The following is a 57,364-nucleotide window of genomic DNA, read 5'->3' as shown; positions in this document are numbered from 1 at the left end:
CCGCCGCGCACGTGGCGATCAGCCCGGTGAGCGAGGAATCGGCGGTCACCGACGTGCTGGCGAAGGTGACCTCCGGCGAGGCCGACGCCGGACTGGTGTACGTCACCGACGCCGCCGGAGCCGGTACCAAGGTCACCACCGTCGCCTTCCCGGAGTCGTCGGGCGCGGTGAACACCTATCCGATCGCCCCCGTGGCCGATTCCGAGCACGCCGATCTGGCGCAGCAGTTCGACGCGCTGATCACCGGTCCCGAGGGCCGGGCCGCGCTGGCGAAGGCCGGATTCGTCACGCCGTGACCGTCGCCGAATGCGTCACGCCGTGACGGCGCGTACCGACTCCGCCGGGACCACCGGCGGACCGGCCGCCGTCCCGGGGCGTCGGACCCGGCTTCCGCTGGTACAGCGCGGCATTCACGCGGTACTGCGCTCCCCCGGCCCGTCGGTGCCGCGCTGGCTGCTGTTACCGGCGCTGCTGGGCTTCGCCTTCGTGGTGGGGCCGCTGGTCGCGCTGACGCAGGCGGTGCACTGGTCGAGTTTCACGGCGCTGATCACGACCCCGGCCTCCCGCGCGGCGCTCGCGCTGAGCCTGCGCACCTCGCTGGCCAGTACGGCGCTGTGTGTGCTGCTCGGCGTGCCGATGGCGATGGTGCTGGCCCGGGTGCGCTGGCGGGTGCTGCCGGTACTGCGCGCGATGGTGTTGCTGCCCTTGGTGTTACCACCGGTGGTCGGCGGTATGGCGCTGCTGTACCTGTTCGGCCGCTACGGCCTGCTGGGCCGGCATCTGGAGGCGATGGGCATCCGGATCGCGTTCAGCACCACCGCCGTGGTGCTGGCCGAGGCGTTCGTGGCGCTGCCGTTCCTGGTGATCACGCTGGAGGGCGCGATGCGCACCACCGGCGAACGGTACGAACGGATCGCGGCCACGCTCGGCGCGGCCCCCACCACGGTGTGGTGGCGGATCACGGTGCCGCTGTTGCGGCCCGCACTGATCTCCGGCACGGTGCTGTCGTTCGCGCGGTCGCTCGGGGAGTTCGGGGCGACGCTCACCTTCGCGGGCAGTTTGCAGGGCCGCACCCGCACCCTCCCCCTGGAGATCTACCTGCAACGCGAGACGGATCCCGATGCCGCCGTGGCGCTCTCGCTGCTGCTGGTGGTCGTGGCCGTGGTGATCGTGCTGGTCGCCTATCGCGGCGCCCGGTCGAACGCGGCGCAGCGGCGAGAGTGGGCGGGGCTGTGAGTGATTCGGCCGCCGACCGGAATTCGACCGGCGGACTGGAGGTTTCGGCCGAGGTGGCCGGCCGGGGTCTGTCGATCGACCTGACGGTGAACCCCGGCGAGGTGCTGGCCGTGCTGGGCCCCAACGGCGCCGGGAAGTCGACGCTGCTCGACGTCGTGGCGGGCCTGTTGCCACCCGACGCGGGCCGGGTGCGGCTGCACGGCCGGGACCTGACCGATGTCGCGAAAGGTGTTGCGGTGCCGCCACATCGGCGCCGGATCTCACTGCTGGCGCAGGACCCGCTGCTGTTCCCGCACCTGTCGGTGGCGGCCAACGTGGCCTTCGGGCCGCGCAGCCGCGGGGTCTCGCGCCGCGTCGCCGCGGCCGTCGCCCGGCAGTGGCTGCGCGCGGTCGACGCGAGCGACCTGGCCGGTCGCCGCCCGGCCCAGCTGTCCGGCGGCCAGGCCCAGCGGGTCGCGCTGGCCCGCGCGCTGGCGGTCGGCCCGGAGCTGATCCTGCTGGACGAGCCGATGGCCGCGCTGGACGTCACTGTCGCGGTCGCCATGCGGGCCCTGCTGCGCCGGGTGCTGCGCCCGGCCGACGGCGACCATGCGATCGAGGGTGACACTCCGGTCCGGGAGAGCAACGCTGCCTTCCGGGGCGGTGACATGGCGAATCCGCCCTACGGCGACGGTCGGACCCGGCGGGCACCCACCGCGATCCTCGTCACCCACGACATCGTCGACGCGCTGACACTGGCCGATCGAGTTGTGGTCCTCGACGCCGGCCGCCTGGTGGAACACGGACCGGTCGGTACCGTATTGGCCAGGCCACGAAGCGAATTCGCGGCCCGCATCGCCGGAGTCAACCTGCTGATCGGCACCGCGCTCCCCGTCCCCGGAGCACCCCGTTCGGTGACATCCGCCGGGCCCACGGTCGTTACCGGGCCGGAGAGGGTCGAACCGGCTGTTCCCTTCACCCTGGACAGGGCTGCCCTGGACGGGGCTGCCGCAGATCGGGCCGCCTCGGCGCCGGTGCCGGGCGTGGCCGGGATCGGAGCGGTGCGGTGTGGCGACGACGTGGTGTCGGGCCGGTGCGAGGGTGTGTGGGTGGCCGGCGCCAGGGCGGCGGCCGTGTTCTCCCCGGCGGCCGTCGCGGTCTATCGGGAGGTGCCGGGCGGGAGTCCGCGCAATGCCTTCCGGGTGCGGATCGCGGAGTTGAGCGATCGGGGCGGGACGGTCCGGGTGCACACCGCGGATCGGGCCGACGGGAGTGCGGGGCTGGTCGCCGACCTCACTCCCGGTGCGGTGGCCGAACTGGGGCTCGCACCCGGGGCGACGGTGTACTTCGTGGTGAAGGCCACCGAGGTGCGGGTCTATCCCTGCTGATCGTCCAGCGTGGCGTGCATCAGGTAGACGTTGTAGCTGTTCCAGGCCGACACGGTGAAGTACAGGTCCCGGCCGCTCGACCACGGATGGATGAAGCCGCCGTAGGCGGTGGGGTAGTCGTCGGTGTCGACCAGCGCCGCGCCGTCGGTCCAACTGCCCTGCGGCTGGGCGGCGGTGCGCAGCACGATGGCGTGCCGCACCGGATCCAGATAGGCCAGTTGCCACTGTCCGGTGGATTCGTCGAAGCGGGCGGAGAGCTCACCGGCCAGCCCGGCGAACAGCGGCGTCGCCGAATTCTCGGCGGCCGGGGCCCAGGTGCCGTCGACCCAGTACTGGTAGGCGGACTTGTTCAGCAGTTCGGTCTTCAGGACCCGGGCCAGCCCCACCACGCCGATGCGGCCGTTGGGGGTGCCGAACAGGTACACGTAGTCGCCCTGCGGCGCCATCGCCGCGACCTGGAACCGGTCGGTGCCGAAGACGTTGTCCCATTCGGCGTTCCGATCCTTGACCCAGGTGCGCCCGTCGTCGTCGGAGTAGGCCAGGCCGCCGCGGTTGGTGATCCACATGCCCGGAATCCGGCTCCAGTGGTTGATCGACATGTAGGTCAGGAACTGCCGCTGCCCGAGGGCGAAGCCGGAGGTCGGGATGGTGGTGGTCTCGAAGTTCTTGATCTTGCGGCTGTCCAGCAGTTCGGCCGCGTGGCAGCGCCGGTCCTGCACCATCGAGTCGATGACCAGGCCCTTGGACAGGTCGCGCCCGGTGCTGTAGCCGAGCACGTTGCTGCGCCAGTCCGCATCCTCGGCCCCGGCGCCGCCGGGCTGCCAGCCCTTGCCGAAGGTGTCGCCGAACACGACGGCCACCTCACCGGGTTTGGTCTCCCACATCAGCCCGAGGTCGGTGCCGTCCACCTGATAGCGCAGATCGGTGCGGTTGACCGAGCCGTGCCCGGTCACCTGGTTGACCAGGTCCACGGACCGCACCTGCCGGGCCGCGGGCGCCGGGGCGACCGGACCGGGTTCGGCGGGGTGTACCACCGGCGCCGGCGGTGGTTCGGGCGGCAGCGGGTCGCCACCGGGTACCGGAATCGGAATGGGTTCGATCTCCGGCTTGATCCGCACCTGCGGCAGCGCGAACGGCGCCGCCCCCCGCGCGTCGGCCGGATCCGGCCCGAGACTGTCGCGGATATCGGGACACGGTGCGCCACAGGGATTCTGGGGTGCCGGATCGGCGGCCACCCGGGTGTTGTCGGGCGGCGGTCCGGGTACCGGGACCATGGTGACCTTCGGCACCGGTACGGGGATGTCGATGCTCGGCGGCAGCAGCGGCGCGGGCGCGGCCTGCGGATCGGGCTTGCGGCTCAGCGGATCGAAACCGACCTCGCCGCAGGCGTTCACCGGGCGCGGCGCCCAGGCGGCGGGTTCGGCCACGGCGGGCAGCGTCAGAACTCCGGACGCCAGCACCCCGAACAGGGCGGGCACGGCCGTTCGACGGGGGGACAGCCCCATGTGTCTCGGTCCTCCTCGGATGCCGGTCGCACAGCGACGAGAGTGCACTGTGACTCGGACATCCGGCTGGGACCGGACACAGCGGCCCCTCAATCTAATCGACCGGTCCGCCGGATCGCAGCGCGACGCGGGGAGCGAATCGCGCTGCGGCGGCTGTTGAGTGCCACCGCGACCACCCCCAGCGCGTAGATCGCGGCGCCGCCCAGCGCCACCGGCACCGACCGCCCGTCCGGCGGGATGACCAGCGCCGCCACCGCCACCGCCAGCACGAACGAGATGTTGAAGACCGTGTCCTGCAAGGCGAACACCTGCCCGCGGCGGGAATCGTCGATGTCGATCTGCAGGGTGGCGTCCCCGGTCAGCTTGATCGTCTGCCCGGCCAGCCCCAGCAGGAACGCCCCGGCCAGCAGCAGTTGATAGGCGTGCCGTTCGGCCGGACCGCTGGTCAGCGTGACGGGTGTGACCAGCAGCGCCTGCACCAGCACGGCCGCCGACAGTCCGGCGGCGACCGTGCGCGGGCGGCCCAGGCGCGGGATCAGCAGCGGCGCCGCCACCGCGGCGACCAGCATGCCGGAGGCGGCCGCGCCGATCGCCACGCCGAACCCGCCCAGGCCGCTGTGCAGCGACAGTCCGGCGCTGCGGTCGCGCCGCAGCACCAGCACCATGAGCAGGGTGTCGGCGCCGAAGACGATCCGATGGGTGGCGACGCCGATCATCGCCGTGGTGCATTCGGCCGACTCCCACACCGCCCGGGCCCCGGTGCGCAGCCCGGTGAGCACCGCCCGCACCGAACTCTGCTGCGCCGATCGATCCGGCGGCCGCTCGGACTCGTCCACGGACCGGGCCGGCGGCGCGGGTGGCCCGGCTGCACCGGGACCGGGGGCGGCCCCGTCCGGCTGCGGGCCGCCGGATCGATCGGCCCGCGCGGCGGCATCCGGTGAGCTCCGGTCGCCGGATCGTCGCGGATGCCCGGTGAAATTCGGTGTGCTCCGGTCGCCGGGCGGCCGGGCGTTCGCGCCGAGCGGTCCGATGAATTCGCCGGGATCGGCCGTGTCTCGATCACCGGGCTCCGCGGAAGCGAGTGCGGTGCGATCGCGCGGTGCGGCGGCCCCGGGACGATCCGGGCCCAGGGTGTGCGGCCCGAAACTCGCCGCGGCCAGGGCGCCGAGCACCGAGCCGGCGGCGCTGCCCGCGGTGGCCAGCGCGGTCGCGGTGTTACCGCTGCCCAGAGCGCCGATCAGGGCGACCGCCAGGGCCGCGCCGGCCGCGGCGCAGCCGGAGGCCACCGTCGCGAGCACCGAGTTCATCGGGACCAGCACGTGCGGGGCCAGCAGGCGCGGCAGCGCCGCCGACACCCCGGCCAGCACGAAGCGGCTGATGCCGATCACCGCCAGCGCCAGCAGTTCCAGCGGCGCGTTGCGGATGCCGCCGAGCAGGCCCGCCGCGGTGACGGCGATCAGGACGGCCCGCAGCAGATTGGCGACCAGCAGCACCGTCCGGCGGTCCCAGCGGTCCAGCAGGGCGCCCGCGTACGGGCCGATGATCGAGTACGGCAGCAGCAGCACCGTGAATCCCCCGGCGATGGCCAGCGGGTCGGTCTCGCGCTCGGGGTTGAACAGGATGGCCCCGCCCAGCGCGGCCTGGAACATGCCGTCGCCGAACTGCCCGGCGAAACGCACCAGCGCCAGCCGCAGCACGCCGGGCCGGCGTGCCCCCGCGAGCCAGGCCGCGCGGCGCTGTCGGGAATCGGTCATGGCGCCCCGGCGTCCCACACGATTCCGCCCGCCACCGTGACACGCCGTACGACCGGGGGCTCTCGCCTGCGGAGCGAGTGCGCGCCGGCCGCCGGAGCCCGGCCGCCCGGGTGCGGGTCCCGCCGCCGGTGGACACCTCGGGCCCCCGCGAGCGCCTCGGGTCGCATCAGCGGTTCACCTCCGGTTTGTGTTGCGCCGCTTCATGATACGGTCTCATCCGTCCGTACGGCATGCCGGGGCGGACGAACGGAGACAACCCTAGCGGGCGCCGATCGTTTGCCGGGGAGCGCACAGCGGGTCCGGAACCGGCCGTGGTCGCCGCGGCTGTCACGGGGTCCGGGGCCGGTGTGCCACCAGGCTAGAATTTACTGGTAATTCTTCGGTGAGGTGCGGGAGGCGCACCTACGCTGGAGGGTGATCGGTGCTCGGCCCGAGAGGAGGACCACGGTGTCCACACTCACGACACCACACATCGACGTGCATCGCGGCGGCGACCGCATGAAAACCCGTGTGGCGTGGTTGGATTCGAAGCATTCGTTCTCGTTCGGGGAGCACTACGACCCGGAAAACACCCATCACGGGCTGTTGCTGGTGAATAACGAGGATATCGTGATGCCGGGGCAGGGCTTCGACACCCACCCGCATCGTGACATGGAGATCGTCACCTGGGTGCTGGAAGGCTCCCTGGTACACCAGGACTCGCTCGGGCACGCGGGCATCGTCTATCCGGGCCTGGCGCAGCGGATGAGCGCCGGCACCGGCATCCTGCACTCGGAGAAGAACGACTCCTGGCGGCTGCCGCCCGCCGAGGGCGGTACCGCCGAGCACGCCGAATCGGTGCATTTCGTGCAGATGTGGGTGGTGCCGGACGATTCCGGTCTCACGCCCGGCTACCAGCAACTGGAGATCGACACCGAGCTGGCCGGCGGCGGGCTGGTGACGGTGGCCTCGGGCCTGCCGCGCTACCGCGATCGCACCGCCATCGCGATCAATTCCAGCCATTCGGCGCTGCACGTGGCCCGGATGGCGGCGGAGGGTGCGGCCGTGGCCCTGCCCGAGGCGCCCTACCTGCATCTGTTCGTCGCGCGCGGCCAGGTCCGGATGGAGGGGGTCGGCACGCTGTACGCCGGGGACGCGGTCCGGCTGACCCGCACCGGCGGCCAGCGGATCGTGGCCGAACTGCCATCGGAAATCCTGGTGTGGGAGATGCACGCGCGCCTGGGTGGTCGCTAACCTTCGGGGGTCGATACCAGTCGATGTCATCGGGGCGTTCCCGGTGGCCGACCGGAGAACGAGAGGACAGCGGTGACGGAGTACCCGCCCCCCGGCAACTATCCCCCGCCCGGCCAGTATCCGCCTCCCGGCCAGTACCCACCGCCGTCCGGGCAGTATCCCGGCGGTTATCCGCCGCCGCCGGGGCAGTATCCGCCACCGGGACAACAGTATTGGCAGGAGTCGCGCAGCCGCGGGCTGGCGATCACGGCGCTGGTGCTGGGCATCCTGGCGCTGCTGAGCTTCCTGACCGTCATCGGCGGCGTGCTGCTCGGCATCCTCGCGGTGATCTTCGGTGTCATCGCAACGATCAAGGCGCGCAAGGGAACCGCGGCCGGCGGCGGGATGGCGATCACCGGGTTGATTCTCGGCCTGCTGGGTCTGATCGGTGGCATCGTGATCGGGATCATCTACGGCAACATCTTCGTCCAGAGCGGCGGCAAGGACTACTACGACTGCGTGAAGAACGCCAACGGCGATCAGGTCAAGGTGGACAAGTGCTCCGAGGACTTCCAGCACACCCTGGAGAACCGGTACAGCATCACGCTGACCCCGGCGCCGACCCGCTGAGTCCGCGCGCGGCCCGATACCGCCGCATGGCCGCCAGGACGGCGAGCACATCGGGCCGGAAGGTGCCTTCGGGCGGATCGATCCAGAGCCGGTAGCCGGTGCGCTCGTCGGCGGGCGAGGGCAGCACCACGCGCGCGCCGGGGACGGCGAGATTCGCACCGAGATGGAACATTTCGGCGAGCAGCGCCGGATCCTGGGTGGACCCGCCCGCCGGGCCGGTCAGGAAGGTCCAGCGGGCCGAGCGCGGATGCCCGATGACGGGACCGCAGCGGCTCCCGTCCCGGAGCAGTTCCCGCACCCCGCAGCCGAGCGTGGCGGGCATGCTGATCGCGCCGACCACGCCGACGTCGAGCATGATGCGGCCCAGCGCCGGCTCGACCACGCCGTACAGGCCGTTCTCGAGGCGGTAGCCGCGGCAGCGGATCAGCGCCTCCTGCGTGGCGGCGTAGGCGGCCGGTGGGTCGAGCGTGCTCATGTGGCGAACCTCATCTCTGCCTCGACGCGATTTCGATATCACCGTGAACTGTGAACCGTGCATCGTGAGATCACCGTGAACGGCGTGGCCACCCGATGCACAGACCGTATCGCCGACTCGGAGAATTGACAATAGTCACACGCCAGATAACCCTGGGCGTACCATGAGGTTTCATGGCACCGCTGTCCCCCACGGTCGCTCGGTGGGAATTGGTTCTGCGCCTGCGTGAGCTTCGAGAACAACGCGGCTTCGATTCGGCGACATTCGCCCGTCAGGTCGGTTTCACCCCGGCCAACTGGTCCCACGTCGAGAAGGGCCGGCGAGTGCTGACGGCCAACTCGATCGGGCCCGTGCTGGAGGTCCTGGACGTCCCCGACGAGGAGCGCGACGAACTGCTCGCCCTGCTGGCGACCAGCAAGGAACGCGGCTGGTGGGCCAAGTCCTCGGCGCTCATCGGCCCGGAACTCCAGCGCTATTACGGCATGGAATACGGCGCGGAGAGCATCCGCAGCTACGACAGTCTGGTGATCCCGGGCCTGTTGCAGACCGAGGACTACGCGCGGGCGCTGATCCGGGCCGATGTGATGATCCGCCCGGTCCAGGTGGAGCAGCTGGTGGAGGTGCGGATGCGAAGACAGCGGCGACTACGCGGCGCCGACCGGGTCGACATGACCGTCGTGGTCGGCGAGGCGACGCTGCTGCAACAGATCGGCGGCCCGAAAGTGCTACGCGGACAGCTGGAATACCTCGCGCGGGTGATCGACGAACTCGACACCGTCGAGGTGCGGGTGATCCCGTTCCAGGCCGCCACCGGTGCGATCCTGGGCGGCTCCAGCTTTCATCTCCTGGACTTCAGTTCTGTGAGTCTGCCCACCTTCGGCTGGGTGGAGAGCGCCGTTTTCGGCGGCGCGGTCGAGAACTCGGATCACATACGCGATCTGAGCTTTGCGTATGTGCGAGCCCTGGAACGATCCCTCAGTCGGATCGATTCGCTGGCGCTGATTCGGCGATATGCCCGCGTGTAGAATCCTGCGCCATGCTCACCATCGTCAGGTACCGGCCGGAAATCACCGGTTGGTTCACGTCGACTCGCACCAACAACGGAAACCAATGTGTAGAAGTCAGATTCGACGGTGACGTGGTGCACGTCCGAGACAGCAAGTTCCGCCGCGACCCGGCCAACCGCGACGCCGCGGAGCCCGTGGTCACCGTCTCGGCCCGCGAGTGGACGGCCTTCCTGGACACCGTGATCAGCGGTGTCGCAACGAATTCGGAGCTACACGTGGTGACGGCCGCGGACGGCGGCGCCACCCTCGTGCACGGCGAGATGCGACTGACCTACACCCCCGGCGAATGGTCGGCCTTCGTGGCCGGCGCCCGCGACGGCGAATTCGATCGAATTCCCCTCACCGCCTGAGGATTTGCCCTCCGGATGCGGGCGGTGCACCCAGGTGTCGCCCGCGCCGGCCGCCACCGTGGCGACCGGCACGAACGCCGCCGGTTCTACCAGATCCGCACGCGCTCAGCAGGATCCAGGTACAGCGCATCGCCGGGTTGCACCGCGAATGCCTCGTGGAAGCCGTCCAGGTTGCGCACCACGCCGTTGCAGCGGAACTCCGGCGGCGAGTGCGGGTCGACGGCGAGGCGCCGGATCGCCTCCTCGTTGCGGGATTTGGTGCGCCACACCTGGGCCCAGCCGAAGAAGACCCGTTGCAGGCCCGTGAGGCCGTCCAGGACCGGCGGGCGCTCGTCACCCAGTGCGATCCGATAGGCCGCCAGCGCGATCGACAGCCCGCCCAGATCCCCGATGTTCTCGCCGATGGTGAATTCGCCGTTGACCGTGTAGGTGTCGGGCAGTTCCTTGGGTGAGAACGCGCTGTACTGGTCGATCAGCGCCTTGGTGCGCAGGCCGAACTCGGCGCGATCGGCGTCGGTCCACCAGTCGATCATGTTGCCGTCGCCGTCGTATTTGCTGCCCTGGTCGTCGAATCCGTGGCCGATCTCGTGGCCGATCACCGCGCCGATGCCACCGTAGTTGGCCGCGTCGTCGGCGTTCAGGTCGAAGAACGGCGGTTGCAGGATCGCGGCCGGGAAGACGATCTCGTTCATGCCCGGGTTGTAGTAGGCGTTGACCGTCTGCGGGGTCATGAACCACTCGTCGCGGTCGACCGGGCCGCCCAGCTTGTTCAGGTCCCGATCGTGTTCGGCGGCATAGCCGTTGCGGTAGTTGCCCACCGGATCGGCCGGATCGATCCGGACGGCGGCGTAGTCGCGCCAGCGGTCCGGGTAGCCGATCTTGGGGGTGAACTTCTCCAGCTTGGCCAGCGCGGCCTCGCGGGTGTCCGGGCCCATCCAGTCCAGATCGGTGATGTTGCGGCGGTAGGCCTCGATCAGGTTGGCCACCAGCTGCTGCATCCGCGCCTTGGCCTCCGGCGGGAAGTGGCGGGCCACGTACAGCTTGCCGACCGCCTCGCCGAGCAGATCCTGCACCAGCGAGACGCCACGCTTCCAGCGCTCCCGGTTCTCCGGGGCGCCGGTGAGGGTGCGGCCGTAGAAGTCGAAGTTCTCCGCCACCAGCGCGGCCGTCAGATACGGTGCGCGCGAGCGCAGCACCCGCCACAGCGCCCACGCCCGCCAGTCGTCGAGCTCCTCGGAACTCCACAACCCGGCGAAGGTACGGAGGTAATCCGGTTGCCGCACCACCAGTTCGGCGAACAGCTCCGGACCCGGCCGATCGACCCCACCGGCCAGCTCGGAAGTCCAGGCATTCCAGTCGAATTCGGGATTCTCGGCGGCGAGTTCGGCGAAAGTGGTGAGGTTGTAGCTCAATTCGGCGTCGCGGCGGCGCACCACGTCCCAGTGCCCCGCGGCCAGCTTGCGTTCCAGCTCGAAGACCCGCTGCGGATCGGCGTCGATCCCGGCCAGCGCGAACATCCGGCCGATGTGCGCGATGTACCCGGTGCGGATCTGCGCGAAATCCTCGCCGCGGTAGTAGGACTCGTCCGGCAGCCCGAGCCCGGACTGGGTGGCGTGCAGCAGGTAGCGCTGCGAGTTCTTGTCGTCGGTGTCGACGTAGACCGCCACCGCGCCGCCGACGCCGGTGCGTTGCAGCCGGCCCAGCAGCGCCGCGAACGCGCGCCGATCGGCCACCGCGCGGATCGCGTCCAGCTCCTCGGCGATCGGCAGCAACCCGGCCGCCTCCACCGCGGCCTCGTCCATGAAGCTGGTGTAGAGGTCGCCGATCTTGCGTTCCTCGCTGCCGGCCGGCGCCGCGGCGGCCGCGGCCTCCTGGATGATCGCCTGGACGTCCAACTCGGCCTGGTCGTGCAGGGTCCGGAAGGCGCCGTCCACGGCTCGATCCGCCGGTATCTCGTACGTCTCCAGCCACTTGCCGTTGACGTGCGCGAACAGGTCGTCCTGTACCCGCACGGCGCCGTCGCGGTAGTCCAGATCGATGCCGGAGAGAATGCTCGCGTCTGAAGTCACGCCGTCCAGTATGCCGATCTCGTCCCGGCCGCGCCGGGACGGCGGACCGTCACACCCGTCTCGGCACAGCCGCACCCGTCTCGGCACAGCCGCACAGCTTTCAGCGCAGTCGCGTATCGCTGTCCGGATCGAAGAAGAAGATCTCGTCCGGCTTCGGGCTCAGCAGCAGTTTCTCGCCGAGGGCGATCCGGAAGCGCCGGTCGACCCGGGCGACCACCCGTCCCGAGCGGCTGGACCAGTGCTCGTGTACGCCGTGCGCGTACACGAAGGATTCGGCGCCGAGCTCCTCCAGCAGCTCCGCCGCCACCGCCAGCGCGTGGGTGGGATCGGTGGCGATCTCCCATGCCTCGGGGCGGATGCCGACCAGTACCCGGTCCCGGCCCGCGGCCGAGCGCGGCACCGGCAGCCGCAGCTCGCCGATCACCGCGACGCCCTCGGTGACCGGCGCCGTCAGCAGGTTCATCGCGGGTGAGCCGATGAATCCGGCGACGAAGGCGTTCACCGGATCGTCGTACAGCATCCGCGGCGCGGCGATCTGCTGCAACCGGCCGTCGCGCAGCACCGCGACCCGATCCCCCATCGTCATGGCCTCGACCTGGTCGTGGGTGACGTAGACGGTGGTGGTGCCCAGCCGCTGTTGCAGCGCCGCGATCTGGGCCCGGGTGCTCACCCGCAGCTTGGCGTCCAGATTGGACAGCGGTTCGTCCATGCAGAACACCTGCGGCCGGCGGACGATGGCCCGGCCCATCGCCACCCGCTGCCGCTGGCCACCGGACAGTTTCGCGGGTTTGCGGTCGAGCAGGTCCTCGAGTTCCAGCATCCGGGCGGCGGTGAGCACCCGTTCCCGGGTCTGCGCCCGGCTCACCCCGGCGTTGCGCAGCGCGAAGCCCATGTTCTCGGCGACGGTCATGTTCGGGTACAGCGCGTAGCTCTGGAACACCATGGCCACGTCCCGGGCCCGCGGCGGCAGGCCCGTGACGTCGCGGCCGCCGATCAGGATCCGCCCCCGTTCCACCGACTCCAGACCGGCCAGCATGCGCAGGCTGGTCGATTTGCCACAGCCGGACGGGCCGACGAGGACCAGGAACTCCCCGTCGGCGATCTCGATGTCCAGGCCGTCGACCGCGGGCGTGTCCGCACCGGGATACAGGTGCGTGGCGCTGTCGAATTGCACCGTGGCCATGCGGATTCGGTCTCCTCGCGATCGGGTGGAAGGTGGGCGCGCCGGACTACTTCGGCAGCTTCGGGCCGATCTGGCGGTCGTAGATGGCCTGCAACTGACTGGAGACGTCGGCGAACACCGAGGTCACATCCTTGTTTTGCAGGCCGATCTGCTCCAGGCCGGTGCCGATGATCTGGTCGCCGCCGGGCAGGAACACCCGGGCGTAGTCCTGCGACTTGGTCAGCGCCAGTTGGTCGAAGGCGGTCTTGGCGTTCGGGTCCTTGGCCAGGAAGTCCTGCTCGCCGGCATCCTGCATCGCCGACTTGCGGACCGGGATGTAGCCGGTGCCCTGGGTGAAGTACGAGGTGTTGGCGGCGTTGGTGAGGAAGTCGATGAACTTCAGCGCGTTGGCCTTCCGATCGTCGGAGATCCGCGCCGGGATCGCCAGCCCCGCGCCGCCGGTGGTGCAGCCGGGCCCTGCCGGATGCGGCAGGAACGCGGTGCCGAATTGCAGCTTGCCCGCGGCGTTCTTGGCGATACCGCGCAGGTCGCCGGTGGAGGCGATGGTGGAGGCGATGACGCCGGTGCCGAAGTCGACGGCGATCTGCGGCCGGATGCTGGCGTACTTCTTGCCGTTGATCGAGTCGCGCAGATAGTTGCCCGCCGCGATGGTGTGCGGATCGTTGAACTTCAGCGTCCACTGATCGGAGTAGGAGCCGCCGAAGGTCCAGTTCGGGCCCTGGAAGGTCCAGGCCAGGTAGTTCTTCGCGTCACCCCAGCCGTGCGCCCACTTGCCGTCGCCGACGAGGCTCTGCAACTTCGGGCCCCACTCGTCGAATTCGGTCCAGCTGGCCGGTCCGCGGTCGGGCAGCCCGGCCTTGGCCCACAGATCCTTGTTGTAGTAGAACAGCGGCGTCGACCGGGAGTACGGCAGCGCCCAGGTCTTGCCGTCGAACGTGTAGTCGTTGACGAAGGTGTCCACGAAGTCGGCGACGTTCACCCCGGCCGAGGAGAAGTGCGAGTCCAGCGGCTCGATGGCCTTGGTCAGCGCGTAGTTGAACCACCACACGTCCGACAGCACCACCACATCGGGCAGTTCACCACCGGAGAGCGCCGCGTTGAATTTCTGCGCCACCTCCTCGTAGTTCTTGCCCGCGTCGACCAGGTTCACCTTCAGGTCCGGATACTCGGCCTGGAACCGGTTGATGATCTCGGTCTCCAGATCCTTGGAGGTGCCCGGGTGGTTGGACCAGAAGGTGATGGTGTTCGAACTACCCGACTGCTTGCCGCCGCCACCACTGCCCGCGCAGGCGGTCAGCGCCAGCCCGGCCGCGGCGGTGCCGGCCAGGCCGAGGAAGCCGCGCCGCGACACGGCGGCACGGCGGACGGGCCCGAAAGACGAGGGGGACACGGGAATCTCCTTGGGGGGACTAACCTTTGACCGCACCGGAGGTGAGGCCCTTGATCATCTGGCGTTGCAGGATCAGGAACACCACGAGGATCGGCGCCATGGTGAGCAGGGTGCCCGCCATCACCGGCCCCCAGTTGGTGACACTCGGATTCTCGGTGTTCTGCAGCAGGGTCAGCCCGACCGGCAGCGGGGCCACCCGGGCGTCGTCGGACATCAGGAACGGCCACAGGTATTCGTTCCACTCGTTGACCAGCGTGACCACCGCGAACGCGACCATGGTCGGCCCGGACATGGGCAGCACCACCCGGGTCAGCAGCCGCCACCAGTTGGCGCTGTCCATCCGCGCCGCCTCGATCACCTCGGCGGGCAGCGACAGGAAGTGGTTGCGCATCAGGAAGGTGCCGAAGGCCACCCCGCACAGCGGCACGATGATGCCCTGATAGCTGTTGCGCCAGCCCCATTGGGCGACCAGCGCGTAGTTGGAGATCACGGTGATCTGGTTGGGCACCATCAGCGCCGCGATGATCACCAGGAACACCGCGGTCTTGCCCGGGAAGCGCAGGAACACCAGGCCGTAGGCGCTGAGGATGCCGAGCACGAACTTCACCGCCGCGATGATCGCGGTGATGATCAGCGAGTTGCGCAGGAACTGCCAGAACGGCAGCGTGGTCGTCGCCTCGTGGTAGTTGCCCGGATGCCAGCTGTGCGGCCACCAGACCGCCGGCTGGGTGTAGATGTCGGGCCGGCCCTTGAACGAGGTGATCAGCACCCAGAACAGCGGCACTCCCACGATGATCAGCACGCAGACCATGGCGGCGTAACCGAAGACGGTGGCCGCGCGCTGCCGCCGCCGATACGCGGCGCCCGCCCCGACATCCGCTGCCTCGCTCACCGCTCACCCCGATCCATGACCCGGACCTGCAACAGGGTGACGATCAGCAGCACCACGAACATGATGGTGGCCACCGTCGCGCCGTAACCGGCCCGGAAGTTGACGAAGGATTCCCGATAGACCTGGTAGATCATCGTGGTGGTGCCGGTGCCCAGCGGCCCGCCGCGGGTCATCACGTTCACGATGTCGAAGACCTGCAACGAGTTCAGCAGCACGGTGATCGACAGGAAGAAGGTCGTCGGCCGCAGCTGCGGCAGCAGCACCCGGGAGAAGGTGGTCCAGCGGCTCGCGCCGTCGATCTCGGCGGCCTCCATCAGTTCGCGCCGGACCCCTTGCAGCGCGGCCAGATAGATCACGAAGCTGTAGCCGAGGTTCTTCCAGATGTAGGTCACCGTGATCATCACCATCGCCCAGTGCGGATCCTGATAGAAGTCCGGCACGTGGTGAACGCCGATGCGGTGCAACAGATCCTGCACCAGGCCGAAGCTGGGATCGAAGATGAACTGGAAGATGATGCCGATGGCGGCGCCGGAGATCACGAACGGCGCGAAGACGATCGAGCGGACCACGTTGCGGCCGAACAGTTTCCGATCCAGCAGCAGCGCCAGCGCCAGGCCGAGCAGCATACTGCCGGCCACGGCGGCGACGGTGAACACCACCGTGTTGGTGACGATCTGCCAGGAGTCGTTGCGTCCCCACCACTCCCGGTAGTTGGCGAATCCGATGTAGTGCGCCAGCGGATCGGAGATGTTCCAGTCGGTGAACGACAGCCGGATGTCGTCCACCAGTGGGCGATAGACGAATATCCCCAGCAACGCCAGATTCGGCAGCACCAGCACGAGGAACAGCCCGTAGTCGGTCCACGGGCGCCCGCGTAGTCCCCGAACGCGATGCTGGGGTAGAACTCGTTCGGGACGGGTGCGCACTGCGGCAGCCTGCCCGGTTCCGGCAAATGACCGGGAAATCCGAGATGCCGATCCTGTGAACGGTCCGTGTGCTCCAGGATCGGTCCCGCGGGGCGCGCTATCGGGCGTACCGGACATGGGCGAATCCTAGGGCCGGCCCGGGCATCCGGCGCGCTTTCGGTGCGGCCGTGCCCGGTTACGCCAGGTTCAGTTCCAGTCGCTCATACCGTCGCCGGTGAAGGTGCCGGTGGAGTTCTGCACCACGACCGGATCGCCCTTCTGCGAATTCTCGAAGAACCACTGGGCGTCGGCGGTGCTCACGTTCAGGCAGCCGTGGCTGGCGTCGGACACGCCCTGCTGGGCCACCGACCACGGGGCGGCGTGCACGAAGATGCCGTTGCTGGACAGCCGGGTCGCCCATTCGACCTCGACCTTGTAGCCCTCCGGCGAATCGACCGGGACCCCGTAGGTGGAGGAGTCCATGATCATCTTCCGGTTCTTCTCACCGACGTAGTAGATGCCGTTCGGCGTCTCGTGCTTGACCTTGCCCATCGAGGTGGGCATGGTCTTGATCACCTCGCCGTTGCGGGTGATCGTGATGGTGTGGGTGGCGTCGTCGGCGGTGGTGATCACCTCGTCGCCGATCCGGTACGCGACCTTGGTGCCGCCGGCCTCCACGGTGACGTCGGAGTTGGCCGGCCAGAAGTCCTCCGGCCGCCAGCGCACCTGCTTGTCGCCCTCCCAGTAGAAATGCCCGTGGGTGGCGTTGCTGGAGGTGATCCGGATGGCCTTCTCGGCCGCGTCGTGGTCGGCGACCGGATCCTTGAAGTTGATGATGATCGGCTGTGCCACGCCGACGACGTCACCGTCGCCGGGGCTGACTCCGGGTGCCGCGAAGTTGGCCTGCGGCAGCGCCGGCGGATTCTTCAGCGGCGCGGCGCCGTTCTCCGGCGGCGGGGCCTGCACCGCGGCGGGGGCGCCCGGAATGTCGGGACCGCCGGGCCACAGCGGGGCGGCGACGCCCGGTCCGGCGAACACGGCGCCGGCGGCCGTCACGGTCAGCGCCAGCACCCCGATCCTGGTCGTCGTGCTCGTCGCCTTGTTCCGCGCGGATTGCCGACCGGTGTTGATGCGCACAGCCCTAACAGTCCTCTCGTACTTCCGCCCCGTTCGATTCCGATATTCAGAACGGCGCGTATTCGTTTGCGGCAAGTCCCCGACGCCGGGTCCATTAGTACATCGCCGGTCGGCCTGCGCCAATCGCGTTCTCGCGGTGATGAAAACAGTCTTCGTGGTACGCGGCGAGTCACAAGGACGCCAGCGGTCCATCGGGGAACGGTGAATGCGGTGTTCGCATCGGCGAGTCGGGATGCGCCGCGACTTGGCCGTTTGCCGCGAGGCCGCCGGAACCAATGCCAGCAATCGTGATGCAAATCACTAGTTTCGAACATTTGCTATGACGTCGAAGGTCATTCCGCGCTGCGGGCCGGTGGCGATGTTGTGTGGCACCGCGCGCGGGATCCGGCTGCGACGGTAGCGCGCGGTCGGCGCCAGCTCCACCCGATCCAGCACGGTCGCCAGCACGATTCGCAACTCGTACTCGGCCAGCGAGGCGCCCAGGCAGCGCCGGTGCCCGCCGCCGTAGGGAGCGTATTCGAACGGCGTGTAGCGGCGGTTCAGGAACCGTTCCGGCCGGAACTCGGCGGCATCCGGGAAGGTGCCGGGATCGGAGTGCAGCAGCGACACCACGATGCCCATGGTGTCCCCCGGGACCAGGCCCACCCCGCACAGCGTGAACGGCCCGACCAAACGCCGCAGCACGATCGGCACCGGCGGATGCATCCGCAGCGTCTCCTTGCACACCGCGTCCAGATACGGCAGCCGGGACAGGTCGTCGGGTTCGGCCCCGGCGGCCGCGGCCAGTTCGGAGCGCAGCCGGCGCAGCGTCTCCGGTTGCCGATACAACCAGTACAGCGCCCAGACCAGACTGGTGGCGGTCGTCTCGTGCCCGGCGACCAGGAAGGTGCGCAACTGCTCGCGCAACTCGTCGACGGACATCTCGCCGCCGTCGGCGTAGCGGGCGCGCAGCAGCACGCCCAGGATGTCGGTGGTGTCGGCGGTCTCGCCGCGCCGGCGCTCGATATCGGCGGTGATGAGCGCGTCCAGCCGGGACCGCGCCGCGACGAAGCGATCCCAGGGGGCCCGCCCGAACGCGCCGTGCCGCAACGCCGGCACCAGCAGCAGCGGCCCGCTGAAGGCGGTCAGGTAGGCGACCACCTCCTTGGTGTACTCCGCGCGCCGCCGCGGATCCGACAGTCCGAACACCGCCTGCAGGATCACCCGCAGCGTGATGGCCCGCGCCGCCGACCGCAGATCGACCCGGACCCCGGGCCGCCACGGCACCCCGGTGCGCACGCCGTCCATCTCGGCGCGGGCGGCATCGCGAATCGCGTTGGCGTAGGCCGCGATCGCGCTGCCGTGGAAGGCGGGGGCGAGGATCTCGCGGGTGCGGCGGTGGTGTTCGTCCCGGGCCAGGATCACCGAGGCGCCGCCGACCAGCGGTTCGATCGGATTGGGCCGCGGCGGGACCAGCAGCGAGACCGGCGCGCGCAGCAATTCCTTTGCGCCGTCCGGAGTTCCGGTGAACAGCACCCGGCCGAAACCGGGGAAGCGGACGGCGAACGGATCACCGTCGTGGGCCCGCCGCCAGCGGAAGTAGCGGTCGAAATCGGCCCCGGCCACCACCGAGTGCAGGGCCATTCCCCGCGGTATCCGGAGCTGTCGCAGCTGCTGCGGTCGCGGGCCGTCCGGGTGTGGGGCCACGGCCGGGGCGCCGGGGTCACGCCGGCCCGTTGTCTGCGGACCGGCGCCGGGTTTCGTCGCGGCGTCGCCGTGATCGGACGGCGCAGCCGGGTCCGGTGTCCGGGGCAGGGCAGGGGAACCCCCGGACTTGCGTTCCGTTGCCGTCGCCGGCCTCTGATCACGCATGGTGTGGACACGAAGCGGCGGGGGTGCCGGGTTCGATTCCGGGGGCGATATCGGACCACTTGTCATGAAAACGAGACCTCCCCACCGCAACGGGGCGGCGGGGAGGTCTCGTGGTGCGGTGCGGCGGTGCCGCGGCTGGATCAGATCGGGGAGTACCCGGCCCCGATGCCGCCGCGCGCGTTGAGATCGTTGAAGATCGCGGTGGTGTTGGTGCCCACCTCGGGGCCGAAGCAGGCCATCGCGAGATAGGCGTTCACCATGCCCACCAGGGTGGTGCCGACCACCACGGGTGCGCCGGAATCGCCTTCCACGACGCACATCTGGGTCCAGGTCTCGTCGGTCTGGAAGATGTCGCCCCAGGCGATGCCGCAGGTGTTGCCGGTGGTGCGGCCCTCCTTGCAGACGACCGCCGGGAACTGCGCGGGCGCGCCCAGACCGGTGATGGTCACGTTGCCGACCCGGTTGACCGGCGTGATGCGGTCCGGATCGAACTGGATGACCGCATAGTCGAGATCGTGGTTGGAGTAGACGAACTTGCCGATCACTCCGGCGCCGCGGGCCTGCTCGGCCCAGACCTGCGCACCGGCGTCGCCGCAGTGCCCGGCGGTCAGTCCGACCAGCCGGCCGGTGTGGTCGTGGCCGATGGTGGTGACCGTGCACTCGAACTGGTTGTCGATGATGATCCCGGAACCTCCGCCGATCACCGGCCCGCCCGGATCAGCGTGCGCCACACCGGGTCCCGTCCCGAGCAGCGCCGCACCCAGAGCGGCGGCGCAGGCGGTTCGCACCACCCTGGCGAGTTTTGTCAACATGTCCCTCCAGCTGTCGGAAGCCGCACGATACCAACCATGTACTACTACATCCTGTCAGCATTCGCGCCCGGACACGGCGCGCCCGGCCGTGCGGTTCGCAGGTTCGATGCGGACAATCGGGATGTCACGCCGCCCCCGAATGCTGTCCGTTTTTTCCGGTTGTCACGGCGCGTCGCACAGACGCCGTAAAGCGGCCGGGGGATGTCACCCGGATAGTGTCGGTCACGGCGGACGGCGCCGGTGGATTTTCGATGAATTTATTCCTCGAAATTGAGTGCCGGGGTCGGATTCATTACTTCCGGACGTTCCGAATAATCCCCATTGCGAAGCCGTTCCATTGTGAACATCGACAGCCCGATGTCACCTATCACAGCGGGTCAAATGGGGTGATCCGGATCTATGTCGGGAGACACACTTTTCGGTGTGTTTCTCCTAACTCCGTAGTAAGGTGCCGTGAGCAACAAGTCGTCGGGGCAGGCAACCGACGTCGAGAGGGGTAGCCGGTGCAGTTCGCCAACAGTCCGGGTGGGACGAGCAGTCCCGCGACGACCAGAATGAGTGGAGCCGTCGACTGGACGCGGGCCTACTGGCAGGACCACCCGAAACGGTCGTTCGAAACCTTCGGCCGCCAGATCACCATGGGCATGCAGGCCGTCGCCGAGTTGTTCGTCTCGATCGTGCGGGGCCGCTTCCCCTTCGCCGAGTTCGTCCGCCAGTGCGCGTTCATGGCCAGCGTCGCCGCCGCGCCGACACTGCTGGTGGCCATCCCGATCGGTGTCATCGTGTCCATCCAGGTCGGATCGGTGGCCGGGCAGGTGGGTGCGACGTCGTTCATCGGTGCGGCCAACGGGCTGGGCATCATTCAGCAGGGCGCGCCGCTGGTCACCTCGCTGATGATCGCGGGCGCGGTCGGTTCGGCCATCACCGCCGACCTCGGCAGCCGCACCATCCGCGAGGAGATCGACGCGATGAAGGTGATGGGCGTCGACCCGCTGCGGCGGCTGGTCGCCCCGCGGCTGGGCGCGGCCATGCTGGTGTCGGTGTTGCTCTGCGGCTTCGTGGTTTTCGTCGGCTTCCTCACCGGCTACGTGTTCAACATCTTCGCCCAGAACGGCACCCCCGGTTCCTACGTGGGCACCTTCTCCTCCTTCGCGGTCACCGCGGATCTGCTTGTCGCGCTGGCCAAATCGCTGATCTTCGGCCTGCTCGCGGCGATCATCGCCTGTGACTCGGGGCTGAACACCCGCGGCGGTCCCGGCGGCGTGGCCAACTCGGTCAACACCGCGGTGGTGCTGTCGGCGGTGATGCTGTTCGGCGTCAATCTCATTGCCACACAGATCTACAACAGCTTGTTCCCCCCACAGATGGTGTGATCCGGTGTCGTCGACCTATGTGCCGCCTCTGCTGCGGCCCCTCGAGCGGTTCCGGGCGACCGCCACGGCGCCCCGGGACTGGCTGGCCCGCATCGGCCACCAGGTGTACTTCTTCCTGCGTTCGATCGGCTCGATGCCGATGGCGTTCAAGCAGTATCCGAAGGAGATCTGGCGGCTGCTGTCCGATGTCACCTGGGGCAACGGCAATCTCATCGTCGGCGGCGGCACCATCGGCATCGTGCTGATCCTGTCCGCGTTCGGTGGGATGACCGTCGGCATCCAGGGCTACAACTCGCTGAACCTGCTGGGGCTCAGCCCGATCACCGGTGCCATCTCCGCCTTCGCCACCACCCGCGAGCTGGGTCCGATGCTCGCCACGCTGGCCTTCGCGGCGCAGGCGGGCTGCCGGTTCACCGCGCAGCTGGGCGCCATGCGCATCTCCGAGGAGATCGACGCGCTGGAGTCGGTGGCCATCCGGCCGCTGCCGTATCTGGTGAGCACCCGGATGATCGCCGCGATGATCGCGATCATCCCGCTGTACTGCCTGGCGCTGCCGTTCGCCTACCTGTCCTGTGCGGCCACGGTCTCGCTGATCGGCGGCACCGCCACCGGCACCTTCCAGCACTACTTCTACCAGTTCCTGATTCCGCAGGACGTGCTCTGGTCGCTGCTGAAAGCCCTGGTGTTCGTGGCGATCACGACGTTCATCCAGTGCTACTACGGCTTCTTCGCCTCCGGCGGCCCGGAGGGCGTGGGCGTCGCGGCCGGCCGGGCGATCAAGTTCTGCATCATCGCGGTGGTCTTCGCCGATCTGTTCATCACGCTGGCGGTCTGGGGCGTCAACCCCGGGATCAGGATCTCGGGATAGGCGGCGGGCATGATCATCGATCCGAGCGGCCGCGGCCCGACCATTCGCCAGTTGCTCCTCGCCGGGGTGGCCGGCCTGGCGGTGTTCGCGGTGATCCTGGGTTTCCTGCTGGCCCGCTACAAGGGCTGGGTGATGCATCCCGCGGTGGACGTCACCGCCGAACTCACCACCACCGGTGACGGCCTGCCCGAGAACGCCGACGTGAAGTTCCGCGGCGTGCTGGTGGGCGCGGTGAAGGACGTCTCGGTCGCCGCGAAAGGCGAACTGCAACAGGTGCACATCGAGATGCGCCCGGAATATGTCGACGGCGTGCCCGCCAACGTGACCGCCCGGGTGGTGCCGAGCAACCTGTTCGCCGTCACCTCGGTCGAACTGGTCTACAACGGCCCCGACGGCGAGCACCTGCGCGCGGGGTCGCAGATCGGCGAGGACCACAGCGAGGGCACGATCGCGTTGCAGGACACCCTGACCACGGTCCGCAACATCCTCGACAAGATCGACCCGATCAAATTCGGCCGCTCGCTGACCACCCTGACCTACGCCCTGGACGGCAACGGCCGCCCGCCCGGTTCCACCGTGCAGCGCCTGGACGACTGGCTGGTGCAGGCCCGCGCCGCGGTGCCCGACGAGGCCGCGCTGTTCGACGATCTCTCCGGATCGCTGCGCGCGCTGAACACCTCGGCCCCGGACCTGATGGACGTGCTGGCCGGTTCGGTGCGGACGGCGCAGACCATCGCCGACAAGCGCGGCCAGCTGGTCGCGCTGATCACCGGCGCGAGCGGCACCGCCGACTCGGTGAACGCGCTGTTCGCCGCGAATCCCGATGTGGGCAAGCAGATCACGGCCGGTATCGGCGACATGTTCGGCGCGCTGGCCGCGGATCCGAGCGCGATCACCGGCACCATCGTCAACCTGAACCGGTCCACCCGGCAGTTGCAGACGGTCTTCAGCTGGGGACCGCAGCATCAGATGGTGTGGAACGCCGGGGTGACCTTCACACCCTGGGATCCGTACACGGTGGCCGACTGCCCCCACTACGGCGACCTCGCCGGACCGAGCTGCGCCACCGCCCCGGCGGTCGCCGATCCCGGCTACCTGCCCGACGCGCTGAAGCCGCGGGCGCTGGACGCGGCCAAGGGCCTGCCGCCGGTGGTGCCGATTCCGGGGCTGCCCGACATCCTGACCGCCGGACCCCGGCCCGCCGCCCCGGCCGCCGGTGCGGTGGCGCCGAATCCGCTCGCGGGCACCCCGCTGGCGGGCCTGCTCGCCGGGCTGCCCGGCATGGCGCCCGTCCCGGCGCCCGCGCCGCAGCCGCCGGCCGCCGCACCCGACCCGGATCCGGCCGGGCCGCCACCGGCGGCGCACGCCGGAGCGATCTCCTACACCGGCGACGCGGCCCTGGAACGCCTGCTCGGCCGCCGCCCGACCGCGGTCGAATATCTGCTGCTGCGGTCGAGCCTGGAGGGCGGGCAGTTGCGAGTCACCGAGGGCGGTACCGATCGATGAGTATTCGCAAACCGCTGATCGGGTTCGGCCTGTTCGCGATCGTCTCGGTCCTGGTCATCGCCGTGGTGTGGAACACCTTGGCGCGCAGCGTCTCCGGGGCCACCAGCAGCTACAGCGCCACCTTCACCGACGTGCTCGGGTTGCGGGTGAACGACGACGTGCGGATGGCCGGGGTGCGGGTCGGCAAGGTCGAGAAGATCGAGCTCGGCCACGACGCGAAGGCCGGGCGCACCGTCGCCAAGGTCACCTTCGTGGTGCAGCGCGACCAGACGCTGTACGGCACGACGAAAGCCCTGGTGCGGTACCAGAATCTGATCGGTCAGCGGTATCTGGCGCTGGATCCGGGCGACAAGGGCCCGGCCACGCCGCTGCACGACAAGGGCAGCATCCCGATCGACCACACCGAGCCGTCGTTCGACATCTCCGGTCTGCTCAACGGATTCCAGCCGCTGTTCCAGGTGCTGAATCCACAGCAGGTCAACGACCTGTCCACCACGCTGATCCAGGCGTTGCAGGGCGACGGGGTCTCGTTGAGCGCCTTCATCACCCAGGCGGCCGCGCTGGCGACCGACTTCCAGCGCCGCGACGCCATCCTGACCGATGTGATCACCAACCTCTCCGGCGTGATGGCGGGCCTGGCCAAGCGGGGTGACGAACTGGAGACCCTGGTGACCCAGACCCGGGCGCTGATCGGCGGGCTGTACGAACAGGGTCAGTCGTTGCAGCAGTCGACCGTGCAGATCGCCGACGCCACCGGCGCGCTGGTGACGATGGTGGGCGGCATCCGGTCCAAGCTGGCCGACACCCAGAACGCCACCACCGACGCGCTGACCCTGTTGCTGGCCAACGGCGCCAAACTCGATCAGGCCGCGATCGACCTGCCGTCGATCCTGTCGGACGCCGGGCGCTTCACCTCCGAGGGCGCCTACGCCAACGCCTACATCTGCCGCCTGGACGTCTCGCTCTACGGGGTGTTGTTCCCGCGCGGGCTGTTCTCGCAGATCGGCGGCACCTCCCAGTCGGCGGTGTGCCGGCCATGACCACGAGCTTCGGGACACGGATGCGCAGGCGTTTCGACAACAACCGGTTCTTCTGGCTGGGCATGGGCGGTGCGCTGCTGATCGTCGTCCTGCTGATCGTCTCGACCTCCTGGAGTCGGCTCGGCATCGGAAACCAGCAGGTGTACGCCGAATTCGCGCAGACCGCGGGCGTGCGCACCGGCGACAAGGTGAACGTCGCGGGCGTGCCGGTGGGCAGTGTGAGCGCCGCGCAACTGGAGGGCGACCACGTGCTGCTCACCCTCCGGGTGAACGACGACGTGAAGCTCGGCGACGACGCGCACGCCACCATCAAGCTGGCCACGCTGCTCGGCGCCCACTACATCGATCTCGATCCCGGCGACGGCAAAGGTCTGAAGGGACATCGGATCCCGAAGAACAACACCTCCGTGCCGTACAACCTGGCCGATGTCATCCAGGAGGGCACCCCGCGCTTCGAGGCGCTGGACACCGCCAAACTGGCCGAATCGTTGAACGTGATCAACCAGCAGCTCGGCGGCAACGCGCAGCTGACCGCCCAGTCGCTGGACAGCATCGGCGCGCTGGCCAAGACCATCGACACCCGCAAGGAGCAGGTGGACGGCCTGCTGAAGGATCTGGACACGGTCACCAAGATCCTCGGCGACAACCGCAACAGCGTGCTGCTGGTGATCACCCAGGGCGAGGCCATCGCGAACCGGGTGATGCAGCGGCAGGGCCTGCTGCGGCAGCTGCTGGACAACATCGCCGCGCTGACCAAGCAGTTGCAGGCGATCGGCGCCGAGAACGACAACCAGCTCGGCAGCACCCTGGACCAGCTGAACACGATGGCCACCGGCCTGCAGAAGAACAAGGACAACCTGGACCGGCTGCTGTCGACCATGCCGCCGACGGTCCGGTATCTGGACAACGCCTTCGGCAACGGCAATTACGGCGAGGTCGGCCTGCCGTGGTTGTTCCCGGACAACTGGTTGTGTTTCGCGCGGGTAGCGGAGGGGTGTCAGGGATGACGGTGCGGAGACTGTTCGCGATCCGGTCGCTACGCGTGGCGCTGCTCGCGCTGACCGCGGTGCTGGCCGGAAGTTGTTCGCTGCTACCGGGTTCGGTGCGCGACGCGGTGGGCGGGACCACCCACCTGACCGCCGATTTCCGCAACATCGCGGGCATGTTCGAGGGCAATCCGGTGACGGTGCTGGGCCTCGAGGTCGGCAAGGTGGACAAGATCATCCCGCAGGGTGAATACGTCGAGGTGCACCTCAGCGTGAACTCGGACGTGAAGCTGCCGAAGAATGTGACGGCGGCGCTCATCTCGCCCTCGATCGTCACCGACCGGCACATCGAGCTGAGCCCGCGCTGGACCGGCGGCCCGACCCTGCCGGACAACGCGCATCTCACCGTCGAGCAGACCCGCACCCCGGTGGAACTCGACACCCTGTTGCAGACCATCGACCAGTTCGCGGCGGCGCTGAAACCGCAACCGGGACAGGAGGGTATCGGCCCGCTGTCCGGCCGGGTGCTTTATCCGATGTTCAACGGCAACGGCGAGAAGATGCGCGACACCCTGAACGCGCTGTCCGATGCGCTGAAACTCGGCGTCGACAACAAGGACGCGATCTCCACCATCATCGTCAAGCTCAACGACCTGACCACGATGCTGGCCGAGAACGACCAATCCGTCCGCGATTTCAGCGATCGCACCACCCGGATGACCGGACTGCTGGCCGATCAGGCGCCGGGCCTGCAGGCGACACTGCAACAGCTCAGCGGATTCCTGGCCAACACCAGTACCACGCTGTCGCAGCATCAGGAGCAACTGGCCGACACCCTGGGCCGGCTGACCGCGGTGACCCAGCAACTGCGCGACAACGCCCGCGGCGTCACCGAGGTGGTGGACGTGACGCCGATGCTGTTCCAGAACATGGACCGCTCGATGAACCGGCAGTACGGCTACATCCGCCTGCACGCCCTGCTCGGCACCGACCTGTCCGGTGAGGTGGTGAGCCTGTTCTGCGAGCGCATCCAGATGCGGGCCGACGGCTGCCGCACCGGCCGGATCGAGGATTTCGGCCCCGACTTCGGACTGTCCGCCGCGCTGTTGGAGATGACCAAATGACTCAGCGAAACAGCCGGTGGCAGCGGCGCATCGGGTCGCGCGGCGCCGGGCGCGCGATGGTCGCGCTGGCCGTCACCGCCGCCGTGGGCGCGGCCACCGGCTGCGGCCTGACCGTCGAGAACGTGCCGCTGCCCAAACCCGGCCAGTCCGGCGAGACCTACACGATACGAGCGTATTTCGCCAACGCGCTGAACCTGCCGGACCAGGCCAAGGTGAAGATCGGCGGCTCCGACGTCGGCGTGGTCTCGCACATCGAGACCAAGAATTTCCAGGCCGTCGTCGATCTGCGGATCCGCAAGGACATCGAACTGCCCAAGGGCAGTACGGCGGAACTGCGCCAGGCCACCCCGCTCGGCGACGTGTTCGTCGCGGTGTCCAAGCCACAGGTCGCGCCGGGTACGCCGATGCTGCACAACGGTGACTCGCTGCCCATCGAGCAGACCGCGGCGGGCGCCACCGTCGAGGAACTGCTGATGTCGGTCTCGATGCTGTTCAACGGCGGTGGTATCGCGGCCATCGGAAAGCTCACCTCGGAACTGGACTCCGCGGTCGGCGGCCGCGCCGATCAGCTCGGCGACCTGCTGAAGCAGCTGACCACGGTGACCACCAACCTGAATGCCAACTCGCAGCGGGTCGACGACGTGCTGGCCGGCTTCCACACCCTGGCCGGCACCCTCCAGGCCCATCACGACGAACTCGGCCAGGTCGCGAGCTCGCTGCCGCAGATGATCGGCGCGATCGCGGAGAACGACCGGAATCTCGGCGAACTGCTCACCAAGCTGTCCAGCAGCAGCGCCGCGCTCGGTGACTACGCGAACACCTCCGGCGACCAACTCGCCGGACTGCTCGACAGCACCACCCGGCTGATGGGCGCGCTGGCGGCCACCGGCGACAACTTCGGCGCCCTGATGGATTCGCTGCACCAATTGCGCCCCGGCGTGGACGCCACCTTCAAGGGTGACAGCCTCGCCGCGCAGGTCAACGTGACCAATCTCGACGCCGCCCTGCTCACCGCGCCCGGCACCAGCAAGTTCTGGGACCTGCGCGACCTGCAGGACTTCGCGGGCAGCCTGGTCCAGGTGTTGCAGATCGTGCAGGGCCGAGTGAACGGGGCGCATCGATGAGCTGGTTCGGGCGGCACAAGATCCTGGTCGCCAACCTGGGCCTGGCGGTGGCGCTGCTGGTCGGCGGGTCCTATCTGCTGGTCCGGGTGGTGCGGCTGAATCCGTTGCAGTCCGACTACACCGTGACGGTGAACCTCGACCGCTCCGGCGGCCTGCAACCGGGCAACGACGTGACCCTGCGCGGCTACCGCATCGGCAAGGTGGATTCGGTGCGGCTGACCGACAACGGCGCCGGCGTCGCCGCGCAGGCGCGCATCGACAGCCGGTACAAGATCTCGCGCGACACCAAGATCTCGGTGCAGGCGCTGTCCGGGGCGGGCGAGCAGTACATCGACTTCCGGCCGAACTCCGGCAACGGCCCGTTCCTGACCGACGGTTCGGTGGTGCGGTTCGATCCGGAGAAGGTCAGCACGCCTACGCCGGTGTGGTCGGTGCTGGATAATTCCAGCGCGCTGATCGCCCAGATCGATCCGGACAAGTTCGGCACGATCCTCAACGAGCTCGACACCGCGCTCAGCGGCGGCCCGAACCAGTTGCGCAATCTGATCGACGGCATCGCGATCGCCGGCTCCGGGCTCGACAAACTGCTGCCGCAGACCACCAACCTGCTGGCGAATCTGCGCACGATCTCCGAGACCACCTCGCACGCGCAGCCGGATCTGGAGACCCTGACCCGGAATTCGGCGACCCTGTTCGACCAGTTCAACAACGCCAACGACGAACTGCAACAGGTGCTGGACCAGTCCCCGCGGCAGTTGCAGGCGCTGGGCGCGGTGCTGGACCGCAACGCGGATCCGATCACCCGGCTGGCCGCCAACTTCTCGGCGATCACCCGGGCCGCGCAGTTGCGCATGCCCGCGCTGCGCGCGCTGTTCCCGTCGCTGGAGCTCGGTGCCGACGCGCTGGGAGTTCCGGCGCACGACAACGAATTCCACACGGTTCTCGACATCTGGTCGCGGCCGTTCTGCCAGTATCCGACCGCGCCGCTGTCGCCGCAGGTGGTCGGCGACGGCACCATGCCGAAGTGGAACTACTGTGACAACCCGCCGCCGGGTCAGCAGATCCGCGGCTCGGTCAACGCGCCGCGACCCGACGTGCCGAACAACGGCGCGCACCTGCCACCCGGTGCGGATCCGAACGAGCGAACCCTGCCCCCGGTGCGGTGACGAATACCGCGGCCGGCTCGGACCTCCGGGCGACCGGGCATACTCGCTGTCGACAGCTGTGCCGGCGCGGTACCTGCGCGGGTGCCCGAACCCGACGACACGATGCATCCCGGTGCATCGGAAAGGTGTGAACGGTACTCATGTCCACGGATGACGCCGACGAGAAGGACACCACCGCCGCGCCCGAACCGGTGGCGGGGACAGCCGAATCCGCGACGACGGCCGCCGAGGCGACCGCGCCGGAGGCGAAGTCCGCGGACGACGACGCGGCGACGGTGACATCCGCGGCGCGGGAATCCGATTCCGCCGAGGCCGCGAAACCCGATTCCGGCGCGGCGGTGGCCGAGGCAACCGGGACCGAGGCAACCGGGACCGAGACCGCCGCTGCGACGATCGGCGCTGCCGATGCCGATGCGGCGGTGCGCGATCCGGCGAGCGACGACACCGCCACGGTGAAAGCGATTGCCGATGGCGATGATCCGGCCCCGAGTCGCGGGCGCCGCCGCCTGCTCGCCGCGGTCCTCGCCGCCGTGGTCCTGATCGCGGCCGTGGTGACCGTCGGCCTGCTCTACCGCCAGGCCCAGCACCGTCAGGACCGCTTGGACGACCGCGCCGCGGCGACCCGCGCGGCCTGCGACTTCGGCCACGCCTTCGCCACGTTCAGCGCCGACCGGATCGACGACTACCTGAAACTGGTCTCCGATTCGTCGACCGGCGACTGGAAGAAGCAGATCGACGACACCAGCGCCCAGGTGAAGAAGGCCGTCCTCGACAAGAAGGTCAACTCGACCGCCGGTGACGTCCAGTGCGGCATCGAAGCCGGTTCGGACCACGATGCCCACGTGCTGCTGCTGATCAACCAGAGCTTCTCCAGCGCCGCGACTCCGGACGCACCCCCGAACACCATCACCGCGGCGGCCACCGTCGAGATGCAGAAGGTCAGCGGGAAATGGCTGGTGGCGAAGTTCGACACGCCGGCCCTGGCCCCGCCGGGCAAGTGATCGCCGCGATGCCCAGGGACGAAGACGCCGACGAGAGGGATGGAACCGACATGTCGAACGACCGGAACCGCGTGCGGGGTTCGTTACCGCTGATCGGCGCCTTCCTCGCCGGAGTGATCCTGGTGGCACTGGTGGCCGCGGGCGTGGCCTTCTACCAGCAGGCCAGGCACCGCGGCGATCAGCTGACCGCTCAGGATCGGGCCGCGGCCGCCGCCTGCCGGTTCGCCCACGACACCAATACCTACGACTACACCGGCAATCTCGACGAATTCCTGGACCGGATGAAGCGCGAGGCCACCGACACGGTCACCAAACCGCTCGCCGACACCTGGCAGCCGATGCGGCAGTTGCTGACCCAGGCCCAGGTGAAGGCGTCGGTCCAGGACGCGTCCTGTGGTTTCCAGTCCGGTGACGCCGACAGCGCGAAGATTCTGGTCACCCTGAGCCTGCTGAAGACCAATTCGGTCACCCCGACCCCGAAGCGGCAGGACATCGCCGTCGTCGCGGGCATGATCAAGCAGGGCGACACCTGGCTGGTCGACAAGTGGGATCTGGCGATGCTGGCCCCGGGCCCGGACCAGTCCGGCGCCGATCAGCCCGCCCCGGGTGGTGCCGTCCCGCCGGGCGGCCCGCAGCCAGGTGATCAGCAACCGCAGGGCACGCAGCCGGTTCCCGGCGCCACGCCCGGACGCTGATCAATTGCCGGAACAGCCGGAGGACAATCGATCCGATACCGCGGCAATCGAATTCCTGGCTCGGAGAATTTACCTGATGTTCAGAACAGGGTCAGCGTGTCGGGCGCCTCGGCGCGATGCCGCCCGGATTTCTGCGGTGCGGTGGCCGGCGGCAGCGGCTCGTCGGTGATCGCCGGGATCTCCGCGGTCTGCGCCTCGGCGACGGCGGTGCTCGCCGCGATCTGCCGGGCGGCCGCATTGGCCAGGGCGTCGGCCTGTTCGTTGAAGTAGTTGCCGACATGGCCGCGGACCCAGCGGAATCGCACCGGGCCGGGCCGGGTGGAGATCGCCTGGTCGATCTGCTGGACCAGCTCGGCATTCTTGACCGGCGCCCCGGTGGACGTCCGCCAGCCGTTGACCCGCCAGCTGGAGATCCATTCCGACGCGCATTTGATGGCGTACAGCGAATCGCTCTCGATGAGCAGCGGCTCCGAGCCCGGATGGGCCAGGATCGCCTCCAGAACGGCCCGTAGTTCGGCGATCTGGTTGGTGCCCGTCGGGCCGCCCCCGCTCGCCGACGTGCCTTGATGATTGACCCACGCCCAGCCGATGGCGCCCCCGGGATTGCGGAGGCACGAACCGTCGGTGCTCACGATGATCATGACCGGTACCCTACGCAATCCTGCCGACGAGATCGGTGCCGTGGAATCCTTCTATCTCCCTGCGCAATTGAGATTTGCTGCGACGGACCGCCGAATCCACGGCTGCGGCGACCATGGTGGCGCCCAGGCGGCCTGGCAAACTTCTGGCATCGTTGTACTCGACCTCCGAGGTGAGGACCGAGCGGCCGTATCCGAGCGGGTCGAAACGCAGCGTGAGCGTGCCCAGTGCGGGCTGCTGCGCGACGTCCGCGGACGGCGTGACATCCGGGATCGGATCCGGCTCCGTGGCCGCGCCGCCGTCCGGCCCGACCGGATCGGGGTGCGCAGGCGCCGTCTTCCTCTGCCGTCGCCTGCGCACCGTATATCCGATCACCGCGTTGCGGCGGTACTCCGTGATCTCGCATTCGACCGTGGGATGCCACAGGCCGAGCTGGAGTGCGGCGGCATAGCGGGCGCCCGGTCCGTTCTCGAGCTCACCGAGAGGTTCGAAGGCGGCGACGCCGAACAGCCAATCCGGCACGAACAGATGGTTGTCCGTGTAGGTGAACGCTACTTCGACCGGCGCACCGACATCGCTGGCGTACTTGATGTGGCCCATAGGCATACTCCCCTGCTCCACCGCTGCGCATAAAATTACTACAGAAATCCTATTTATTGGACGATATCCGGATACGGGTTGAAGCTTGCACACCGGGGCATCGGATGCGTCCGAACAGGGCGAATGTGCCGGGCCGGTCGGTTTCCACGACCGCTGGGGGTTGGTCTCCGGAGGCCGCGGGCGGCCGTCTTCCTCGGCTGCCGCCGGTCGGTCGCCAGCGGCCGCGGCCGGTGTCCCCATGTTTCCGGCAGAGGGCATCCGGGTAAACCACCAGAGCTGGCGAGCGTTCGCCGAGACTGCCATCCAAGACCCCCGGCCAAAGTCGTCCGGTCAGGCGCTGGGCGCGAACGTGGCGGCGGGCGCTCGCCCGCACCCGGCCGCGGTGCCGGACGACGAGGTCCGCGCCGTGGTTCCTCCGGGTGAACGATGGGCCGAGTGGCGACCCGGATCGGGTGGCGGCGGGTCAGGCGAACCGGCCCGCCGCACGCCCTGCTCCGGGTGGTCCGGCGAAGGCCTGGGCGATGGTCAGCCAGTCGGCGGCCGCCGAGCCCTGCGTGCGCAGCGCCAGATCGTCACGATGACGCCGCTGGGTCACCAGCAGGCAGAAATCCAGTGCGGGCCCGGTCACGCGCTGCGTCGCGGATTCCGGCCCCCAGGCCCAGACGCTCTCGTCCGGCGCGGTGAGCTCGACCCGGAATTCCCCGTTCGGCACCGGGCGGCCGTGCACGACATAGGCGAAATCCCGGGTCCGCACCCCGATATGGGCGATGTGCCGCAGCCGTGCGGTCGCCGTGCGGGTGATGTGCAAGGCGTCGGCCACGTCCTGGCCGTGTGCCCAGATTTCCATGAGGCGGGCGGTGGCCATCGAGGCGGCGCTCATCGGTGGTCCGAGCCACGGCAGTTTGGTCCCGGCCGGTACCGCCCGCAGTGCCACGGCCAGGGCGTCGCGGCCGCGCCGCCAGCGGTCCGGCAGGTCCGGCGCTCCGGCGAATTCGGCGGCCGCCTCATCGACGAAGGTGAGCGCGCGCGGTTCGGCGGCGCGGACCAGCTCCGCGAAACGCTCCGCGTCGGTGGCGGCCAGAGTGGCGGTCTCGTCGGTCCAGGCGAGATGGCCGATCTGGTGGGCGATGGTCCAGCCCGGCGCGGGGGTCGGCGTCGCCCACTGCGCGGGCGACAGCGGGCTCACCATCCGGTCCAGATCCGCGCTCTCCGCGGCGAGATCGCCGAGCAGGGCCTCGAGGTCGGCCATGAAATACCCTCCGACGTGCGGAAACCGTGCCTCCGCAAGGTAGGCGCCGGTGGGAGCCGCCGCTCCCGCGACCAGCATCGCAGACGCCTCCCGAAAAATGCAAGCACGCCTGCTTGTATTCGGTCGTGGTCTCACGGCCGCAGCACGAGCCGAATCGGGTCGCCCTGCTTGGTTTCCAGCGCATGCACCGCCTGCTCCACCTCCGCCAGCGGCAGCACGCCGAAGCGCCGGATACCGTCGCCGTCGCGGCGGTACGACAGGAATCCACCCTCGCGGGGTGCGTGAGTCAGGGGGCCGCGATCTGGCCGAGACCACGATCCAGGAACCGGATCATCCACTCGAAGCTCTGGTCGGCGTCCCCGCTCCACTGGAATCCGTCGGCGGCGCTGAGGGTGGCGAAGCCGTGGAAGGCGCAGCGCAGCGTGCGCAGGGCGTGCACCATCGCGTCGTCGCCGATGCCGTAGCCGCGCAGCACCGCCTCCATGGATTCCAGCACCCGGCCGCTGCTGCGCAGCAGCGGATCGTCCGGCCCGCTGAAACGCGCGCCGACGGTGGCCGTGTAGCGACCCGGGTGGGCCACGACGTAGTCGCGGAAGGCCGTGGCGAAGGCGGCGAGTGCGGCGCTGCCGGACTTGCCGTGCATGGCGTCGCGCACCCGCTGGTCGAGTTCGGTCATGGCGAGGGTGGCGATGCGGTGTTGCAGATCGGCCAGCCCGTCGATGTGCTTGTACAGCGAGGGGGTGCGGACACCCAGCCGTTCGGCGAGCGCGCCCAGGGCCAGGTTGCCGAATCCGTGGTCGTCGGCGAGCGTGGCGCCCGCCGCGACGACATCGGGGGTGCTGAGCCCGGCCCTAGGCACCCGCGTACTCCTTCAGGAAGGGCAGGATCAGTGCGGCGGTCTGCTCGGCGGCCTCGGCGTGCGGGTAGTGCCCCGCGCCCTCGACCAGGGCCAGGCTGCCCAGCCCCGCGGGCAGCGCGGCCACCACGGCCCGGCCCTCGGCCGCCGGATCCGGGAAGTCCGGGTCGGCGGTACCCATCACGATCAGCGCCGGCCGGGTGACGTTCGGCAACTGGGCGGCGGCGTCCGCCGGGGTGGACCGGCCGGTCTTCATGAATTCGGCCATCCGTCCCGGCTCCCGCAGCTTCGCGGCGAGTTCGGCCATGGACCGATCGTAATCGCCGGGCTTGGTCGGATACGCCACGTTCAGGTAGCTCAGCCACACCCCGAGGCTCTTGAAGATCATGGTCCCCATCAGCCGGATTCCCCCGCGGCGGTAGCGCGGCACGGTGAACAGCGCGCCCACATCGAACTTCTGCTCCAGCGTGAACGGGTTGATCTCCACGATGGCCCGGACCGCCGCCGGATCCGTCGCCGCGGCGACGGTGGCGGCCCCGCCGGACAGCGAATGCCCCACGATCACCGCGGGCCCGCCCAACTGCCGGATCACCGCCAGCAGGTCGTTCGCCACGTCGGTGCGGCTGATGGCCTCCTTGCCGGTGACCGACGCCCAGCCCATGCTCGACTCGCCGTGCCCCCGCATATCCACGCTGACCACCCGGTAACCCTGCGCGGCCAGCAGCGGCGCCAGATGCCGGAACGCCTGCCGCCGGTCCCCCATCCCGTGCGAGAGCAGCACCAGCGGTCCGTCGCCGATCGCGTCGTAGGCGATCCGGCCACCCTCGATGTCCAGGTACTCGGTCATTGTCACCACTCCTCCGGGAAGCTAACTGTGATAGTCATAAAGCTAATTGAATTAGCTTCAGTCGTCAAGAGCTCCGCCGCCACCGGTTCCCACCTGGGACTTTCGCCGCGCTACTCCGCCGCCCGGCGCGTGTAGACGCCGGTCGGGACGCGGTGATAGCCCTTCGCCCCGACCGCGGTGGCGAGCGGGCTGCGCGGCGGCCCACCGGCCCGCACCAACTCGACGACGGCCCGGAAGTCGTAGCGCGGCGTCCAGTCCAGGGCCGTGCGGGCCCGCTCGTTGACGTAGACCCGATCCAGCGCCGGGAACATCCGCCACCCCCACCGCCGATAGTCGGCGGCGATATCGGGGAACACCCGCGCCAGCACCGCGGGCGCGTCCACGGCCAGCTCACCGAGATCGTCCGGGGTGAACGGCGTGGTCGCACCGATGATGAAGCGGCCGAACCCGATTCGCGGCGCCCGCTCGACGGCTCGCAGACAGGCGTCCACCACGTCCGCGAGATCGACTCGGCGATAGAGGAATTCGTTGACCTTCAGATTGGCGTCGGAGTACACCGCCCGCACCTCGTCCCGATCGTCGGGCTCCGGGAAGAACCGGGCGGCGCGCAACACGACCACGGGCAGTCCGAGCTCCCGTGCGGCGAGTTCGGCGAGATCCTCCGCCGCGACCTTGGTGGCGCCGTAGATGTTGCGCACCACCGGGTGCACCGCCTCGGTGATCCAGGCCGTGGGCGCACCGGCCGGCGGGGTCAGCGCCCGGCCGAACGCGCTGGTGCTGCTGGTGAACACGACCCCCGCCACCCCGGCCGCCGCCGCCTCCTCGAATACCGTCAGCGATCCGGTCACATTGGTGTCGACGAAGTCCTGCCGCGGGTGCGACCCGACATGCGGTTTGTGCAGCGTGGCGGTGTGCAGCACCCGGGTCACCCCGTCGAGCGCGCGCCGCACGGTCTCCCGGTCGGCGACCGACCCGACGATCGTGGTGAACGGCGACGCCAGCGTGTCCAGCCCGACGACCTCGCTCCCGCGTTCCCGCAAGGTGCGGACCAGCGCCTCGCCGAGATGTCCCGAACTGCCGGTGACCAGAAATCGTTCCATGAGTCCTGATCGAACCGCCGCCGTGATCCGGCGGCAACCGAATAACGAGCCGAAATGCGCTGCCGCCTACCGGAAATGCGGCCGCCGCGGCCAGCCCGACCGGCGGATCAGCTGCGGCCGCCGAATCCCGTGGAAGCGCTGCACGATCCGCGGCCGGCGCAGTTCCCGGGCACACCACTCACCGAGGGTCACCCCGGCGGCCAGCGCGCAGCCGACGGAGAACGCGCTGAGCAACTGACTGAACCCGTTGAGCAGATCGCTGTTCAGCAGCGCGGCCAGCCCGCGATACACCCGCAGGCCCGGCAGCAGCGGCACGATCCCGGCCATGGCCACCACCAACGGCGGCGTCAGCGCGCGCCGCGCCATCAGGCCGCCGGCCAAACCCACCACGGTGGCGGCGAAACCGGTGCTCACCACCGGTCCGAACCCGATCCGCAACGGCAGCAGACAACACACCGTGGCGGCCGCACCGCTGAGTCCGGCCACCGCCAGCGCCTGCCGTTCGGCATAACAGGCCAGCGCGAACGCCGCGGCGGCGATCGCACCCGCGGCGATCTCGAGCGGCAGATCGGTGGCGTCACGGGCCGGCGACATATCGATCGGCGGCGTCACCGCATGCAGCATGTCCGCCACCCGCAGCGTCAGCGCGATACCCGCGATGATGCCGCCGGTCAGCATCAACACCTCCAGCATCCGGGCCGCCGCGGTGATCGGCGCCCCGGTGAGCGCGTCCTCCACCGAGCCGACCAGCTGCGCGCCACTGAGCAGCGCCGTGATCCCGGCGGCGACGATCAGCGACGGATTGACGTCCAGCCGCCCGGCGAAGGTGGCCAGCAGCACCGCGGGCGCCGCCGCGATCACTCCGCCGATCACGTTCTGGAAGAAGAACGGCAGGCTGCGCCGATTCATGACGCGGTTGGCCCGGTAGATCAGCGTGGTGCCGGCGAAACTGACCGCCGCGACCACCAGATCACCGCCGAGCAGCAGTGCGATCGAGGCCGCCAGCAGGGCCCAGCCGCCCGCGGCGACCCAGCGGCTGTACGGGTGCGGCGCCGTGACGATGGCGTCCAGCGTGTCGCGGGCATCCGCCACCGGAACCAGTTCCCGGCGCACCCGCCGGGTGAGCCGGTCCACCGCGGCGAGCCGGGTGAAATCCAGCGACCGGTAACGCACCACCCGCATGGTGCCGGCGGGCGGCAGCGCCGGTCCGCGATCGGCCGAGATGCGGATCGAGTTGTAGGTGACGTCGATATCGCACCGGGCCAGCCCGTAGGTGGCGGCGATGAATTCGATCCGGGTGCTGGTGTCCATGACCGCCGTCCCCGCCGCCAGCGCCACCTCACCGACCTGTTCGGCCAGCTCCAGCACCTCGGTGACACGCGCGTCGTCGGCCAGGTCGATGGGCCGCACCGGCGCGGGCGCCTCCACGACCGCGTCCTCGGTGGCCCGCCGATCGGCGACCAGCCGCGCCGCCAGCCGGGTCGTCGCCCGCCGCACCGGCCCCCGTGGCTGCGGCCGCGCCGGTATCGGCTCCCAGACCGCTTCGACGCCGACACGATCGTTCCTGGCGGATTCGCTCATCCGGACACCTTCCTGTGCGCCTCGTGACGCCGTCCGGACCGCCGGTGATTCGGCAGCGGACCCTCGTCACCCCGAAGGCGAGTGCCCGGCCGCGGCGGTCCCGACACCCGGTTGTCACGCACGAGCCGGTAGGTACTCCTCGACGGTCATCGCGTCGTGCAGTCGCGCGGTCCCGGTGGTCAGCCGCAACACGGCCCGTCCGGCCGCCGCGGGCAGGGCCGAGACCAGCCGGGCGCCCTGCACCAGCCCGGTGACCCCGAGGCGGGAGGCAGGCACCAGCGTCTTCGCCGCGCTCCGCGCCGCTGCCCGGCTGCCCCGCACGTAGTCGGCCAGCGCGCGCTCGTAGGCGGGGAAGGCCCGCTCGCGATCGCCGCCCGCTCGGGCCAGTTCCGTGGCCAGCACATAGGCGCCGACCACCGCCAGCGTGGTACTCCCCCCGACGGCCGGACCCGGGCAGTATCCCGCGTCCCCCACCAGCGTCACCCGCCCCCGCGACCAGGTGTCCATCCGGATCTGGGTGATCGAGTCGAAGTAGAACGCCGGACCGCGCTCGAGTTCACCGAGCCAGCGGTCCACCTCCGGATCCATCCCGCGGAAGGCGTTCCGCAGCAGGTCCCCCTGCCGGGCGACGTCGTGCCGGTCGGACCCGAGCTCGCGCGAACTCCGGAACAGGAACAGCGCCCGCGCGTCGTCGAGATGCCGGGCCCCGTACATCCCGGCCGTCCGCCCCACCCCGACATGGATTCGCAGTTCCCCGTCGCTGCCGAACTCGCGCGGCAGCGACAGCACCCCCAGACAGGCCCCGGCGAAATCGCCGAACTCGGATTCCGGCCCGAAGACCAGCCGCCGCACCGTGGAATGCAGCCCGTCCGCGCCGACGATCAGATCGAACCGCCGCGGCGGCGCCTGCTCGAACCGCACGTCACCGTCCGGCGAGATCGCGGTGATCGAATCGCCGAAGAGGTATTCGACATCCGCCCGGGTGCTGTCGTAGTAGATCTCGCTCAGATCGTCGCGCATGATCTCGGCGTGCCGCGCCGAGGTGGCGCCGAAGATCTTCGCCAGATCCACCCGCGCCGCCCGGCCACCCTCCGGGCACAGGGTCAGTCGCCGAGTCCCGGTGTCCCGCTCCAGGATTCGCGGTAGCACCCCCATCCACTCCGAGATGTCCATGGCCGGCCGATACAGATCGACCGCATGCCCCCCGGTCTTGCGCAGCGCCGCTGCCCGCTCCATCACGGTGACCGAGAACCCGTGCCGGGTGAGCCAGTACGCCAGCACGGGCCCGGCGATGCCGGCGCCGGAGATGAGAATTCGCATGAGCACGTCCCCTTACTTAACGATAAGTAAGCGTAGCACGACAACTTACCTATCGTTAAGTAAGATAAACTCCGACCATGCCCCGCCCCTCCGACACCAAACAGCGCATCCAGGACGTCGCCCGCGAGCTGTTCACCCGTCAGGGCGTGCACCGAACCAGCCTCCAGGAGATCGCCGACCAACTCGGCATCACCAAACCGGCCCTCTACTACCACTTCTCGTCCCGCGAGGAACTGGTCCGCAGCATCGTGGCGCCGATCATCGACGAGGAGGAGGCCTTCCTGTCGGCTCAGGAAGCGCTACCCGAGGTCGACCCCCACGCCCTGCTGGCGGGCTACTTCGACTTCCACTACCGCCACCGCGACGGCATCGTCCTCATGCTCGCCGAACTCACCACCCTCGCCGACCTGGGCCTGATCGACCGCGTGATGCACTGGCGCCGCCGCCTGGCAGCCCTCCTCTACGGCCCGACCCCGACCCTCGACCAGGCCACCCGAGCCGCCATCGCCTTCGGCGGCCTCCAGGACTGCACCATCCAGTTCCCCGACACCCCCCACGACGACCTCCGCCGCGCCGCCCTGGCCGGCGCCTACGCCACCCTCGGCCTCACCTCCTGAGCCGCCTCGACCCGGTCGCGGCGATCATCCGGCTGCGCTGGCCTGTGCGTCGGCGAGACCACACCGACCGGTTGCCTCGTGGTGGTCGGGATGGCCGTCCCGCGTCCCATGTTCGCGGTGGGCGAACATGACTGCGGAACACGGGGGCATGGACCGAGGTTGAGTAGGTAACGCTCAACCCTGGACGAGAAGCGGACCGGGGAGATTCCTGGAAGGGGCGTCGTCTATGAGTACCCCACGCAATCTGCCGGTGTTGTTCCTCAGCGATACGGTCGTGCTGCCCGGAATGGTGGTGTCGATCGCGCTCGACGAGGCGGCGCAGGCCGCCATCGACGCGGCGCGGGCCGGGAAGCTGGACGCGGTGCTGGTGGCGCCGCGGCTGGACGAGGGTTACGCCTCGTACGGGGTGGTGGCGACCATCGAGCAGGTGGGCCGGATGCGCGGTGGCGCGCCGGCCGCGGTCCTGAAGGCCGAGCAGCGCGCGAAGATCGGGCACGGGGTGACCGGGCCGGGTGCGGCGCTGTGGGTCGAGGCCGAGCCGGTCGATCCGGTCCCGGCCGACGGCCGCGTGAAAGAGCTTGCGGCCGAATACAAGAAGCTGGTCGTCTCGGTGCTGCAACGGCGGGAGGCGTGGCAGGTCATCGACATGGTCAACCAGCTGACCGATCCGTCCGCGCTGGCCGACACCGCCGGGTACGCGTCGTACCTGGACGACGAGCGCAAGCGCCAACTGCTCGACACCCCGGATGTCGCAACTCGATTGACCACCCTGATCGGCTGGACCAAGGACCACATCGCCGAGATGGAGGTCACCGAGAAGATCACCGAGGACGTCCGCGAGGGCATGGAGAAGTCGCAGCGGGAATTCCTGTTGCGGCAGCAACTCAACGCGATTCGCAAGGAACTCGGCGAGGGCGAACCGGACGGGGCCGACGACTACCGGACCCGGGTGGAGAACGCCGACCTGCCGGAGACGGTCCGCACGGCCGCGCTGCGCGAGGTCGACCGGCTGGAACGCGGCAGCGAGCAGAGCCCGGAGGCGGGCTGGATCCGCACCTGGCTGGACACCGTGCTGGAGCTGCCGTGGACGGTGAAAACCACCGACTCCGACGATGTTTCGGCGGCCCGCGCGGTGCTGGACGCCGATCACCACGGCCTGGACGAGGTGAAGGACCGGATGGTCGAGTACCTGGCGGTGCGGGCCCGGCGGGCCGCGCGCGGCTTGGAGGTGGTCGGCGGCCGCGGTTCCGGCGCGGTGCTGGTGCTGGTCGGTCCGCCCGGTGTCGGGAAGACCTCGCTCGGGGAGAGCGTGGCTCGGGCGTTGGGACGCAAGTTCGTTCGAGTCGCGCTCGGCGGCGTGCGGGACGAGGCGGAGATCCGCGGCCACCGGCGTACCTACGTCGGCGCGTTGCCGGGCCGCATCGTGCGCGCGGTCAAGGAGGCGGGTTCGATGAATCCCGTTGTGCTGCTGGACGAGATCGACAAGGTGGGCTCCGACTACCGCGGCGATCCGGCGGCGGCGCTGCTGGAGGTGCTGGATCCGGCGCAGAACCACACCTTCCGGGATCACTACCTGGATCTGGATCTGGACCTGTCCGACGTGCTGTTCATCGCGACCGCGAACGTCATGGAGACCATCCCCGGCCCGCTGCTGGACCGGATGGAACTGATCACCGTCGACGGCTACACCGAGGACGACAAGGTGGCGATCGCCCGCGACTTCCTGATGCCGCGGCAGCTGGAACGCAACGCGCTGACCGCCGACGAGGTGCGCATCACCGATGCGGCGCTGCGCGAGATCGCCGCGAACTACACCCGGGAGGCCGGGGTGCGGCAGCTGGAGCGACTGATCGCGAAGGCGTTGCGCAAGGCCGCGACCCGGTTGTCCGAGGGTGAATCCGGCACGGCCGCACCGGTGCTCGAACTGGGCTACGACGCGGCGCTCGGCTACGACCGGCGGGCGGGCGAATCCGGTTCGCTGACCATCGATCTCGGTGATCTCCGGGACTACCTGGGCAGACCGCGGTTCACCCCGGATTCGGTGGAACGTACCGCGGTTCCGGGTGTGGCGACCGGGCTGGCCGTCACCGGCGCCGGCGGCGACGTGCTCTACATCGAGGCCAATGCGGCCGAGGGTGAGCGCTCGCTGACGCTGACCGGACAGCTGGGCGATGTGATGAAGGAGTCCGCGCAGATCGCATTGACCTATGTCCGTTCGCATCTCGCGGAGATCGGGATCGAGCCGGCGGTGCTGGATCGCAACATCCACATCCACTTCCCGGCGGGCGCGGTGCCGAAGGACGGTCCCTCGGCGGGCGTCACCATGGTCACCGCCCTGGTGTCACTGGCGCTGGGCCGGCAGGTGCGCGCGGATGTCGGGATGACCGGTGAGGTCACCCTGAACGGCCGGGTGCTGCCGATCGGTGGCGTCAAGCAGAAACTGCTTGCCGCACAACGGGCCGGGCTGCGGACGGTGTTCATCCCGGCGCGCAACGAGCCGGATCTGGACGAGGTCCCGGCCGATGTGCTGGCCGCGCTGGATGTTCGCCCGGTGGCCGATGTGGCCGAGATCCTGGCCTACGCCATCGAGCCGGTCGCCGAACCTTCCTACGACGCAACGGCATTCGCGGCGTCGGCGTAATTCGGACCGGGAACGGGCCGTGCGGGTTTTTCGTGACCCGCACGGCCCGTTCGTTTTACGATGTCCGGCAAAGTGTTCTATTCCGGGCTCTCGAGCGGATAGCCGAAGAAGAGCTCGCAAAGCTCATATATCGGTCTAATAACATGTCTGTGCTTCTGAATTTGTAGTGACGCTGATCACTCGAAGGTGACTCCGGACTGGTGGAGGTGAAGATTTATGCACTTCACAGGCTATTTTCAGGTGCTGCCGAAGCGTTCCATACGGATTTCTGACATCTACGTATCCTGTGCTTAACAAGTTCTTAATCACGTTTGCGTTACGGTCACCAGGCCGGAAAAGTTCCGGACTAGACGTTCTCCTGGAATTCGGTGATCGAGATGAAGAAGACGATGGTGGGTGCGGTGTCGATCGGGACGCTGGCGATTGCTTCGACCGTGATTTTCACGGCCGGTTCGGCCAACGCCGCGACACTGGATTCGGCGGCTCCGGCACCCGATTCGCACACCATGAGCGTGGAAATTGCCCCCGGTGTGCAGTACACCGGAAACACCGACGACAACTCCACGGTCTTCACGACCGGTCTCGGCACCCTGACCACCAAGGGCGCGCAGTTCCAGGTGGTCGACGCACAGGGCCAGCTGCTCGCCGGTGACGCGAGCTTCGACGATGCCCCGCCGGCCGCCGGCGCCCCCGCCGACGCGTCCGCCCAGCCGATCCCGGCCACCGCCCAGCTCGTGGACGACGCCGCCCCCAACCCGCAGGCCGACTTCAACGCGGCGCTCGGCCAGGCGGCTACCCAGTTCGGTCTGGCCACCGGTGTCGGCGGCCTGGTCGGCGGCGTGGCCGGTGCGGCCGTCGGCTGTGCCCTGGGCGTCGCCACCGGCGGCACCCTCTCCGCCCTGGTCTCGGTCGGCAGCCTGACCCCGCTGGGCGCGCTCGGCGGCTGCCTGCTCGGCGGCTCCACCGTCGGCGGTATCGGCACCATCGTCGGCGGCGCCGCGGCCGGTATCCCGGTCGGCATCCTCAGCGCCGTGCAGGCGTACAACACCCTGCACGCCGCGGGCGAGGCGTAAACCGGAGCCCGGTCCGGGCCGTGCGCGCCTCCCCTCGCGCGCACGGCCCGCATGCGTCGTGTGACCGCGGCGCAAGCTCGCCGCAAGCGGGCGAATCCACCATCGGGGCATGACTTCCGTACCCCGTACCCCGATCCTCGTCGTCGGCGGCGGCCTGGTCGGCCTGTCCACGGCACTGCTGCTCGACCATCACGAGGTGCCCTACGTTCTCGTCGAACGCCGCGGCGCCGCATCCCCACTCCCCCGCTCCCGGGGCCTGCACGTCCGCACCGGCGAGATCTATCGGCGGCTCGCCCTCACCGAACGGGTCGACGCCGCGGCCGCCGTCGCACTGCGGGCGGGCCGGTTCGGCGGTGCCTGGACCGGCGAAACACTCAGCACCGCAACGCCGTTCGACTTCGGTCCGGACGGACCAGGCGCCGCGATGGGCCGCGGCGTGCCGAGCCCCGCCCGATTCGTCTTCCTGCCGCAGGTGCTGCTCGAGCCGGTGCTCGCCGCCACCGCCGCCGAACGCGGCGGTGACCTGCGCTTCGGGGTCGAGCTGATCGACTTCGAGGAAGGCCTCGACGGTGTGCTGGCCACCCTGCGCGACGCCACCGGCGCCGAGTCGCGGCTGTTCGCGGACCACCTGATCGCCGCCGACGGCGCCGGCAGCGGCATCCGCCGCCGGCTCGGTATCGGCGGCTGGAAACTGCCGCCCACCCACCATTATCTGAACGTGTTCGCGCACGTCGACCTGACCGGCGTCCTGCACGGGCGGAGTTTCAGCCAGTGCGAGATCGACGGCCCGGTGCGCGGTCTGGTGTTGTCCAAGAACAACACCGACGAGTGGTCCTTCCACCTCGAATACGATCCGATCGTCTCCACCCCGGACGACTATCCCGACGAGTACTGCCGGGAACTGATCGCGGCGATGATCGGCCGGTCCGACCTCGACATCCGGATCCTGGCGCGCGCCGCCTGGGACACCGGCGCCTTCGTGGCCGACGACTACCGGTCCGGCCGGGTGTTCCTGGTCGGCGACGCCGCCCACCGGCACGCGCCCTGGGGCGGTTTCGGTGGCAACACCGGGGTGGCCGACGCGCACAATCTGGTCTGGAAGCTGGCTGCGGCGCTGTCCGGCACGGCCGGGCCGGAACTCCTGGACAGCTATACCGCGGAACGGCGGCCGCGGGCCCTGGTCGCGGTCGAACAGTCCCGGCTCGGCACCGATTTTCACACCCGATACGGTCTCCCGAACCCGGACAATGCCGACGATCTGGCACGCAAGCTGGATCTCGACACGGTGATGAGCCGCTACCGCTACACCCCGGCCGATCGGGAGCCGGTGGCGCTGCACGTCGACACGCTGACCGGGCAGACCGGGACCCGGGTGCCGCACCTGTGGCTCGATCCGGACGAGGAGCTGTCCACCCTCGACCTCTGCGGTCCCGGTTTCGCGGTGCTGGTGGCGGGGACCGGCACCCCGTGGCGGGACGCCGTGAGCCGGGCCGGCCGGAGCACCGGCGTCGAGATCGAGGTGCACTACCTGCCCGAACAGCCCTGGCGGGAGAGCGCCGGACTGCCCGCCGGTGGCGCCCTGCTGGTCCGCCCAGATCTGCACGTGGCGAGCCGGCTCGACACCGCCGATCCGGACATGCTGCTGGCGGCACTGCGCACGGCGCTGGGCGCGGCGATCCCGGCCCGCGCCACGCTCGGCTGATCGAGCGTCGCGATCCGGACCCGCGCCACCCGCGGGTGATCGGGTGCGCAAGTCTGCGCCACGCTCAGAAGTCTGCGCCACGCTCGGGCGGTTTCGGACCCGCACCGCGCTCGGGGCCGATCAGGCGCCGGTGCGCTCCGAGTCCACGGCGCGGACGGTCCCCTGGGCGACCGCGCACAGGGCCGCCGTCCCCGCCGCGTCCTCGGTGTAGATCTCACAGCTGCACGCCGCCTGCCGACGCGTCGACCCGACAACCCGGGCCTGCGCTCGCAACCGCACGCCACTTCCGGGCCGCAGGTAGTTGATGCTGAACCCGCCGGTCAGCACGTTCGGGCCGAGCACGGTCCCGGCCGCGAAGGTCAGCGCGTTGTCGGCGGCATAGGCGAGCACGCCGCCGTGCAGGAAGCCGAACTGCTGGCCGAGTTCCGGCCGGATCGGGATCTCCAGGGTGGCGGACCCGTCGCCGAACGAGCTGATCTCCGCACCGAGCAGGGCGCTGAACGGCTGGGCGGCGAGCACGGCCCGCGCGAGCTCCAGATCGAATGTCGCGGTCACGAACGATCTCCGGGGGGTCGAGGGGCGGGCCGCGGTGACGTCCCGATTGCCGGGATCGAAGTCTAGTGCGGCCGCATGACGGGCCTGTTCATCCCGTCTTGGTGTAGACCGACCGGATTCGTCGTACCCGTGCGGTATGACGTACTCGTGGCCCGGTGGCTGTTGCATGTCGACCTCGACCAGTTCCAGGCGGCGGTGGAGTTCCGCCGGCACCGGGAGCTGCGCGGGCTGCCGGTCATCGTCGGCGGCAACGGCGATCCGGCCGAGCCGCGCAAGGTGGTCACCTGCGCGTCCTATCCGGCCCGCTCCTTCGGCGTCCGGGCCGGCATGCCGCTGCGCCAGGCGGCCCGGCTGTGCCCCGACGCAATCTTCCTGCCGCTCGACATGGCCACCTACGAGGAGGTGTCCGCGGAGGTGATGGATCTGCTGCGCACCTTCCCCGTCCGGGTCGAGGTACTCGGCTGGGACGAGGCGTTCCTCGCCGCCGACATCGACGATCCGGAACGCCTGGCCCGCGAGATCCGCGGCGCCATCACCGAATTGGACCTCACCTGCTCGATCGGCATCGGCGACAACAAGTTACGCGCCAAACTGGCGACCGGATTCGCGAAGGCGGTCGGCAAGGGTGTCGCGGCGCCGGGGACCGGTGAGGCCGCCACGGGTGCTTCCGGCAGTGGTGGCGCCGCTCCGGAGCCGGTGACCGGCGACGGACCGGTCCCGGGTGCGGGAACGGGAATCTTCCGGCTCACCGCGGACAACTGGAGCGCGTTGATGGCCGGCCGCCCGACCAGCGCGCTGTGGGGTATCGGTTCCCGGATCGCGAAACGCCTGTCGGAGTTGGGCATCGACACCGTCGCACAACTGGCGGCCGCCGACCGCGACCGGCTCGCCGCCGCATTCGGCCCCAGCACCGGCCCGTACCTGTGGGTACTCGGCCACGGCGCGGGCGATACCGATGTGGTGACCGCACCGCACGTCCCGGTCGGCCGCAGCAAATCCGAGACGTTCCCGCGCGATCTGACCGATCGGGCCGAGATCGAGACCCAGGTGGCCCGCCTCGCCACCGCGGTCGCCGAGGAGGTGGCCGCCGACGGGCGGATCACCACCCGGGTCGGCGTCATCGTCCGGACCAGCACGTTCTTCACCCGTACCAAACAGCGCAAGCTGCCCGCCCCCACCACCGACATCGCCGAGATCGTGCACACCGCGCTGGAGGTGCTGGGCCGTTTCGAACTCGACCGGCCGATCCGGCTGCTCGGGGTGCGGCTGGAACTCGTCCCCCTCGACCCGCCGTGAGCTCGCGGTCGGTGCGCACCGACGGCCCGCGAGCCGGGTGCGGTGGACCGGTTTGTCATGCTGAGAGCCGAGAGCTGAGATTGATTGGGAAGGCTGTCCATGAGCAAGTACGAAACGATCCGGTTCGAACAGTCCGGCGGCATCGCGCGCATCACCCTGAATCGACCCGACGCGGCGAACGGCATGAACCATGTGCTGAGCGCGGAACTCGCCGAGATCGCGGGCCTGGTGGCCGACGATCCGGCGCTGAAGGTGGTCACGCTGACCGGCGCGGGCAAATTCTTCTCCGCCGGTGGCGACCTGAAGGCGATGGCGGCCAGCGAGGCGTCGGCCGGCACCTACGTGAAGGGCCTGGCCGACGACCTGCACCGAGCGCTGTCCTCCTTCGCGCGGATGGACGCGCTGCTGATCATCGGCGTGAACGGCATCGCCGCCGGCGCCGGGTTCAGCCTCGCGATGACCGGCGACCTGGTGATCGCCGCCGATACCGCCTCCTTCACCATGGCCTACACCCGCGCGGGCCTGAGCCCCGACGGCGGCGCGTCCTACTACCTGCCCCGGTTGATCGGCGTGCGCCGCACCCAGGAACTGATGTTCACCAACCGCACGCTGTCCGCGGCCGACGCACTGGACTGGGACCTGCTGCACCGGGTCGTCCCCGCCGCCGACCTGGACTCCACCCTCGGCGAGCTGGCCGACCAGTTCGCCGCGGGCCCGAAGCTGTCCAACGCGAACGTGAAGAAGCTGCTGCTGGTCAGCTCCGACCACACCCTCGAGGAGCAGCTGGCCCGCGAGGCCGCCTTCATCTCGCACTGCGGCGACTCCCCCGACGGCCAGGAGGGCATCGCCGCCTTCCTCGGCAAGCGCGCCCCGAAGTTCGCCTGATCTCCGCGGCGGGGCCCACCCGGTCCCCATGCGCCACGCCGGGGCGCTTGCCGCCCCGGCTCCCTCAGCGTCAGGAGTATCCGATCCATGAGCACACCGGACGACTGGAACAGCACGATCATCGCCGAGTTCCGGGCGAACGAGGGCCGCGTCAGCGGCCCGTTCGAGGGCGCCCCGATGGTCCTGGTCCATCATCGTGGCCGTAAGAGCGGCCGCGCGGCGGTGGCCCCCATGATGTACATGGCCGACGAGCACGACCCCGCCACCATCTACGTCTTCGCCTCGAAGGCAGGCGCCCCCGTCAACCCCGACTGGTACTACAACCTGACCGCCGCCGGCACCGCCGAGATCGAACGCGGCACCGAAACCTATCCGGTCACGGTCACCGAGGTCACCGGTGAGCGCCGCGACACCCTCTACGCCGAACAGGCCCGCCGCTACCCCGGTTTCGCCGACTACGCCCGCAAAACCGCCGGCATCCGCACCATCCCGGTCCTGGCCCTGCGCCACGCCTGACATCGAGGCGCCACTGCGCCTCTCGCACAGCATGATTCGCACTGCGCCGCAGCATCCACCCCTGGGATGGATGCTGCGGCGCGGTGTTGCCCATGGCGACTCATCCCCCTCGGCACTGTGCCACAACCCATTCGGTGCGGCCACGAGCAGGCGTGCCGCTGGTCCACGAGTGCCGCATCGTCCCGGCGGGCCATGCCGGCGGCCGGGAACAGGGCCATGTGCTCATCATCGCCGGTGGTCTGCCCGGTACCGGTAAAACGACTCCGACGCAGCTGCTCTCCGCGCGAATCGGCGCGGTTCACCTGCGAATCGACACCATCGAGCAGGCGATCGTGCGGCTTCGTCCATGAGACCAGTGGGTTCGGGACGGGGCGGGCGGATCACCGATCGCCCGGGCAGTTTTCGAGGGTGGATCCGGCGGCTGGTCCGGCATGCGGTGGGCGGCTGGTTCGGCGGGTGCGGTGCGGCTGGATCGATATGGTCGGGCGGCGTGATCGGTCGCGGGTCGGGTGGCTGTTCCGCCGGGGGATGACGGCGGATGCGGACAGGGGGAGCGGCGGTGCCGACGTGTCGGCGGCGGCGGAAATGCAGTCGGAGTGGCGCTGTCGTGGTCGGTGGCGGGCGGCGGTCGTGGTGGAGTGGTGCGGCTGTGCTGTCGGTGTCGAGCGGCTGGGCGGGTGGGTGCCCGGTGGCTGGATCGGCGCGGTCCGGGCGGCATTCGCGGGGCGACACGGCGGCGGTGGTGGGGTCGGGTTGCGGCTGTTGGTGATACTCGAACCGCATAATGGCCGGATGGTATCCACTACTGTGCCGCCGACCGGGCGCGGCGTCCCGCGTCGGATGACTGCCGCGGTGCGGGCGGCGATGGCGGAGCATCGCACCGTCGTGCTGGTCGGTGCGCGGCGGTGTGGAAAGACGGCGGTGGCCGCGGGATTGTCGCGGGAGTGGGGGGCGCAGTGGCGGACCCTGGATCAGCCGGCGACCCGGCGTGCGGCGGCGTTCGACCCGGTCGAGTTCGTGATCGGTGAGTATCCCCTGGTGATCGATGGGGTGCCGCAGGTGCCGGAACTGCTGCGCGCGGTGGAGAAGGCGAGTGTCGCGGGTTCGCAACCCGGGCGGTTCCTGCTGACCGGGTCGGTGCGGGCGCCCGGATTCGGTGATCTACCGATGGCGCGGCCCGGGCGGGTGGCGGTGCTGGAACTGTGGCCGTTGTCGCAGGGTGAGCTGGATCGGCGGCCCGACGGCTTCGTGGATCGGGTGTTCGCGGCGGGGGCGCGACTGGATCACGACGGGGCCGAGACTCGCGCGGGATATGTGGATCGGCTTGTCCGGGGCGGATTTCCGGAGGCGCAGAACCGAACGCCGTTGCGGCGTAAGCGCTTCTTCGACAGCTATCTCAGCGAGCTGCTCAAGCGTGAGCTCGGGCAGCTCGCTGAGATCGAGCGGGTCGACGAAATGCGTGTGCTGACAAGGCTGGTGGCCGCTCGTTCGGGGCAGCTGCTGATGGCGGGCACGGTGGCCGGGGAGCTGGGGATGGCGCAGCGGACCGTGGCCCGCTATCTGACCCTGCTCGAGGATGCCTTCCTGCTGAAGCGAATTCCGGCCTGGCCCCGGGACATCGGCACCCGCGCGGTGAGCGCGGCCAAAGTGGCACTGGTGGATTCGGGACTTGCCGCACACCTCGTCGGGATGGGTGCGGGCGAATTGCGTTCACTGGAAAGCCCGTTGGGGCCGCTGCTGGAGGGTTTCGTCGCCATGGAGATCGCGCGGCAGCTGACCTGGTCGGCCACCGAGGCCGAGATGTTCCACTACCGCACCCGTGATCAGCTCGAGGTCGACCTGGTGCTGGAGAACCGGCGTGGACAGGTGGTGGCCATCGATGTGAAGGCCGCTTCGACCGTGCGCGACGAGGACTTTCGCGGGTTGCGGCACCTGGCCGACCGGCTCGGCGCCGATCTGGTGGCCGGAATCGTCCTGCACACCGGGCAGCAGACGCTGCCGTTCGGGCCGCGCCTGCGAGCCGTGCCGATCAGCGCGCTGTGGGAATCGTGAATCCGGCTCAGGCGTCGGGCAATCGGCGTCGGCCGGTGCTGATCCCGACCACCAGCGCCTCGTAGGCGCGGGACAGTTCCTCCAGGGTGTTCCAGGCATCCCAGAGACTCCAATCGTCGGTGCGGGTGAGCGCGGTGAAGGCGACGGCGGTGTACTCGGCGATCCGGTCGACCAGGGCGCCCACGGATTCCGGCGGAGGGGCCGCGGCCGCGGCCGGCGCCGGTGGCAGCCGGGCCCGCACCCAATGGTCGATACTCACGACGAGAGCGGCGCGATTCTCCTCCGGCCCGCGCCGGCGATCGGGTGCGAGCCGGGAAATCTGTTCGTGCAGCGCGGTCAATTCGAAGGCCGCCCGCAACAACGGATGACCGTCGTGGCCGCCGCCCCGGCAGGCCCGCATGATTTCGTGTTTCGTGGGGAGTTCGATCGGCCGCATCATCCGGACACCCGACCGGATGAATCGCGCCATTCCCGCGCCAGCCGGCGTTCGATCTCGGCGACGGTCGGCCGGCCCGAGGCACGGTGGCGGGGATGCCGATCCGGGATGTTGATGCCGGTCAGCACCATGAACAGGGTGACACAGGCCAGCCACGCGGCCGAGACTCCGAGCACGAACACCATGAGGCTTCCCCCTTTTTTGTGTGACACGTCTTCGAAATGCATTGTCACTCTACAACGGTTGCCGCGCCATTTCGCAAATCGATTGCCTGTGTGCCCTTCCGGGCGGAAGTTATCGGCCGCTCGAATATTCGGTCAGGGTTTTCGCGCAGATATCCGGCGGATTCGAATGTGTGCGAATATAAATATTCGGGCACGGGGTGCGGGAGTGCGAGAGGTCCTACTCGATCGGCAGCGGCCCACCTATGCTCGGAGCCATGCAGTTTCAGGCGATGGTGGCGCACGAGACGGACAGCGGTGTGGCGTTGGTGCGGGAGGAGGTGGGCGACGAGTACCTGGGTCCGGGCGATGTGACGATCAAGGTGCACTTCTCCGGGGCCAACTACAAGGACGGCCTGGCCGTCACCCCCGGCGGCGGGGTGGTGCGCGACTACCCGATCATCCCCGGCATCGACCTGACCGGCGAGGTGGTCGATTCCACGGATCCACAGTTCGCCCCGGGTGATGCGGTCGTCGCACACGGCTACGAAATCGGCGTGAGCCATCACGGCGGCTACGCCGAATACGCGCGCGTTCCGGCGGAGTGGGTGGTGAAGCTGGACGGTCTCGGCACCCGCGAGGCCGCCGCCATCGGCACCGCCGGATTCACCGCGGCGCTGAGCGTCGCGGCCCTGCTCGATCGGGGCCTGTCCCCCGCCGACGGCCCGGTGCTGGTCACGGGCGCGACCGGTGGCGTCGGCACGGTCGCGGTCGACATCCTCGCCGGGCTGGGCTTCCAGGTGGTGGCCTCCACCGGCAAATCCGATGCGGGCGAGCTGTTGTCCACCCTCGGCGCCACGTCGGTGATCGGCCGGCTGCCGGAGGATCCGGAGGCGAAGATCCGCCCGCTGGGCAAGGCGCAGTGGGCCGCGGCCGTCGACAGCGTCGGCGGCAAGTCACTGGCATACATCCTCAGCACCGTGAAATACGGTGGGGCGGTGGCGGTCAGCGGCCTCACCGGCGGCACCGGCGTCCCCACCACGGTCATGCCGTTCATCCTGCGCGGCGTCGCCCTCCTGGGCATCGACTCGGTGAGTTACCCCATCGCCGACCGCCGCGCCCTGTGGGCCCGCCTCGGCAGCGATCTGAAACCACACCACCTGTCCGCGATCGAGCACTACGCCCCGGTGACCGAGGCCGAGAAGGTGTTGCGGGACATCCACGCCGGTGGTCACTCGGGCCGCACGGTGTTCGGCGTCGCCGGCGAATTCTGACGCGCCACCCGAGCGCCCGGCGGACATCCCGATCCGGCGCCGCGGCCTGCGGTGGGCCGCTGCGGTACGGGCCCGGTCAGGAGCGCGCGGCCGCTGCCTCGGCGCGCAGCGGCCGCAGGGCGCCGGTCAGCTTGTCCAGCTCACCGAGCAGGGCGTCGGCGGAGGCGGTGATCGTCTCGGTCGGCGTGAACGCCCCGTTCTCGTCGCGCAGTTGCCCGGCCATCGGGATGATCACGGTGTCCGGGGTCGGCCACATCTTCAGCGCGGTGGCGATCGGCTTCAGGGCCTGGGCCGCGCGCAGGCCGCCCGACACCCCGCCGTAGCTGATGATGCCCAGCGGCTTGTACTGCCACTCGTGGAAGAGGTAGTCGATCGCGTTCTTGGTAGCGGCGTTCAGCGAGTAGTTGTACTCGGGGATGACGAAGACGAAGGCGTCCGCCCGGTCGACGGTGGCGCTCCAGTTCTTGGTGTGCTCGTGCAGGTAGGTGCGCAGCCGCGGATGGTTCGGCTCGTCCAGCAGCGGCAGTCCGACCTCGGCCAGGTCGACGATCTCCACCTCGAATCGGTCGTCGGCGCGGGCCAGATCGGCGAACCAGTGCGCCACCGAGGCGCCGATGCGGCCGGGCCGGGTGCTGCCGATGACGATCTGCAGGACGGGCTTGGTCACGATGTACTCCATCTCTCGTTCGTGCCGGATACCGTTGCGGTGCAATGATATTCAGCGATCCTCCGGCGCCAGCACGATATCGAACCGGGTCCGGGTCCAGGTGCGGTCGCCGAGATCGCGGCCGTCGGGTGTCGCGGTCCCGGCCGGCTGCCGATCGAAGCGCCTGATCAGCGAGTCTTTCACGCCGAAGACGCTGTCGCCGACCGCCAGTTGCGGATCGTCCGCGACGAAGATGTGTGTCACCAGGGTGCGGAAGCCCGGGGCGACCACCATGAAATGCAGATGAGCGGCTCGCACCGGCGTGCGCCCGGCCGCCGCGAGCAGTTCGCCCACCGGCCCGTCGTTCGGGATCGGATACGGCGTCGGGGTCAGGCCCCAGAATCGGTACCGGCCCTCGGCATCGGTGTGGAAGTGCCCGCGCCCGGCCGACACGTCACCGGGATACTGCACGTCGTAGTACCCGTCGGCGTCGGCCTCCCACACCTCGACCCGGGCCCCGGCGATCGGACTGCCGTCGGTACCGGAGACAGTGCCCGCCACCCAGCACGGTTCACCGGTCGCACCCCGGGCGATATCCCCGCCGAGCGCGATCTCCGGCGAGTTCTCGACGAAGAACGGCCCGAACACGGTGGCCTCGGTCGCGTTGCCGTTCGCCGGATTCGACACCGTGATCGTCTGCATCGAGGCGCCCAGCACATCCGACAGCAGGATGAACTCCTGCCGCCGGTCGTCGGTGATGTGCCCGGCCCGGGTGAGGAATTCGATGGCCGCGTTCCACTCCCCCGCACTGAGCCGGACCTCGCGGATGAAGGCGTGCAGATGCCGGGTCAGCGCCTGCATCAACATCTTCAGGCGCGGGTCGGCGGCGCGGTCGAAGGCGGCGACCACCCGATCGGTCAGCGCCTGTTCCCGGATCGCCTGTTCCACCTCGGCCGGCGCCGCCGGATTCGAGCCGGTGCGCGCGGCGGTCAGCAGATCGGTCAGATTCGCGGCGGTCACCGGCACCGGATTGGACGGCGGCGCCACCGCCAGCACCCGCGGCACGGCCACCGCGACATCCTCGGCGCCGAACCCGAATTCGGCCAGCGCCGTCGGCGCAGCCACCGCCCGGTACAACTCGCCCAGTGCCCCGATCGCGGCAGCCGGTCCCGAGGCGGGCACAACCGGTGGACGGCCGAGCGCGGTGGCCAGCCGCCCGGCCAGATCCGGTACCGCCGGGGCATTGAACGCCAGCACATGCGGCAGCACGACGGCATGGGTCCGGGCATGCGGCAGATCGAAGGTCCCGCCCAGCACATGGCAGATCTTGTGATGCAATCCAGACCCCGCGGAGGCGAAGGCGACCGCGGCCAGATAACACCCGTACAGCGCCCGTTCCCGCGCCGCCCCGTCGCCCGGCTCGGCCACGATCCGCCGCAACGCCGTCGCCAGCGCCCGCGCCCCCTCCAACGCCATGGCCTGATTGATCGGATCCGCTCGCGGCGCCCACAACGAATCCACGCAGTGCGCCAGCGCGTTCAGCCCGCTGGCCACCGCCGCCTCCACCGGCAGCGACCCGACCAACTCCGCGTCGTAGACCACCGCGACCGGCAGCACCGCCGGATCGGACCCGGTCCGCTTCCCGTCCGCATCGGTCACCCCCCACACATCGGTGGCCTCCGACCCGGCATAGGTGGTCGGCACCGCCACGATCGGCAGCCCGCTGGTCAGCGCCACCGCCTTCGCCAACCCGATCGCCGACCCGCCCCCGACGGCCACCAGCACATCCACCCCGGCCGCCGCGGCCGCAGCCCGCGCCCGCTCGGCATTGTCCACCGGCACGTGCTGCCGGACCTCGGTCCAGCGCAACGCCACCGGAAGCACCGCGGCCAGCCGATCGGCATTCGCGGTATCCCGCGTCGACGCGATCACCATCGCCCGCGCCGCCCTCAGCCGCTCCGCCTCGGCCCGCAACAACTCCGCCGCCCGCCCCCGCCCGAATCCGACCCGCTGCCCCAGCGTCTCGTGCGTGAACGCGATACCGGACCCGGCCGAGTGGGTGGACGACTCAGTCATATCGGCGCCTCTCTGCATCGATTCGCCCCGGCCACCCGGCCGCGGACCCGCACGACAGCATCCCACCGAATACCCCGGCCCCCTCCCCCCACACACCGCGTACGGATCCCGCCGAGGGGACTCGTGCCTCACGGTTGGAAGATCGTGCGATCCGGCTCCGGAATCCAGCAGTCGGCGAGGATGTCGGCGCTGTAGTTCTGCCGGACATGATCGATCAGGTCCGGTAGCGCGGGGTGGGGATCGGCGGTCGACCAGAGCAGGGCGTAGGGATAGGCGGGGGTGGGGTCCAGGACCGGCAGTCGGCGGATGTGCGGATGCCAGGGGAGATGCAGACCTGCGGTGGCGAACATCGACAGCGAATCCGAGGCGGCGATGCGGTCGAGCACACCCGACTTACCGAACAATCCGCGAGCTCGGTCGTTCTCCCGTTCGGGCTCGCCGCCGGGTTCGCGGCCGGTGAGTATCGTGATCCCGCTGAATTCCGCCCAATCCCGGTAGTAGTCCGCCCATTCCGAGGGCACCGACGCGCCGGGCGCCCAACTCGGGTACGGCACGATGTCGGCGGGGGTGACCGCGGGGCGACCGGCGAGCGGATGCTTCGTACCGACCAGCAGATGCCACGGGTCCACCAGCGCCGCGACGATGCCGATCCCCGACGGTAGCCGGCGCGGGCCGCCGTGCGGGCGGGCGAAGGTGGCATCCACGCGGCCGTTGAGCAGGGCGTCGCGGCCGGATCGGAAGGCGGTGCCGATCACGAGCTCGATGTCCGCCTCCAGGTGCCGATCCACGTAATACCGGACCAGATCCGCCGCCGCCTCTCGCTCGTTCTGCACGGCGATCCGCAGCGGACGGGTCTCCGGCTGCGCGGCGACGACCGTATCGGCCGCGGTTTCGAGCAGCGATCGCGCATGCGGCAGCACCCGCTTCCCGGCGGCGCTGATCACGCTGCCCGAGGACGTCCGGTCGAACAGGCTCACCCCGAGCTGGCCTTCCAACTTCGCAATCCGCTTGGACACCGCCTGCTGGGTGAGCCCCAGCACGGCCGCCGCATATCCGAACTGCCCCTCGTCGACCGCCGTCACGAAGGCTCGCACGGCCGCAAGGTCCAGGTCTGTCACTCCACCTCCCTCGAACACCGCATCCGTGCGTAGTTGGTTGTGGAGGATAACGCACCCGAAGCTCCGGTACGGGATCGGGCGTCCCGGCGCGCCGTAAGGTCGCGGACCGGATTTCGCACCGAAAACCGTTAGCGTTCAGGGATATTCGACCAGGGCCGCGACACGCCCGGACGCGTCACCGCTCCGGCCGCACTGTCCCGATTCCGGCCTCACTGGACAACTGCTGGTTGTGTACCCGGAACGGCCGGTTGTTTGTCCGATGGTCCGGCGTCCGCTTTGATCACCTCCCATGGCATGGGGAACGAGAACGCTGCGGGCGGCTGTGCGGGGACCGGAACTGGGCCGGGAGTTCCGGTGGCTGTGGGCCGCGTATGCCGTCGGCGCTTACGGATCCGGGTTCGGGCTCGGGGCATTTTCGATCGTCGCCGTACTCGCGCTGCACGCGGGACCGGCGGCGGTGTCGGCGCTGCCCGCAGCGGGGCTGGCCGTGGGTGCGGTGCTGGCGGTGCCGCTGGCGCCCTGGGTGGAGGCGCGTCGCAAGCGGCCGGTGATGATCGCGATGGATGTGGGCCGCTTCGCCGCGATGCTGAGCATCCCGGCCGCCTACCTCCTGGGCATCCTGACCTATACCCACCTGCTGCTCGTGGTGGTGCTGGTGGCCACCGCCAAGATCGCCTTCAACGCGGCCAGCGGCGCCTATCTGAAAACGCTTGTGCCCGAGCAGAATCTGATCGTCGCCACCGGACGGTTCGAGGCAACCAACTGGACCTCGGTGATCATCGGTCCGCCGCTCGGCGGCGCGGCGATCGGGATCTTCGGCCCGGTCGTCACCATGGCGGTCGACGCGATCAGCTATCTGCTGTCCGCGCTGGGCATCTCCGCGATCGGTCGAGGTGAACCGCACCCCGGCCATCCGGCCACGCCGGGGCTGCGCGTCGGGGATCTGCTCGACGGCTGGCGGCACATCCTGTCTCATCCGTCGCTGCGCCCGCTGCTGTTCAACACGAATCTGTGCAACGGACTCATCATGGCCGGCGAGCCGCTGATAGCCGTGCTCATGCTCCGCCAGCTCGGCTTCGCGCCGTGGCAGTACAGCCTGGCCTTCGCCGCACCGTGCGTCGGCGGACTGATCGGCGCCCGCAGCGCGGCCCCGCTCGCGCGGCGGTTCGGCCGGCACAGGATCATGATCGCCGCCGGCGTGCTGCGCGCGTTCTGGATCATCGGCCTGGCCTTCGTCCCCCGCGGCGTGCCCGGCCTCGCGCTCGTCATCGCCGTGCAGTTCGGACTGGTCACCAGCTGCGGTGTCTTCATTCCGATCTTCGCCGCCTATCGCCTCGAACAGACCCCCAGGGAGCTCGCGGCGCGCACCCTGTCCTCGTGGTCGGTGACCAGCAACCTGTCCATCG

General features: G+C 69.6%; 53 protein-coding genes and 1 pseudogene (2 of these 54 only partly in view). 28 read left to right on the top strand and 26 right to left on the bottom strand.

Features of this window, described 5'->3' with window-relative positions; genetic code table 11:
• The 3 genes in view from modA to LBW94_RS29490 are tightly spaced (at most 10 nt apart) and all read left to right on the top strand, a layout consistent with a single transcriptional unit that may run on beyond the window.
• Positions 1-296 carry the final stretch of a molybdate ABC transporter substrate-binding protein gene (gene modA / locus LBW94_RS29500; RefSeq protein WP_225058193.1) on the top strand. The gene continues 499 nt to the left of window position 1, outside the view, so only the last 296 of its 795 coding nucleotides appear in the window; its start codon lies beyond the left edge, outside the window; the stop codon is at positions 294-296.
• 10 nt (positions 297-306) lie between these two features.
• A complete protein-coding gene (locus LBW94_RS29495; RefSeq protein WP_225058194.1) occupies positions 307-1,236 on the top strand; it encodes an ABC transporter permease in 930 nt (309 codons plus the stop codon).
• A complete protein-coding gene (locus tag LBW94_RS29490) occupies positions 1,233-2,603 on the top strand; it encodes a sulfate/molybdate ABC transporter ATP-binding protein (protein WP_225058195.1) in 1,371 nt (456 codons plus the stop codon). The genes LBW94_RS29495 and LBW94_RS29490 overlap by 4 nt, the downstream gene beginning before the upstream one ends.
• Here LBW94_RS29490 and LBW94_RS29485 read toward each other — a convergent pair.
• Together LBW94_RS29485 and LBW94_RS29480 are read right to left on the bottom strand one after the other, a co-directional pair.
• Complete coding sequence (locus LBW94_RS29485; RefSeq protein WP_225058196.1) at positions 2,591-4,108, bottom strand: DUF4185 domain-containing protein; 1,518 nt, start codon at positions 4,106-4,108, stop codon at positions 2,591-2,593. The two genes, LBW94_RS29490 and LBW94_RS29485, sit on opposite strands and share 13 nt — an antisense overlap.
• A gap of 89 nt (positions 4,109-4,197) precedes the next feature.
• Positions 4,198-5,862: an MFS transporter gene (locus LBW94_RS29480; protein ID WP_225058197.1), complete on the bottom strand. Its 1,665-nt coding sequence runs from the start codon at positions 5,860-5,862 to the stop codon at positions 4,198-4,200.
• A gap of 447 nt (positions 5,863-6,309) precedes the next feature.
• Between LBW94_RS29480 and LBW94_RS29475 the strand changes: the two genes are divergently transcribed.
• Both LBW94_RS29475 and LBW94_RS29470 read left to right on the top strand, forming a co-directional pair.
• A complete protein-coding gene (locus LBW94_RS29475) occupies positions 6,310-7,095 on the top strand; it encodes a pirin family protein (RefSeq protein ID WP_225058198.1) in 786 nt (261 codons plus the stop codon).
• 72 nt (positions 7,096-7,167) lie between these two features.
• Complete coding sequence (locus tag LBW94_RS29470; protein WP_225058199.1) at positions 7,168-7,704, top strand: DUF4190 domain-containing protein; 537 nt, start codon at positions 7,168-7,170, stop codon at positions 7,702-7,704.
• Here the strand turns inward: LBW94_RS29470 and LBW94_RS29465 are convergent.
• A complete protein-coding gene (locus LBW94_RS29465; protein ID WP_225058200.1) occupies positions 7,676-8,179 on the bottom strand; it encodes a hypothetical protein in 504 nt (167 codons plus the stop codon). The genes LBW94_RS29470 and LBW94_RS29465 overlap by 29 nt on opposite strands.
• Before the next feature lie 173 nt (positions 8,180-8,352).
• Here LBW94_RS29465 and LBW94_RS29460 point away from each other — a divergent pair, with 173 nt between their 5' ends.
• Positions 8,353-9,204, top strand: a complete 852-nt coding sequence (locus tag LBW94_RS29460; protein WP_225058201.1) for a helix-turn-helix domain-containing protein — start codon at positions 8,353-8,355, stop codon at positions 9,202-9,204.
• 11 nt (positions 9,205-9,215) lie between these two features.
• Positions 9,216-9,596 carry a DUF397 domain-containing protein gene (locus LBW94_RS29455; RefSeq protein WP_225058202.1) on the top strand — a complete coding sequence of 127 codons (381 nt, stop codon included), beginning with the start codon at positions 9,216-9,218 and terminating at the stop codon, positions 9,594-9,596.
• A gap of 86 nt (positions 9,597-9,682) precedes the next feature.
• Here the strand turns inward: LBW94_RS29455 and LBW94_RS29450 are convergent, their stop codons facing one another.
• The 8 genes from LBW94_RS29450 to LBW94_RS29415 form a co-directional block, all read right to left on the bottom strand.
• The gene (locus LBW94_RS29450; RefSeq protein WP_225058203.1) at positions 9,683-11,665 is read right to left on the bottom strand and encodes a M13 family metallopeptidase; all 1,983 of its coding nucleotides are present in this window, start codon (positions 11,663-11,665) and stop codon (positions 9,683-9,685) included.
• A gap of 100 nt (positions 11,666-11,765) precedes the next feature.
• The gene (locus LBW94_RS29445; protein WP_225058204.1) at positions 11,766-12,848 is read right to left on the bottom strand and encodes an ABC transporter ATP-binding protein; all 1,083 of its coding nucleotides are present in this window, start codon (positions 12,846-12,848) and stop codon (positions 11,766-11,768) included.
• Between the two features lie 46 nt (positions 12,849-12,894).
• Positions 12,895-14,238, bottom strand: coding sequence for an ABC transporter substrate-binding protein (locus LBW94_RS29440; protein ID WP_225058205.1), 1,344 nt, complete (start codon positions 14,236-14,238; stop codon positions 12,895-12,897).
• Between the two features lie 19 nt (positions 14,239-14,257).
• Complete coding sequence (locus LBW94_RS29435; RefSeq protein ID WP_225058317.1) at positions 14,258-15,049, bottom strand: carbohydrate ABC transporter permease; 792 nt, start codon at positions 15,047-15,049, stop codon at positions 14,258-14,260.
• A gap of 77 nt (positions 15,050-15,126) precedes the next feature.
• Positions 15,127-16,056, bottom strand: coding sequence for a carbohydrate ABC transporter permease (locus LBW94_RS29430; protein WP_225058206.1), 930 nt, complete (start codon positions 16,054-16,056; stop codon positions 15,127-15,129).
• 186 nt (positions 16,057-16,242) lie between these two features.
• On the bottom strand, positions 16,243-17,172 hold the full coding sequence (locus LBW94_RS29425) for a L,D-transpeptidase (protein ID WP_225058207.1): 930 nt from the start codon (positions 17,170-17,172) through the stop codon (positions 16,243-16,245).
• A 300-nt stretch (positions 17,173-17,472) separates the two neighbouring features.
• Positions 17,473-18,795, bottom strand: a complete 1,323-nt coding sequence (locus LBW94_RS29420; RefSeq protein WP_225058208.1) for a cytochrome P450 — start codon at positions 18,793-18,795, stop codon at positions 17,473-17,475.
• A gap of 368 nt (positions 18,796-19,163) precedes the next feature.
• Positions 19,164-19,835, bottom strand: a complete 672-nt coding sequence (locus LBW94_RS29415; protein ID WP_225058209.1) for a S1 family peptidase — start codon at positions 19,833-19,835, stop codon at positions 19,164-19,166.
• 554 nt (positions 19,836-20,389) lie between these two features.
• On the opposite strand from LBW94_RS29415, the gene LBW94_RS29410 reads away from it, so the two are divergent.
• The 10 genes from LBW94_RS29410 (at position 20,390) to LBW94_RS29365 (ending at position 30,718) form a co-directional block, all read left to right on the top strand.
• On the top strand, positions 20,390-21,208 hold the full coding sequence (locus LBW94_RS29410; protein ID WP_225058210.1) for an MlaE family ABC transporter permease: 819 nt from the start codon (positions 20,390-20,392) through the stop codon (positions 21,206-21,208).
• 4 nt (positions 21,209-21,212) lie between these two features.
• Entirely contained in the window at positions 21,213-22,076 is an 864-nt protein-coding gene (locus tag LBW94_RS29405) for an ABC transporter permease (protein WP_225058211.1), read from the top strand.
• Between the two features lie 9 nt (positions 22,077-22,085).
• A complete protein-coding gene (locus LBW94_RS29400) occupies positions 22,086-23,582 on the top strand; it encodes an MlaD family protein (protein WP_225058212.1) in 1,497 nt (498 codons plus the stop codon).
• Complete coding sequence (locus tag LBW94_RS29395; RefSeq protein ID WP_225058213.1) at positions 23,579-24,622, top strand: MCE family protein; 1,044 nt, start codon at positions 23,579-23,581, stop codon at positions 24,620-24,622. The genes LBW94_RS29400 and LBW94_RS29395 overlap by 4 nt, the downstream gene beginning before the upstream one ends.
• Complete coding sequence (locus LBW94_RS29390; protein WP_225058214.1) at positions 24,619-25,629, top strand: MCE family protein; 1,011 nt, start codon at positions 24,619-24,621, stop codon at positions 25,627-25,629. Before LBW94_RS29395 ends, LBW94_RS29390 begins: the two co-directional genes overlap by 4 nt.
• A complete protein-coding gene (locus LBW94_RS29385; protein ID WP_225058215.1) occupies positions 25,626-26,732 on the top strand; it encodes an MCE family protein in 1,107 nt (368 codons plus the stop codon). Before LBW94_RS29390 ends, LBW94_RS29385 begins: the two co-directional genes overlap by 4 nt.
• A complete protein-coding gene (locus LBW94_RS29380; protein WP_225058216.1) occupies positions 26,729-27,856 on the top strand; it encodes an MCE family protein in 1,128 nt (375 codons plus the stop codon). The genes LBW94_RS29385 and LBW94_RS29380 overlap by 4 nt, the downstream gene beginning before the upstream one ends.
• Positions 27,853-29,022 carry an MlaD family protein gene (locus LBW94_RS29375; RefSeq protein ID WP_225058217.1) on the top strand — a complete coding sequence of 390 codons (1,170 nt, stop codon included), beginning with the start codon at positions 27,853-27,855 and terminating at the stop codon, positions 29,020-29,022. The genes LBW94_RS29380 and LBW94_RS29375 overlap by 4 nt, the downstream gene beginning before the upstream one ends.
• A 140-nt stretch (positions 29,023-29,162) precedes the next feature.
• Positions 29,163-30,023, top strand: coding sequence for a hypothetical protein (locus tag LBW94_RS29370; RefSeq protein WP_225058218.1), 861 nt, complete (start codon positions 29,163-29,165; stop codon positions 30,021-30,023).
• Positions 30,024-30,073: 50 nt separating this feature from the next.
• Positions 30,074-30,718, top strand: a complete 645-nt coding sequence (locus LBW94_RS29365) for a hypothetical protein (protein ID WP_225058219.1) — start codon at positions 30,074-30,076, stop codon at positions 30,716-30,718.
• Between the two features lie 80 nt (positions 30,719-30,798).
• Here LBW94_RS29365 and LBW94_RS29360 read toward each other — a convergent pair whose 3' ends face one another.
• The 8 genes from LBW94_RS29360 to LBW94_RS29325 form a co-directional block, all read right to left on the bottom strand.
• Entirely contained in the window at positions 30,799-31,359 is a 561-nt protein-coding gene (locus LBW94_RS29360) for a ribonuclease H family protein (RefSeq protein ID WP_225058220.1), read from the bottom strand.
• Between the two features lie 10 nt (positions 31,360-31,369).
• Positions 31,370-31,957: an SRPBCC family protein gene (locus LBW94_RS29355; RefSeq protein WP_225058221.1), complete on the bottom strand. Its 588-nt coding sequence runs from the start codon at positions 31,955-31,957 to the stop codon at positions 31,370-31,372.
• 463 nt (positions 31,958-32,420) lie between these two features.
• Entirely contained in the window at positions 32,421-33,206 is a 786-nt protein-coding gene (locus tag LBW94_RS29350; protein ID WP_225058318.1) for a TIGR03084 family metal-binding protein, read from the bottom strand.
• A 286-nt stretch (positions 33,207-33,492) separates the two neighbouring features.
• Positions 33,493-34,065 carry a TetR/AcrR family transcriptional regulator gene (locus LBW94_RS29345; RefSeq protein ID WP_225058222.1) on the bottom strand — a complete coding sequence of 191 codons (573 nt, stop codon included), beginning with the start codon at positions 34,063-34,065 and terminating at the stop codon, positions 33,493-33,495.
• On the bottom strand, positions 34,058-34,909 hold the full coding sequence (locus tag LBW94_RS29340; RefSeq protein ID WP_225058223.1) for an alpha/beta fold hydrolase: 852 nt from the start codon (positions 34,907-34,909) through the stop codon (positions 34,058-34,060). The genes LBW94_RS29345 and LBW94_RS29340 overlap by 8 nt, the downstream gene beginning before the upstream one ends.
• 110 nt (positions 34,910-35,019) lie before the next feature.
• Entirely contained in the window at positions 35,020-36,009 is a 990-nt protein-coding gene (locus LBW94_RS29335) for an NAD-dependent epimerase/dehydratase family protein (protein ID WP_225058224.1), read from the bottom strand.
• Positions 36,010-36,075: 66 nt separating this feature from the next.
• Entirely contained in the window at positions 36,076-37,590 is a 1,515-nt protein-coding gene (locus LBW94_RS29330; protein WP_225058225.1) for a threonine/serine ThrE exporter family protein, read from the bottom strand.
• A 114-nt stretch (positions 37,591-37,704) separates the two neighbouring features.
• Complete coding sequence (locus LBW94_RS29325) at positions 37,705-38,910, bottom strand: FAD-dependent monooxygenase (protein WP_225058226.1); 1,206 nt, start codon at positions 38,908-38,910, stop codon at positions 37,705-37,707.
• 77 nt (positions 38,911-38,987) lie between these two features.
• Here LBW94_RS29325 and LBW94_RS29320 point away from each other — a divergent pair, with 77 nt between their 5' ends.
• The 4 genes from LBW94_RS29320 to LBW94_RS29305 all read left to right on the top strand — a co-directional run bounded on the left by LBW94_RS29320 (position 38,988) and on the right by LBW94_RS29305 (position 44,943).
• Positions 38,988-39,527 carry a TetR/AcrR family transcriptional regulator gene (locus LBW94_RS29320; RefSeq protein ID WP_225058227.1) on the top strand — a complete coding sequence of 180 codons (540 nt, stop codon included), beginning with the start codon at positions 38,988-38,990 and terminating at the stop codon, positions 39,525-39,527.
• A 226-nt stretch (positions 39,528-39,753) separates the two neighbouring features.
• Positions 39,754-42,168, top strand: a complete 2,415-nt coding sequence (gene lon / locus LBW94_RS29315) for an endopeptidase La (RefSeq protein ID WP_225058228.1) — start codon at positions 39,754-39,756, stop codon at positions 42,166-42,168.
• 506 nt (positions 42,169-42,674) lie between these two features.
• Entirely contained in the window at positions 42,675-43,241 is a 567-nt protein-coding gene (locus LBW94_RS29310; RefSeq protein ID WP_225058229.1) for a hypothetical protein, read from the top strand.
• A gap of 109 nt (positions 43,242-43,350) precedes the next feature.
• A complete protein-coding gene (locus tag LBW94_RS29305; RefSeq protein WP_225058230.1) occupies positions 43,351-44,943 on the top strand; it encodes an FAD-dependent monooxygenase in 1,593 nt (530 codons plus the stop codon).
• A gap of 120 nt (positions 44,944-45,063) precedes the next feature.
• Here the strand turns inward: LBW94_RS29305 and LBW94_RS29300 are convergent, their stop codons facing one another.
• A complete protein-coding gene (locus LBW94_RS29300; protein ID WP_225058231.1) occupies positions 45,064-45,498 on the bottom strand; it encodes a PaaI family thioesterase in 435 nt (144 codons plus the stop codon).
• Between the two features lie 147 nt (positions 45,499-45,645).
• Between LBW94_RS29300 and LBW94_RS29295 the strand changes: the two genes are divergently transcribed.
• From LBW94_RS29295 to LBW94_RS29275, 5 genes are all read left to right on the top strand, one after another.
• A complete protein-coding gene (locus tag LBW94_RS29295; RefSeq protein WP_225058232.1) occupies positions 45,646-46,794 on the top strand; it encodes a DNA polymerase IV in 1,149 nt (382 codons plus the stop codon).
• A gap of 99 nt (positions 46,795-46,893) precedes the next feature.
• Positions 46,894-47,679 carry an enoyl-CoA hydratase/isomerase family protein gene (locus LBW94_RS29290; protein WP_225058233.1) on the top strand — a complete coding sequence of 262 codons (786 nt, stop codon included), beginning with the start codon at positions 46,894-46,896 and terminating at the stop codon, positions 47,677-47,679.
• 87 nt (positions 47,680-47,766) lie between these two features.
• Complete coding sequence (locus LBW94_RS29285; protein ID WP_225058234.1) at positions 47,767-48,195, top strand: nitroreductase family deazaflavin-dependent oxidoreductase; 429 nt, start codon at positions 47,767-47,769, stop codon at positions 48,193-48,195.
• Positions 48,196-48,347: 152 nt separating this feature from the next.
• Positions 48,348-48,545 (top strand): AAA family ATPase, encoded by a 198-nt coding sequence (locus LBW94_RS29280; protein ID WP_266272383.1) that lies wholly within the window; start codon positions 48,348-48,350, stop codon positions 48,543-48,545.
• A 442-nt stretch (positions 48,546-48,987) separates the two neighbouring features.
• Positions 48,988-50,247 carry an ATP-binding protein gene (locus tag LBW94_RS29275; RefSeq protein WP_225058236.1) on the top strand — a complete coding sequence of 420 codons (1,260 nt, stop codon included), beginning with the start codon at positions 48,988-48,990 and terminating at the stop codon, positions 50,245-50,247.
• A 7-nt stretch (positions 50,248-50,254) separates the two neighbouring features.
• On the opposite strand, the gene LBW94_RS29270 is transcribed toward LBW94_RS29275, so the two are convergent.
• The gene (locus LBW94_RS29270; protein ID WP_225058237.1) at positions 50,255-50,686 is read right to left on the bottom strand and encodes a hypothetical protein; all 432 of its coding nucleotides are present in this window, start codon (positions 50,684-50,686) and stop codon (positions 50,255-50,257) included.
• Positions 50,683-50,868 (bottom strand): hypothetical protein, encoded by a 186-nt coding sequence (locus tag LBW94_RS29265; protein ID WP_225058238.1) that lies wholly within the window; start codon positions 50,866-50,868, stop codon positions 50,683-50,685. Before LBW94_RS29265 ends, LBW94_RS29270 begins: the two co-directional genes overlap by 4 nt.
• Before the next feature lie 254 nt (positions 50,869-51,122).
• On the opposite strand from LBW94_RS29265, the gene LBW94_RS29260 reads away from it, so the two are divergent.
• Positions 51,123-52,118 (top strand): acryloyl-CoA reductase, encoded by a 996-nt coding sequence (locus LBW94_RS29260; protein ID WP_225058239.1) that lies wholly within the window; start codon positions 51,123-51,125, stop codon positions 52,116-52,118.
• A 76-nt stretch (positions 52,119-52,194) separates the two neighbouring features.
• On the opposite strand, the gene LBW94_RS29255 is transcribed toward LBW94_RS29260, so the two are convergent.
• From LBW94_RS29255 to LBW94_RS29240, 4 genes and pseudogenes are all read right to left on the bottom strand, one after another.
• On the bottom strand, positions 52,195-52,785 hold the full coding sequence (locus LBW94_RS29255; protein ID WP_225058240.1) for an NADPH-dependent FMN reductase: 591 nt from the start codon (positions 52,783-52,785) through the stop codon (positions 52,195-52,197).
• Positions 52,786-52,836: 51 nt separating this feature from the next.
• Positions 52,837-53,712, bottom strand: a complete 876-nt coding sequence (locus tag LBW94_RS29250; protein WP_225058319.1) for a dioxygenase — start codon at positions 53,710-53,712, stop codon at positions 52,837-52,839.
• Between the two features lie 72 nt (positions 53,713-53,784).
• Positions 53,785-54,840 (bottom strand): annotated as a pseudogene (locus tag LBW94_RS29245) (maleylacetate reductase); the annotation flags it as partial.
• A 128-nt stretch (positions 54,841-54,968) separates the two neighbouring features.
• Positions 54,969-55,958: a LysR family transcriptional regulator gene (locus LBW94_RS29240; RefSeq protein WP_225058241.1), complete on the bottom strand. Its 990-nt coding sequence runs from the start codon at positions 55,956-55,958 to the stop codon at positions 54,969-54,971.
• Positions 55,959-56,247: 289 nt separating this feature from the next.
• Between LBW94_RS29240 and LBW94_RS29235 the strand changes: the two genes are divergently transcribed.
• A protein-coding gene (locus LBW94_RS29235; protein ID WP_225058242.1) for an MFS transporter crosses the window boundary here: on the top strand, positions 56,248-57,364 show its 5' portion. The gene runs 146 nt beyond the window's last position; 1,117 of the gene's 1,263 nt are visible here — the first part of the coding sequence; the start codon lies at positions 56,248-56,250; its stop codon lies beyond the right edge, outside the window.

This window comes from Nocardia sp. alder85J, assembly GCF_020176955.2.
Classification (GTDB): domain Bacteria; phylum Actinomycetota; class Actinomycetes; order Mycobacteriales; family Mycobacteriaceae; genus Nocardia.
This window is presented reverse-complemented; position numbering and strand designations above follow the sequence as displayed.

Bases quoted from the DNA above. Each gene is read 5' to 3' on its own strand.
- LBW94_RS29495 (WP_225058194.1), top strand. From the start codon at position 307: ATGCGTCACGCCGTGACGGCGCGTACCGACTCCGCCGGGACCACCGGC.
- LBW94_RS29485 (WP_225058196.1), bottom strand. From the start codon at position 4,108: ATGGGGCTGTCCCCCCGTCGAACGGCCGTGCCCGCCCTGTTCGGGGTG.
- LBW94_RS29480 (WP_225058197.1), bottom strand. From the start codon at position 5,862: ATGACCGATTCCCGACAGCGCCGCGCGGCCTGGCTCGCGGGGGCACGC.
- LBW94_RS29465 (WP_225058200.1), bottom strand. From the start codon at position 8,179: ATGAGCACGCTCGACCCACCGGCCGCCTACGCCGCCACGCAGGAGGCG.
- LBW94_RS29460 (WP_225058201.1), top strand. From the start codon at position 8,353: ATGGCACCGCTGTCCCCCACGGTCGCTCGGTGGGAATTGGTTCTGCGC.
- LBW94_RS29455 (WP_225058202.1), top strand. From the start codon at position 9,216: ATGCTCACCATCGTCAGGTACCGGCCGGAAATCACCGGTTGGTTCACG.
- LBW94_RS29445 (WP_225058204.1), bottom strand. From the start codon at position 12,848: ATGGCCACGGTGCAATTCGACAGCGCCACGCACCTGTATCCCGGTGCG.
- LBW94_RS29435 (WP_225058317.1), bottom strand. From the start codon at position 15,049: ATGGTCTGCGTGCTGATCATCGTGGGAGTGCCGCTGTTCTGGGTGCTG.
- LBW94_RS29420 (WP_225058208.1), bottom strand. From the start codon at position 18,795: ATGGCCCTGCACTCGGTGGTGGCCGGGGCCGATTTCGACCGCTACTTC.
- LBW94_RS29415 (WP_225058209.1), bottom strand. From the start codon at position 19,835: ATGTTGACAAAACTCGCCAGGGTGGTGCGAACCGCCTGCGCCGCCGCT.
- LBW94_RS29410 (WP_225058210.1), top strand. From the start codon at position 20,390: ATGAGTGGAGCCGTCGACTGGACGCGGGCCTACTGGCAGGACCACCCG.
- LBW94_RS29400 (WP_225058212.1), top strand. From the start codon at position 22,086: ATGATCATCGATCCGAGCGGCCGCGGCCCGACCATTCGCCAGTTGCTC.
- LBW94_RS29395 (WP_225058213.1), top strand. From the start codon at position 23,579: ATGAGTATTCGCAAACCGCTGATCGGGTTCGGCCTGTTCGCGATCGTC.
- LBW94_RS29390 (WP_225058214.1), top strand. From the start codon at position 24,619: ATGACCACGAGCTTCGGGACACGGATGCGCAGGCGTTTCGACAACAAC.
- LBW94_RS29385 (WP_225058215.1), top strand. From the start codon at position 25,626: ATGACGGTGCGGAGACTGTTCGCGATCCGGTCGCTACGCGTGGCGCTG.
- LBW94_RS29380 (WP_225058216.1), top strand. From the start codon at position 26,729: ATGACTCAGCGAAACAGCCGGTGGCAGCGGCGCATCGGGTCGCGCGGC.
- LBW94_RS29375 (WP_225058217.1), top strand. From the start codon at position 27,853: ATGAGCTGGTTCGGGCGGCACAAGATCCTGGTCGCCAACCTGGGCCTG.
- LBW94_RS29370 (WP_225058218.1), top strand. From the start codon at position 29,163: ATGTCCACGGATGACGCCGACGAGAAGGACACCACCGCCGCGCCCGAA.
- LBW94_RS29365 (WP_225058219.1), top strand. From the start codon at position 30,074: ATGTCGAACGACCGGAACCGCGTGCGGGGTTCGTTACCGCTGATCGGC.
- LBW94_RS29360 (WP_225058220.1), bottom strand. From the start codon at position 31,359: ATGATCATCGTGAGCACCGACGGTTCGTGCCTCCGCAATCCCGGGGGC.
- LBW94_RS29355 (WP_225058221.1), bottom strand. From the start codon at position 31,957: ATGGGCCACATCAAGTACGCCAGCGATGTCGGTGCGCCGGTCGAAGTA.
- LBW94_RS29350 (WP_225058318.1), bottom strand. From the start codon at position 33,206: ATGGCCGACCTCGAGGCCCTGCTCGGCGATCTCGCCGCGGAGAGCGCG.
- LBW94_RS29340 (WP_225058223.1), bottom strand. From the start codon at position 34,909: ATGACCGAGTACCTGGACATCGAGGGTGGCCGGATCGCCTACGACGCG.
- LBW94_RS29335 (WP_225058224.1), bottom strand. From the start codon at position 36,009: ATGGAACGATTTCTGGTCACCGGCAGTTCGGGACATCTCGGCGAGGCG.
- LBW94_RS29330 (WP_225058225.1), bottom strand. From the start codon at position 37,590: ATGAGCGAATCCGCCAGGAACGATCGTGTCGGCGTCGAAGCGGTCTGG.
- LBW94_RS29325 (WP_225058226.1), bottom strand. From the start codon at position 38,910: ATGCGAATTCTCATCTCCGGCGCCGGCATCGCCGGGCCCGTGCTGGCG.
- LBW94_RS29320 (WP_225058227.1), top strand. From the start codon at position 38,988: ATGCCCCGCCCCTCCGACACCAAACAGCGCATCCAGGACGTCGCCCGC.
- lon (WP_225058228.1), top strand. From the start codon at position 39,754: ATGAGTACCCCACGCAATCTGCCGGTGTTGTTCCTCAGCGATACGGTC.
- LBW94_RS29310 (WP_225058229.1), top strand. From the start codon at position 42,675: ATGAGCGTGGAAATTGCCCCCGGTGTGCAGTACACCGGAAACACCGAC.
- LBW94_RS29305 (WP_225058230.1), top strand. From the start codon at position 43,351: ATGACTTCCGTACCCCGTACCCCGATCCTCGTCGTCGGCGGCGGCCTG.
- LBW94_RS29290 (WP_225058233.1), top strand. From the start codon at position 46,894: ATGAGCAAGTACGAAACGATCCGGTTCGAACAGTCCGGCGGCATCGCG.
- LBW94_RS29285 (WP_225058234.1), top strand. From the start codon at position 47,767: ATGAGCACACCGGACGACTGGAACAGCACGATCATCGCCGAGTTCCGG.
- LBW94_RS29275 (WP_225058236.1), top strand. From the start codon at position 48,988: ATGGTATCCACTACTGTGCCGCCGACCGGGCGCGGCGTCCCGCGTCGG.
- LBW94_RS29270 (WP_225058237.1), bottom strand. From the start codon at position 50,686: ATGATGCGGCCGATCGAACTCCCCACGAAACACGAAATCATGCGGGCC.
- LBW94_RS29265 (WP_225058238.1), bottom strand. From the start codon at position 50,868: ATGGTGTTCGTGCTCGGAGTCTCGGCCGCGTGGCTGGCCTGTGTCACC.
- LBW94_RS29260 (WP_225058239.1), top strand. From the start codon at position 51,123: ATGCAGTTTCAGGCGATGGTGGCGCACGAGACGGACAGCGGTGTGGCG.